The sequence below is a fragment of the Acidobacteriota bacterium genome, assembly GCA_016196035.1.
In the GTDB taxonomy this organism is placed as follows: Bacteria; Acidobacteriota; Blastocatellia; order RBC074; family RBC074; genus JACPYM01.
Genome location: JACPYM010000057.1, coordinates 57,672 through 115,342, shown reverse-complemented (window position 1 = coordinate 115,342; position 57,671 = coordinate 57,672). Strand labels below are relative to the sequence as shown.

The window sequence follows — 57,671 nt, the reverse complement described above, 5'->3', positions numbered from 1 at the left end:
CAGCCAACGACGAAAAAGCCCAATTGGTCAAAAGACGGAAAAATCTGGCGACGACAACCACCACTAAGCCGTTGATTTCACGCGCGCATTGCGCGGCGAACTGGTCAATAGAGGGATTCTGACCGGTTCACCTAACAACCCGTTCACCGGGCGTGGCCTGTGACGTTGGAAGTAACCACAACCGCCGTTGGCCACGCTCCGGTGCACGGGTTGTTCGGCAGGTCTTTGATAGGCGCTTACTGTCGCTGATGAAAGCCTTGCAGACTAATATACTGTAACCACCTCGTTTTCCCTTCTTTATCTTTCCAATTAACTGTTGTCAGCCTTGAAATTCTATGCGTCTCCTTGCCGTCTTCCTGCGTAACAATCTTGACAATAACGTGGCGTGCGGAAATCACCTCAATAAATCCCAGCCGCGCAAGTTCCTGTGGGGAAGCGTTCATGGTATAGGTCCAGACCTTCTCCTCGATTTTGCGTACACGGTAGGTTTGCCCCATGGATTCGATGAAATAGTCTCCCAGGCTTCCGTCTTTGTTCAGGAAATACCCTTCTGTTCCCTGAACTTTCATTGGCGGTACTTTGCCCCCTTCAAAAATCATCTCATCTGTGGTTGAAACATAGGCACGCTCTTCCTGCACCATCAGATTCTCAGCCTTGATCGTATCAGTCCAGGCCATCCGCCTGATCACCTGTCCACGTTCATCAACGCCATACATGGCCCATTCTCCCGTAAAAGTACCGGTTAGTACTGCCAACTCTTTAGACTTCAGTGTCGGAGTCTTCTGCGCGAAGGATTGCACGCCATACAACATGCAAAGTGCGCTGACGAGCAGGGGGAGAAGCGATAGGTTACTCTGCTTGAAATTTCTCAATGTAAGTCTCTCCTTTGTAGTTGGTAATCATGAATGTTCACCTCTTGAGTAATCAAAGTTTATGCCGAACGGCCACGATCACCGGGGACGGCCTGAGATGTTGGTGATTGTCGAAGCCCCCGTTGGCCGGCCTCCGGTGCATCGGGTGTTAGGCGCAGTTTCCGCCATAAGACATCTATGCTGATCGCCCAAACGACTTAGTTGCCAAGTTCGGGAGAGAGAAGCGCAAAGCCCTACTTTGTCGTCCTCGCGAGGCGAAAACCAATAACATTGCCACGGTTTTCGGGCCGGACGGCGTGGCGTGACGCTGATCGACAATACTGAGCCGGGGCACCCCAACTGCCACCACGTTGCATCTTGTAATAAATCGGCCCTGGCGGTCCCGACGGATCAGTCACTGGCCCCGTCGGATAGGCTGAATACCAGTCCATCCAATCTTGCACCCACTCCCACACATTCCCGTACATATCGTACAAGCCCCAGTCATTCGGTTTCTTCTGCCCGACGGGATGAGTCTTGCCGACTAGGGTTTCACCATACCAAGCGTACTCGCTGAGCCGAGTTTCATCATCACCGAAGCTGTACTTTCCTTTCGATCCGGCGCGTGCGGCATACTCCCATTCCGATTCCGTTGGCAGCCGATAGGTGTATCCATCATTCCGCTTATTCATTTTCTGAATAAACTGCTCCACATCCTCCCATGACACGTTCTCTACCGGCAAGTTCGCGCCTTTGAAATGGCTCGGATTGTTCCCCATCACTGCTTCCCACTGGGACTGTGTCACCTCATACTTCCCCAGCTCAAAGCTGCGGCTGATCCGTACTAGATGCACTGGGCTCTCATGCAACAGCTCATATAAAGCGGGAATTTGACCGTTTACATCCCTATTATCTGAACCCATCATGAACTCGCCCGCTGGAATCCGTACAAACTCGATTGTATCAGCAGCAGATTTTGGGTTTGGTGTAGGCGCAGGTGAAGGCTTTTGACTTCCCGGAATAATGTCTCTGCCGTCAGTCTGCCTCTTGACCATTGGCAACGCTATTACGCTAGCTAGTAAGGCCAACATCACTCCACAAACGGCATTTTTAACGTTCATTGATTGCATTATTATTTCACCATCCTTTCCGCTACACGAACATAGATGAGCTGCATGTCTTGATATATCACCTTCACGCGTAACTACTCGGCCTTTCGGTTCTATCGCGTTCCTCAGCGCCTAACATGTAATTAGGTTGCTACGCGAGGTTTCTGATAACACAAACTTGTTTGAGCTATCAGAAACAGTTTCTGGTACCAGAAACCAAGAAGCTGGCGTTATCAGAAACTTTTGTTTCCCGAACCTTGTGTGTCATTGAACCTTGATAGCAATGTTGTCGAATAAATTTGTGAACATGCGGACATCGCCTATTGGTCAGAATTACTCTATTGACCAGTAAAACCTTTTCCAGCGTGACCGGCAGTAAAGATTCTGGACTCCTATTGTGCTGTGACGATTACGAAATGCGCCCGTTGCTGCTGGGAAACCGAAGACTACGCCCTTGGCAAAGTACAATAGCGGGCGCGAGTGAACGCTAATCTTAATGCGAATAAGAATGCCAATGCCAATCAAACTACGTCAACTATACACAGTAAATTTCGCGGCTGATAAGGCCGTTTATGGCGTTGATGCCCTCACCACGGCTCTCTTCTTACGTCGTTTCTTAATCCTTGTCATTCGCTCCCACAAAGCAAACTCACATTAACCAAATCGTCCAAAAAACAGCGTGACTTTACCTGGGCCTGTGCAATTTAACAATGAATGCGCGGCAAAATCGGCGGAGCGAGCCAGTCTCTTTTTCAACTCACTCCGCCATCCCGTCTGCTTGGTTCGACGCCGGGTTATGAATTGGGCGTCGGTGGTTGTCGGGGAATGGGCGGTGTCGTGGCATGGTTCGTTCCCGAATTTATTGGCGAGCCTTTTACGCAATGGCTGCCAGGCCGTGTTTTTCGATCAGTGACAGTAACTTCAAGGAAGGGCCGGCGAGCTTCTTTTCGCCGCGCTCCCACTTGCTGACGTAATCCTTCGTCACGTTCAGATAGCGCGCAAAAACCGACTGGCTCACTTCTTCGCGTTCGCGCAACGCGCGGATTTGTTCGGCGGTGAACTCATGGATGGGTGTCAAGCAAGTATGGTCGAAACTCCGCATCGTCTGCTTATCTATGACGCCAGCATCGTACATGCCGACAGCCGTTTCATGGATCGCCGCGAAGGCCTCACTTTTGTATGTCTTAGCTTTCTTCATGGTAATTCACCTCCTGCCAGGTTCCGTTTTCAAGCAGTTTCAAAATCTGTTCGTCGTTCAAGGCGAATGTGATTTTCGCCTGTCTTTTGAACTCTTTTTCCTCGTCTTCGTCAATGTTCTCCCGCGCGCTTTTCGACCAGCCATAGACGAAAAAAGCCTTGTCTGCCTGGCGATAATAGATGATTGACCGATAGCCGCCGGATTTTCCCTGGTGGGGCCGGGCAATCCTCTGTTTGATGACACCGCCGCCATAGTCGGCGTCAATATTTCCTTGCTCGGCTTCTTTCACGACCTTGCGCAGTTTTGCATCGCTTATCCATTCATTGCGGGCAAATTTGGCAAACCATTTGGGTGATGGCTCAAAGAGGAGAGGTCTTGCCGCAGATGAACGCTGAAAACGCAGATCAAACCTGTTCGTCAATTGAATTAATCGGCGTTGGTCGGCGTTGATCTGCGGCTTGGCTCTCTCCCCATTGATCCACTACCACCATTTGTTCTTGAAGATTCGCATATTGGGTTGTCCAATCCGGCTTGCCCCACTTCTTAACTGTATAGCTCTTAGGGCTATGTTTTAAGCATCGCCCGATATTCACGCGGCAAAGCGTTTGTCAAAATAGCTCTGGTCGCTGAAGCCTGCCAGATTGGAAATCGCGGCGATGCTCAGGGTTGATCGCGCAACAACTATCGGGTTATGTGGCGAGCGGACTACGTCGCGGATGGCGAAATCCGCCCTTGCGTCTGGCTGGTTCGATGCCCGCTTATGAATTAGGCGTCGGTGGTTTGTGGGGATCGTCCGGCGGCGGCTCTGGCGTGTTGTTGCGGGTGCGATAGGCGACATGGCTGGCGCGCGTCCAATTCGCCAGCATGGCCGGGTCGCCGTTGAACTTGTTGCGGATGACGACGTCCAGTTGGCGGACGGCTTGCAGGCCACGGGCGACGGTTTCATCCATGGCGATTTTGGCCGGGACGTGCGCGCCGACGGCGCTGGCTTTTTCGGTCGAGACCTTTTCAAAATCGGCGATGAGTTGGGTGAGCCGCTCGATGAAATCCGCTGGCATTTCGTGTTTCAGGAAGGCGGCCTTGAGCGGCGCGGCGTCGGCGGCAAAGGCGCGCGCGGCGTTGAGCAGGGCCTGGTCGTTGGTGCCGCGCGGCAGCCGGAATTGGTTCTCCAAACCCGGCGTTTCAAAGGCCAGCACGCGTGCCGTGCGGTTGATCGCCAGAATCAGTTCGCGCAAATCCTCGCGGAGGGCCGCTTTGGTGGCGGTAATGCTTTGGGCTGCGCCTTTGCCGGAGGATTGACTGGTGCTGTGATTGTCCAATTCCGCGATGACTTGGGCGACGGTGGCAAGGAGTTCCTTGCCGAAGCTGCCCTCGGGGAAGGCGGTGGTTTGTGCAATGCCGAAATCGCGCGTGCGTTTCAACATCTCATAACGTTTGGTGGTAATGCTACCCATGTTATTGCTCCTTTGCTGAATATGGTTGATTGATGGGTGGCCGAAAACGAATCTCACAGGCGCAGGCAACGCGGCGGTTGAAGTCGGGACTGAGTTTGCGTCACTTACGCGCTGGATAAACTGCTGTCACAGAGAACTTGGGGCTTGTATGCTGATAACGGAGCGGATTTTACTCGACCGGTGGCAGAAAACAAGCGGATTTTTGCCGGTACGAAGCGTCTGGAGGAGAGTTGAAGGCGTGTTGCGCACGGTATGGAACATCTTGAACCGTGCGCGCCGCAGCCAATACACGGTACGGAGCGAGCTGAGCGAGAGATGGACTGGCCTGGACATTATGGGGAGCGACTTAAACAGTGTTCAATGCCGCTTGTGCTTGGTCTGGGGTCATCTGAATGCTGCGCATAACGATCTGATCGCTTGCAAAACAAAGAAAGTTCAGCACGAAGCAACGAAGGGGGCAAAATACTGCCCGCCGTAAATTCGTTAAGAGTTCATTGCTACCTCTGCGCCGCGTGAGCGGCGGCTGACTTTAGCCCGGCGTTTTCAACGCCGGGAAGGATAGCGATAGTTTCCGCGTCGCGTCAGCGACGCTTGAATTCAGGCGTCGCTGACGCGACGCGGAAATCTCAACGGCGTTCTCCGTGGGTTGCGCCCACGGCTAAAGTCAGCCGCCGCTGACGCGGCGAAAATGTGGCGGACAACCCGCAAAGGATTTATGGCGAACAACACTTTTATGGCGAACAAAACATATAAGTAAGGAAGCCAAAAAGCGTGATCCTTGCTGTCTTCTCCTTCCTGCTCCGCGCTTCGTGCGCTTCGTTGCTTCGGTGGTTTCATTTTCTGGCGGCTTATGAACTAGGAAGATTGGCTTGCTGGGCTGTGATGAAATTGATTCAGCGGAGCGGGGAATAAAGACGCTGGCGCGGATGATTTACGGCGTGTGAGTCGCGGGTGAAAGCACAAACGATGCATAGACGAGCGCGGTGTCGCAGCCGCGCTCTTTTACTAAGAGGAGAAGGAATTCGCATGTTGAAAAGCAATGATTGGTTAAAACGCTTCGCTTTGGCAGTGGCCGCGTTTGCGGTATTGCCGCTGGGCATTGGGCTAGCGGTCGTTGACCCGGTCAACAAGAACGTTTTTGGCACCGCGCTGAAAGGCTACGACACGGTGGCGTATTTCAAAGAAGGCCGTGCGGTCAAAGGTAAAGACGAGTTTCGCCACGATTGGATGGGGGCTAAATGGTATTTCGCCGACACCGCCAATCGCGACGAATTCGTCAAGAACCCGGAGCAGTACGCTCCACAATATGGCGGGTATTGCGCCTGGGCGGTCGGCCACGGCTATACGGCAAACATTGATCCTGAAGCCTGGAAGATCGTGGCAGGGAAGCTCTATCTCAACTATGACAAAAATGTGCAGAAGATGTGGGAGCAAGACATTCCAGGTTGGATTGAAAAGGCCAATGGTAATTGGCCAAAGCTCAAAAAATAATCCAACGAGGCATTTCGACTGATTGGCCGAGGGGCAAGGTTGTGTTTGTTATTCGTAGCCTTGCCACGCCGGCTTGTTGCGTTTGCAACGTCAACTTACAGCGCGAGTGCATACGAAAAAATGGATGAAAATCCATCTGACTGAATGAATGATGAAGCGGAGAGTCGCGCGGAAGCCAGAAATCCCCTTTGAAATCATTGTGTGCCATAACAATTTTGTCGCGGCATTGAAATTGCCATTATCAAATCGCTCTTCATCAATTTCAAAACAAGCTTTACAGATAATCTGACCCTTTTCATATACTACGTTTTCATCCCAGCAAAGCCCTTGGTGCGGTGGGTATCCTTGCGATACCCACCGCGTTTTTTTTTAGGCCCCGATGGATTGAAAGCAGGGTTAGATGCCTCGTCTTGTAACCGCCCGCTTAGAATTGCTGCCATTTGCTCCATCCAAGTTAGCTTATTTGCATGCCTTGTGGATCGCAGTGACAGAGGCAAACGAATTGGCAACGCGCTATTATGTCATTACACGCGAGGCCTATTTATCGAAGCAATCGATACAGAGCGAGTGCAAGTGGCCGCCGCGCTTGAATCAATCAAGAGAAATTGCTTAAAACCCTTGATTTTCTTAGCTGAAATTCATTGCGCCTCTTGACAGGTTCTTGATGCGTCAGTAGTATGCCGCCCGTTCGACCGCCGCGCCGTGTCAGGCGCAACTCAAACGAAAATCAGATGCTTTACCGTTAAAGCTGTAATGAAGAGCGTAGAAGTAGTGCGTTTTGTGGTTATTTATCCTGGTGTCAATTGAAGGCCGTGCTGGAAGCTGAAGCTTAACTCTTCAGCTTCGAGCACGGCTTTTGTCTTCGCCCACCGGAGCGTGAACAGGAGTCGTTTGCCCCCGCGTACTACAGGCGTCAACTTCACCAGCGGCTAGCTAAGCAGCTACGGCAGTAAAGCGAGAGCACTGAGCAAGCGGGATGTTAGTAACTTGACGGGCTGTGCGTAGCTCGTTCCATCGCAACCAGGAGGTAATTACTCACCATGGCAGAAAAGAAACAAGGCAAAGTTAAATGGTTCAATAACGCCAAAGGCTACGGTTTTATCGAACCACCCGATGACGGCGGCGGCGACGTTTTCGTCCACTATTCGGCAATTGATATGGACGGCTTCAAAACGCTCGACGAGGGTACCGTGGTCGAGTACGAACTTGTCAATGGTCCCAAAGGTAAACAAGCGGAACGGGTGATGAGAGTGCAGTAACTTCTGCTAGGTGATTTGTGATGCGCCAATGCCTTGCTCGTGCTCACCGCGAGCAAGGCATTCTTGTTTTTGGCGCTTGTGTAGAAAGAAATTATGGAGTTTGACAAGCTCAAGAAAGCTTCAATAAACTGCCTGCGCTTTGAATAAACGGACTGATTTTACTCATCAAAAAGGTTTCTGAATGCTCAAGTTGCATAACACACTGACCGGGCAAGTCGAAGAATTTCAGCCACTCACGCCACCCACGGCGCGCATGTATGTGTGCGGGCCGACAGTGCACGATTATGCGCACATCGGTAACTTTCGCACGTTCCTCTTCGCTGACCTATTGCGGCGGTATTTGAAATACAAAGGCTTCGCCGTGCAACACGTCATGAACATCACCGATGTGGATGACAAGATTATCAAAAAGGCCATCGAGAAAAAGCAGTCGCTGCGCGAATACACTGACGATTACACGGCGCGCTTCTTTGAAGATTTCGACGCTTTGGGAGCTGAACGTCCTGAAGAAATTTTGCGTGCTACCGATCACATTCCGGAAATGATAGACATCATCCAACGCCTGGCTGCCAATGGGCACACCTACGATTCCGACGGCTCGACGTATTTCCGCATCAATACCTTTCCCGGTTATGGCAAGCTTTCCAAGATGAATTTCGAGGGCAACCTGACCGGCGCCAGCGAGCGGGTTGATGCTGATGAATACGAAGCGAAAGAGAACGCGCGGGATTTTGTGCTCTGGAAAGCCGCCAAAGAAGGCGAGCCATTTTGGGAAACAGCCCTGGGCAAAGGCCGTCCGGGCTGGCACATCGAATGTTCGGCGATGTCCATGAAAGCGCTGGGCGAGACCTTTGACATTCACGCGGGTGGCATTGATTTGGTGTTTCCGCATCACGAAAACGAGATTGCGCAATCCGAAGGCGCGACGGGCAAGCCTTTCGTGCGGTATTGGGTGCATTCAGAGTTCCTGTTGGCCGAAGGCGAAAAGATGTCGAAGTCGAAAGGGAACTACTACACCGTGCGCGATCTGATCAAACAGGGCTTTACGCCGCGCGCGATTCGGTATTTGCTGTTGACGGCGCAACATCAAAAGCAATTCAATTTTACGCTGGAAGGATTGCGCGGCGCTGAAAGCACGATTGAGCGGCTGCATGATTTCAAACGACGGCTGACCGAAGCGAAGTCGGAGTTGGGCGCAACTGCTGCGCTAGCAGCTTTGGTCGAACGCACGCAACGGCGCTTTGAAGCTGCGCTGGATGATGATTTGAATGTGCCGGAAGCGTTGGCCGCGCTGCATGACTTCGTGCGCGAAACCAATACGGCGCTGGCGCAAGGCAGTGTCAAGGCGAGCGATCAAGCGGCTTTATTGGCCTTGGTTGAGCGTCTCGACTCCGTCCTCAATATCTTTGGCGAAGTGAAACACGAGCTGCTTGATTCCGAGATTCAGGCGTTGATTGACGAGCGGCAGGCGGCGCGCAAGAGCAAGAATTTCGCGCGCGCCGATGAGCTTCGGAATCAATTGACCGAGTTAGGCATCCTTCTGGAAGATACGAAAGACGGGTTGCGTTGGCGGCGCAAGTGATCGTTGGCATAAGACGACCTATGGCTGTGAAGAAATGAAAAGTCAGGTTGGTTACAGGTACGCACAACATCCCGTGGTGCGGGCAGAAATTGTCAGACACGCCAAAGAATGAAGTTGACTAACTATCTTTCCAAACACGTTCCCCTCCTCTCCCGTAAAAATCTCTTCGCGGACTAACACCGATCTGCTCGCCACCGGCATCCCATCTTCGGAATTGGATCAGATTTACAGGTCAGCGGCTCTACACGAGCTGTTGGCCCATTTGCCGTAGGAGGTATCAATCATGCTCGCAACCAAACTCGAACTCGAAAGCGCAAAATTGCCTGTCATTCAAACGCCGCTGCCTGGCCCCCTCGCCCGACAGGTTGTCGCATACGACAATCAATTTATCTCGCCGTCCTATACGCGCCCATACCCGCTCGTCATCAAACGCGGCAAGGGCGCAATGATCGAAGATGTGGACGGCAATCTCTTCCTGGATTTCAACGCCGGGGTCGCCGTCTGTTCGACCGGCCATTCGCATCCGCATGTCGTAGAGGCGATCAAAAAACAGGTGGATGACTTCCTGCACATCTGCACGGCGGATTATTACTTTCCGAGCCTGCCGAAGCTGGCCGAAAAGTTAAGCAACGCCGCGCCTGGCCCACAGCCCAAGCGCGTCCATTTTGGCAACTCCGGTGCTGAGGCTGTCGAAGGCGCGGTGAAGCTGGCGATGTACACGACGCGCCGCCAGAAATTCATCGGTTTCTTCGGCGCTTTTCACGGGCGCACAATGGGTGCGCTCTCGCTCACGGCCAGCAAATCCCGCCAACGCGCGGGGTTTGGCCCGCAGGCGCTGGATGTGACGCATATCCCGTATGCGAATTGTTATCGTTGTCCCTACAACCTGACCCAGCAAACCTGCGGCGCGCTGGAATCCAAAGGGCCGCATTGCGCCCGCGTTATTGAAGACGTGCTCTTCAAAACGACGGTGCCTGCCGAGGAATGCGCGGCGATTGTGCTGGAACCGATTCAAGGTGAGGGCGGATATGTGGTGCCGCCAGCGTCTTTCCTGCAAACGCTGCGTGAAATCGCCGACCGCCACGACATCTTGGTGATCGCGGATGAAGTGCAATCCGGCTTCGGGCGCACGGGCAAAATGTATGCGTCTGAGCATTTTGATTTCGTGCCTGACATTCTGACTTCGGCCAAGGGCATCGCTTCGGGCTTACCGCTCAGCGCCACGATTGCGCGCGCCGATCTGATGCAATGGGCACCGGGCGCGCATGCCTCGACGTTCGGCGGTAATCCGGTGGCGATTGCGGCTTCGCTGGCGACGTTGGAATTGCTGGAAGATGGCTTGATCGAAAACGCCGCCCGGCAAGGCGCGTATTTGCTCGAAGGCTTGCAAGCATTGATGGACAAACACGCGATCATCGGCGACGTGCGTGGTAAAGGGTTGATGATCGGCATCGAACTGGTCAAAGACCGCGTGACCAAAGAACCGCACGTCGAAGCATTGCACCAAGTCGAGTTGGAATGTTTCCAACGCGGGTTGATTACCTTGGGTTGCGGGCAAAGCACCATTCGTCTGTCACCGCCGCTGGTGATTGATCAGGATCAATGCGACTTTGCGATTAAGACAATTGATGAAGCGTTGGCCAAGGTCACGTCCGCCTAGATCGGTTTGCAATTGCGTTTACGGGAGCGCGCGTTGTGCCGGGACGGTACCGCGCACGTGAGCAAGCGGCGCGTCAAGCTTACGCCGTTGGCTGAGCCGCCCAGGCTCCGCTTGCTGACGCGCGCGGTACCGTCCCACCGAGGTGAAAACAGATCTAATTTCAATGCAGCGCGAAAAAGAAATGCCGCCACAGGCTTGAGCTTGTGGCGGCATTTCTGCTCACGCGTGTTTGATGATTGACCTCTCAATCAGTTCATTGCGCGCCAGCGGCTTGCGGCGCACCTTTGCCAACCAGGTTTGAATACAGCAGCCATTTCCCATCCACCAGCCCGGCAATCAGGACGTAAGAGCGGACTTCATTGCCGACGCGAAACCGATAGCGCCGCAAAATCTTGTCGGGCGGAATGCGGGGCAGTTCAATCACGTGGTTGGGACGGCTGTCATATATGGCATGCGCCAGCGCCGCCAATTCGCCGTCCCCGGCCAGGCCGGAAACAGCTTTGGGGATCAGACTGTTGATGGTGGTATTTTGTTGGGCGGCGGTCACGGCCTGTTTATCCAGAATCGCTTTCTTCTCCGCCAATTCCTGACTGACTTTTTTGAGGTCGGATTCAGCTTTGGTCGCGCGCGTTTCGGCGGCTTCGACTTTGCCGTCGGCGGTGCTGTATTGCTGATACATCCAGCCCAGCAGCAACAAAGAGAGCGCAAACGCGCCCGAAACAACCATCAAAGCCCACCGCAATAAAGCGCGCTTTTCGGCCTCGATTTGCATCGTTTGCCGACGCACCATGTCATATTCTTGCTGGCTGTACATCATAGGTTCTTGAGTTCGTCTCCCCCGATTGACTGGTTCATGTTTAGGTGTATGGTTAATAAACGCGCGTCATTCTAGCCTGTGACGTGGCGGCTGGCGAGTGCAAATCGCGGTTTGAAACGATCAAGCGTGTTCGTTTTCTGTTAAAACTTGAAACGGCCAGCGCTGGACGTGGCGCGACCAGAGCAGAAAACAAACGACTCCCGCGAGCAACGCTAGAAAGCTGAACTTGATGATTTGCGCGTCCGAAGTCGAAAAAATAAACAGCCAGCCCAGCAGCGCGACCAGATTGGGCAAGGGATAGAGCCAAAGTTTGTAAGGGCGCGGGAGCGTCGGCGCTTGCCGGCGCAAGAGGATGACGGCGCACAGTTGCCCGACAAATTGCACCAGGATGCGCATTGCAATCAGCGCATCAATCACCACGCCCAGCGCAAAGAAGCTGAAGAGAATCGCCAGCACTCCAATGACCAAGAGGGAGATGTGGGGGAAGTTATGCTTGGGATGCAGACGGCTGAAGACCTTGAAAAAATAGCCATCGCGCGCTGCCGCAAAGGGAATGCGCGAATAGCCGAGCAGCAAGGCGAAGCAGGAACCAAACGCCGTCCAGAGAATCATCAGCGTCAGTGCCACGGCTATCTTGCTGCCGTAAATCTTTTCCATCATCGCCGAGACGATGAATTGCGCGATGGGCTTTTGCTCGGCGGGCACGAACTCACGCCACGACACGACGCCGATGATCGAAAAGTTGATCGCGATGTAAATCAGCGCCACGGCGATCACGCTGATGATGATCGAGCGCGGGATCGTCCGGCCCGGCTCCTTGACCTCTTCGCCGATGTAGCAGATGTCGTAATAGCCCAGATAGTCATAGACACCGATGCGCGAAGCCGCGCCCAGGCCAAACAGGAAGCCGGTCGAGAATTTGAACGCATCCGGTGGAAAGTCGAAGGCGAGTTTCGGATCGAAATGCAGCACGCCGGTCAGAATCACGATGCCGGTGGTGAGTAAAGTGCCGATCCACAAACTGACGGTGATTTTGCCGATGTGGGTGATCTGGCGATAGAGCAGCGCGATGTTGAGCGCGCCGATGACGACGACGACAAGTTGCAGCGGGACTCTGGGCCAGATGTAGCCGAGGTATTGCGCGAAGCCGATGTATCCGGAAGCGATCTCCATCGGCCCGCTGATAATGAACTGCCAGATGAACAGAAACGCCATTAGCCGCCCGAAGCGTTCGCGCCCGAAACCTTCGCGCAAGTAAACATAACTGCCGCCCGACCCCGGCATCATGGCGCCCAACTCGCTCCAAATCATGCCATCGGGGATGACGATCACCAGCGCGATCAGCCAGCCCAGCAATGCCTGCGGCCCGCCCAGTGCCGTCATCAAAAGCGGGATGGTCAGGAAAGGGCCGATGCCGATCATGTTCGACATATTCAAAGCCGTGGCTTGCAAGGTGCCGAACGAACGGATCAGGTGTGGCGCGGCGGATTGCGGTTGCTGATTCATCGTGCGCGTTACTCAAAGAGGTTTAGGAAGTCGTTCAGGATGCGGCCCGTGATACCCCAAATCGGGCCGCGTGAAGAAGGATAAGCCGGCCAGGCACGCTCAACTCCATCCACCGTCCAGGTGTGGCGGCTGGACATCCCTTCCTGTTTGAGTTGCGGCAGTGAAATCCAGAAGGCGTCCGCGACTTCGGCGCTGAATTGTAGCTTGAAGGCGGCGGGCGCAAGGGCGACAAACGGCGTGATTTCAAGCTGCGGCAGGCGTGGATTTTTCGGTGATAGCTTGGGCAGGCGGCCCAGAAACTGACCGCCAGCGTGCAGGTTCAAGCCAATCTCTTCGAGCGTTTCGCGCGCCGCCGTGGCCAGCAAATCTTCGTCAATATCGTCGGCGCGCCCGCCCGGCAACGCCAGATGACCCGACCACGGATCGTGCGGATGCTCGGCGCGTTTGATAATCAGGGCCTGTGCTTCGGACTGTTCGGCGCGCAGGATGAGCGTGACGGCGGCTTGGGCAATGCGTGCGGGTTCAATTGGCAAATGTTCCAGGCGCAACAACCGGGCCTGCAAACCTTGCCACGGAGCGGCCAGGTTGTCCGCTGCGAAATCCTTCATGGTGTTCTCTTGGTTTTAGACAGGTCTGCGAAAGCAGGCGCAGCATACCGGGCGCTGCCATAGATTTCAAGATAATGATTTTCCCCACGAAGCCACACGAAGAATCCACGAAGAAAGAAATACAAAGCAATCCTGCTTCGTGTTTTCTTCGTGTAGCTTCGTGGGAGAATTTCTTTTTCTTGAAAGCTATAGCGAAGTCTAGCAGGTCTTGAAAAGGGCGGATTGTCTGTGCGGTTGGATTGCCGCAGGTTAGGCGTAGGGTGGGCGAATGACGAAGTTGTGCGGCTTGGTCATCCGCCTTCCCAGATGCTAGGGCGTAATTGTGACAGGCTGGCCGGGAGCTAAATTACCCGGCGCAAGCACCACGGTGGCATTGGCCTTTAGACCTTCGATGATTTCGACCCAGTCATTATCGCGGCGGCCTACGACGACGTTGATTTCAACGGCCTTGCCATCCTTGATCGTATACACTTTTTGAATCCCGGCAAATGTCACGACGGCGGCGGGCGGCACCGTGACGACCTGGTTGCTGGAGGAAGTTTGGATAATGGCTTTGGCAAAAGAGCCGGGGCGCAATTTGCCGCGCTGATTTTCAACTTCGGCTTCAATGATGAGGGTGCGGCTTTGTTCCTGAATGGCCGGACTGATGCGGGCGATGCGGCCACTGGCCACGTCTGATTCGCCTTCCACTGTGACACGCACCGGTTGTCCGGCCCGAATGCCTTGGGCATCGCGTTCGGGCACTTCAATCCGCAGCCGCAACGGATGCAGCCGCACTACTGTGACGACAGAGGCGCCAGCCCCCAGATACTCGCCCATGTTCGCTTTGCGCTCGCGGATCGAGCCATCAAAAGGGGCGTATAGCGTCGTTTCGGCCAGTTGCTGGCGGGCCGATTGTAATTCGGCGCGGCGCTGCAAGAGGACGGCTTGGCGATTGCGCACTTCTTCGATGGCGTCCTGGTAACGGCTGTCGGCGACTTTATAACCGGACTCCACTCGATCTAATTCGGCACGCGGTTGAACACCCTCTTTGACCAGTTGGCTGGTGCGGTCCAGGTTACTTTTGGCTTCTTCCAGCAGCGCGCGGGTTTGGCGCACGAGCGCTGTGTTTTCGATATTGATTTCGTCCTTGTCGCCGTCGGGCGGCAGCCCCAGCCGCACGCGCGCCTGTTGCAAGGCCGCTTGGGCCTGATTGACGCGCGATTGAAAGTCTTGCGTTTCAAGCTGCGCGATAATTTGACCTTTCCGGACGGGCGTGCCAAGGTCAACGCGCAACTTGTCCAAGCGGCCCGCCACCTTAAAACTAATGGTTGCCTGTTCATCCGCCGCTAATGCGCCAGGCGCTTCGACGGTGCGATTGATGGAACGTTCGCTGGCTTGGGCTACCTTGACTGCTTTGGGTGGCTGTTTGGAGGTTTCGCCTTTGCCTGCGCCTCCGCCTGCACCACCCCCCGCACCACCCTTTGAAGCGGCAGCTTGCGGTTCGTTTTTATTGCAGCCGGAAAAGAAGAGTGCGGTGAGTAGTAAAAAAGTTGTCGCCGAAAGATAGAGTTTTACCTGATGCATGGATCTGAATTTAATTGCTTGGTTTCGTAACGGGTTGAGCAGGTTCAACGTTTCATGACGCAGCCACGGCGGGTGCCGTTACCAGAAATTCACTGCCGGGCAAGCGACATCATCACATTCAAAAAGCAGAAGGTCAAAATGAAGAACAAACTATTACTTGGCTTGGGCAGCCTCGCCCTCATCGCCGGTTGTCTGCGAATCATTAATTCAACCGCTGCCGCGCGTACCGCCGCCCCCTTTCACACCGCCGAACTGATCTTTCCGCTGGAACACTGGCACAACCACGCCTCAAGTATCATCGAATGCTCGAACGGCGATTTGTTGGTGTGCTGGTTTCACGGTTCGGGCGAGCGCACGGCCGATGATGTGATCGTCGAAGGTGCGCGGTTACGCAAAGGCGCCCGGCAATGGTCGCCGCGCTTCACGCTAGCCGATACGCCTGGTTATCCCGATACGAACTGCACGATGTTCATAGACCCGCGCGGGCGCTTGTGGCTGCTGTGGCCAACGATCCTGGCCAATCAGTGGGAATCGGCCTTGATGAAATACAAGATCGCCTCGCGCTATTCAGCCGACGGCCCGCCGCAGTGGGATTGGCAAGAGGTCTTACACGTCACACCCGGCCCCGAGTTTGAAGCAACCGTCAACCGTGTGTTGGCTGAGTGGGAAAAACAGCAACCAATCTCCCCTGAGGCACCGCGCGAAACGTTGCAGGCGTATATGGCGCGGATTCGCAAACTGGCCTCTGACAAACTCTCCAGGCGTTTGGGCTGGATGACGCGCGCCCATCCGTTTGTGTTGACGCTGCCCACAGGCAAACAGCGGCTGATCGTGCCACTTTACAGCGATGGCTTTTCGTTTTCACTGATGGCCATTAGCGATGATTGGGGGCAAACCTGGCATACCAGTACGCCGTTGATCGGCGGCGGCAACATTCAGCCCAGCATCGTGCGCAAACAGGATGGCTCACTTTACACGTTGATGCGGGACAACGGCCCCGCGCCAAAGCGGCTGCAACAGAGCACCTCGCGGGATCACGGTGAAACCTGGAGTCCGGTCACTGACAGCGAACTGCCGAATCCCGGTTCGGGCGCAGAGGTGATTGGTTTGCGCAATGGCCATTGGGCGCTGATTTATAACGACACCGAACGCGAACGAAACAGCTTAACGGTCGCCCTTTCGGATGATGAAGGCAAGACTTGGAAATGGAAGCGGCAACTTGAATATGACCCGCCTGGGCCGGAAGCCGGACGGTTTCACTACCCTTCGATCATTCAGGCGCGTGACAGTTCATTGCACGCCAGTTACAGCTACCACCTCAATCGCAAGGAAGTCGAGTTGGATGCGGAAGAGAAGCAGCGCCGCAAAGCGATCAAGCACGCGCATTTTAACGAGGAGTGGGTAATGTCGAAGTGAGGCTGAACTGTGTTGTAGGCGCACCGCACCAGGGCTGAGTAGGTTATTTATAGGCAAAGCAAGAAGGCGGAGCTTTTGACTCCGCCTTCTTGCTTTGCCTGTTGTTCGCGGTGCTTCAATACAAGTTGAAGGTGAATTCCAGATTGCCGCGCACGCTGACCGCCTGGCCGTTCTTGGTGGCGGGTTGGAAGCGAATCTTTTGTGCCGCCTCAATCGCCTTTTCCGTCAAGCCATCGGGCAGGCCGCGGATCGTGCGGATATTGGTGATGCGGCCATCCGCCGTGAAGATGACGCTCAGCACCACCGTTCCCTGAACTTTGTTCTGCCGCGCCTCTTCGGTGTATTTGGCTTTCTCGCGGGAAAGGATGGTCGGACGTCCGACGCCGTTCTTGCCCATCTCTTCGATGCCGCGCCCGCCGCCAATATCCATGTCGCCGCCGCCGGTGTTACCGCCACGGCCCGCGCCCAGACCGCCACCCTGGCCTCTGCCCACGCCTGTGCCATCACTGCTACCGATGCCACCGCCTTTGCCAGGGCCGCTTGAGGGCGGTGCGGGCACGCCCAGCGGATCGCCAATCGGGCCTTTCATAGTCGGCATGGACTTCGGATCGCCATAAATTGTCGAAGCCACAACCAGCGAAGGATTCTTGATCTTCGGCGGTTCGGGGTTCGGCAAAATGATTTGCGGCGTCAAGGCCATCAGCGGTGGGCGGCCTTTGCTGGGCGGCGTGGGTTGTTCGCGTCCGCCGCCGCCACCGCCGGCGGATTTCTTCGGAATCGGTTTGCTACCGAGGGCCTTATCCGCCGATTTCGGCTTGTTCGTGTCCTTCGGCATCGCTGTGAGTTCGGCCAGCATTTCCAACGGCTCATCCCTCTTCGCTTCGACGGCTTCGATCTTTTTGACGCCCAGCAAAAACAGGATGGCGGGAATAAGGAAGAAGATGAATGAATAGGTGATCACGGCGCCAGCCATGCCATTTAACAACCAACGCTGGCGCTGCTTGCTCGTGCCTTCGCCTTTGATCGTGGCGACGACAAAGGTCTTGGGATCGCGCTTGAAATCAGTCGCGGCGGTATTCAACTCGCGACCGATACGCGACACCAGGGTTTCGTCTTTGAGCAGGAACTTGAAATCGCCCGTGTCGCCCGCTTTGCCGCCACCTTTCGCAAAACTATCCGAAATGTTTTGAATAGCCGCGCTGAGCCGTTGAATCAGACTGCCTGGTTCAGGCATCGAAAAGCTCAGCCCCGCATTTGTGCCAAAAGCTGTACCGGCGACAATTCCCGCGCTAGCTGCTGCCGAGCCAATTTTCGCCTGATTCCCATTCGCCGGCGCTTGGTTGGTGGGCGCGGCGGCACGCTGACTTTGGTTAAGCCCGCTGGCCGGCGGCTGACTGATTGGCGCATTCAGGGGCGTCGTCGGTGCGGCAACCGAGCGCTGCCGCGCAACGGTCGTCTCAGCGCGCGGCGTAGACAGCGGAGTGGTGAACGGCGCCGTAGGCGGTACAGACTCCGTTACTGCTGTTCTAGCTGTTTCACTCACCGGTTGACGGCTTACCTGCGGGGCTTCACTTGTGGCTCGCGCGGGGGCTTCCATCTGGGGAGGTGTTTGTGCAATTGGTTTGGTGCGCCGCAGATATTCTTCGGCAGTCACCAGTACATCAGTATCATTGGGGCAATATTGAAAACCGTTTGGATATTGTTGTTGGCAAGTCGGACAAATTTTCATTTCTACCTCACCTCTCGTGCGCGAATCTTAAGCTCCAAAATCAGCAAAAGCAAGACAACCGCTTGTGTGACCACAGGTTGAACGCCATATCAGATTGATCTTGCACCGGTTTTGCGCCGGAGTTGCTCCGCGTTGGATACGCACCTACAATGCCACTGCAAACGGCGCGTTCGATGTCTGTATATTTCCTTCGGATGCAAGGTTCACCAGCAGCCTCGCATTATATCGGTCTCAGTTAGTGAAAAATACGAGAGGCGGTTCTATGAAGCAGGCAAATTTTGCGTTTCTGTTGGCTCTGTCGTCAGTATTGCTGGGTTCAGCCCTTGCCCAACCACAAAGCCCCGGCGCGGCCCCCAAAACAAAACCGCCCGGCGCCTCCAAACCTGTTGCTGCGCCAGCCAAGCCGCAGCCCAAAGAAAATGCTGCCAAAGAGCCTGAACCGGAGTTAACCCCGCAACAGCAGCGCGTACTTTCCCTGGTGCGTGAAGCGGCGCAGGAAGCAGGCGCGCTGGCGGATAAGCGCAGCGCCGCAACCATCCAAGCCAGAGCGGCTGACTTACTCTGGCCGCAGGATCAACCAACCGCCAAGGAACTGTTTGCCAAAGCCTTCGACACCGGGTTGAACTACTATCGCGACACAAACGACGACAATCGGCGGAAAATCATAGAGGGCGCCTATCTCAATCGGACAGATGTCTTGCTGGACGTGATTCGCCTCGTCAACAAACGCGATAAAGAATTGGGGCGCAGTTACACCGAAAAATATATCGAGGAAAAGAAACGGCTACGCGAAACGCAGCCTGATCAAACGTCCGACCAGGATTTGAATCGGTTACTGGGGGACAACCAAGCCGCTGCCACGGGATTATGGCGTGTCGCGGATTCATTGCTCGAAGCTGAAACCGCACTCTCGGTGGAAATTGCCACACGTGCCCTGGCGTTGGCGATTACTCAAAATGCCGCGATGTATTTCCCACGGCTGGCGGCGCGCGACCGCAAGCTGGCTGATCAACTTTACCTCAAGGCCTTAAATCGCCTGCGTGCCGATCCGGCTCCATTACCGAGTCAATTGTTGATGTTAACCGCCTATCCTTTTGGCACGGGGATGGTGCGGATTGCGGATGGACAAACCAGCTATGGGTATGGCTTTGGCGCGGCGAAAAACTTTGCGGTTGACCCGTTGGTTGTACGGCAACTGCTGAGTGCAGCCTACGCGATTTTGTCGCGGGTGGCTGAGCCTGCGACGTTGCAATTGCCCGATAGCGCCGGGCGCTACAACGCGGCGTTCTATGCGGCCAAGTTGTTAGAGCCGAAGGTCGCAGAGTTTCAGCCAGCCTTGTTGGAGGAATGGCGGGCGCTGAGCTTGCGGCTAACCACGGCCACCACCGAAAAGACGCGCCAGAGTTTGGAAACGAATGCCCAACGTGATGCCACGCCAAGTGAGAAACGCCCGCCCAGCGATCCGCAAGCCGAAATCAAAAACAACCTGGAACGTGCGGAACAGGCGACGGACATTAACAAACGCGACAACTATTATGCGCAGGCCGCCTTGGCGGCGAGCCAAGCCGGGGAAGCAGAACGCGCGTTGGAGATTGCTGGCAAGACGGTTGATTTGACCTTGCGCCGGGATTTGAAATCGTGGATTAGCCAGCGGGCCGCCGAGCGCGCCCAGACCGAAAAGCGCTGGGACGATGCCCGTCGCTATGCTTTGGATGTCGAGGCCCCTGATGCGCGTGCTTATTTGCTCTTCCAACTTGCCACGGTCTTGCGCAAGGAAGGCGATACGGCGCGCGCTGGCAGCCTGCTTGAAGAGGCATACCGTCAGGCTGACGCCGCTGCCAATTCACCGGACAAAGTCAAAGCTCTGCTCGGCATCGCCAACGCCTATATCCTGACTGATTTTGTGCGTGGCTACGAAGTGGCTGACGCGGCTGTCAAAACGGCCAATCAATTGCCGCGCGATCAGTCCGGCTTAGACCCTGACGACAACCAACTGGTCACAAAATTGAAGATCGGTGGCGGTTCGATGGTGAATACAAATAGTGTTGAGGGCTTTGACTTGGGTCGCACGGTCGCCAATCTCGCCAGGCACGACTTTGAACGGGCGTTGTCTTTGTTGCGGGCCGTTGATGATTTGGCTCTGCGTTACACCGCCACCGTCACTGTCGCTGAATCGCTGCTGTAGCCAGTGACGAGGTGAAAGCCGGCTTTCACTTCGCTGTACGAAAAAGCCGCGTAGCGGGACGGTACCGCGCGCGTCAGCAAGCGATGCCTCAAGTCAGACGCACTGGCTCAACTACGGAGGCTCCGCTTGCTGACGCGCGCGGTACCGTCCCAGTGCTCCTTTCACCTCACCCACACAGGCAACGATCTATTGTTTCTTGTACTGTTCCAGCTTGCGGTACAGCGTCTTGCGGCCAATTTTGAGCAGCCGCGCGGCTTTGGCTTTGTCGTTGTTGGTAAACAGCAGCGCCTGATTGATGACCAGCCGTTCAATCTCTTCCATCGTAATCGGCAGCGAGATTTCCAGCCGCGTGCTCTGCTCGGGCACGCTGTTGGGGCGCATGGCTTCGGGCAAATCGTGTTCGGTGATTTGCCGTCCGGCGGCGACGATGACTGCCCGTTCGACGCAATTTTCCAACTCGCGCACATTGCCCGGCCAGGCATAATGCTTCAGCAAGCGCAACGCCCGGTCTGAAATGCCCGCCACGCGCTTGCCGCTCTTTTGCTGGTAACGCTCGATAAAGTAGGCGATCAGTTGTTCGATGTCCTCGGCGCGTTCGCGCAGCGGCGGCAACGTAATCGGATAGACGTTCAGCCGATAAAACAAATCGCGCCGGAAGCGGCCCTCTTCGATCTCTTTTTCCAGGTCTTTGTTGGTGGCGGTAATCACGCGCACATCGGTTTTGATGACTTCGTTGCCGCCGACGCGGGTGAATTCGCCGTCCTGCAACACGCGCAATAAGCTGACCTGCGCGGGCAAACTCATTTCGCCAATTTCATCCAGAAAGAGCGTGCCGCCGTTGGCTTCCTCAAAGCGCCCGATGCGTCGTGAGCGCGCGTCGGTAAACGCCCCGCGCTCGTGTCCGAAGAGTTCGGTTTCAAGCAAGGTCGAAGGAATCGCACCGCAATTGATTTTGATGAACGGACGCGCCGCGCGCCGCGAATTGAACTGCACCAGGCTGGCGATGAGTTCTTTGCCGGTGCCCGATTCGCCCTGTATCAGCACGGTCGTATTGCTGTCGGCGACCGACAAGGCCATGCCGATGGCGTGGCGAATCTTGGCCGAAGCGCCGATGATGCGTTCGCCCGCGCGCTGATCGTTGAGTTCACGTTTGAGGCGGATGACTTCGGCGGCGAGGCGGTCTTTTTCGAGTGCAATCGCCAGTTGACTGGAAATGCCGTTGAGCAATTGCACATCGTAATCGTTGAACTGCGCGGCTTCGTGAAACCAGACCAGTGCGATAATGCCCAGCACCTTTTCCTTGTTCGCCAGCGGCGCGATCAACGCCGATTTGCCGCGAATGACATTGGCGAACAGATAGCGCGCCAGCGGTGTTTGGCGCGCATCGGCCAGCGGCAAGGTTTGCCCCTGTTCAACCAGGGCGTTGATGGCGGGATGATCGGGCAAGCGCAAGGTGCGCGCTTCGCGAAAGCGGGCTTCGACGTTTTTGCGCAGGTCGAAACCACGCCGCGCCCGCAATTCGTCAAAGTGCAAATGCTCGCCCTGATTGTCGAGAATGGCGATGCAGCCGTAATCGGCCTTGAGTTGCACCAGCGCACGGTCAATCACGAAGTCGGTGATTTCGTTGAAATCCGTCCGCGTGTTGATCTCGTTCGAAACTTCCAACAGCGCCTTGGTGATCTCGACTTCCTTTTCCTTCTCGTTGTAAAGCCGCGTGTATTGCAGCCCGATGCTGACCTGGCTGGCGAGCCATTCGACCAGCTTGATCTCGGTTTGGCTCCACTGATGCGGCTGATGGCAATACTGCAAACCGATGATGCCGAGCAATTCGTCGCCCAGCACGAAAGGCGCAATCAAGGCCGAGCGCGTGCCGATCAACTGGCAGGTGGTTTTGACCCAGAGCGGAATGTTCGCCGAGCGTATGTCGTCAATCGAATAGTGCCGCGCATTCGGCAGATGTTTCTGAATGGTTTCGAGCGGGATCAACGCGGCGGGAATGTTCAGGCCCAGCCCTGGCGTCAGGCTTTCGTCGCCTAAAAATTCGTGGCTGACGCGGAACCCGCCCGCTGGCGAAGGCGTGATGACATTGCAACGGTCAACCGCCATGCGCTGACCTAATTCGGTCACGGCGGCTTGCAGGAACTTATCAATATCAAGGACGCTGCTGGGCACACTGCCCGGCACAACGCTGACATCCGGGCGCAGCGCGTCGGAGTTGAGGCGGTTGAGGATGGCCTCGCGCGCCTCGTACATCTCGATCAGTTTGGATTGGGAGCCGTTCTCAAGTTGCATCTTGATTAAACCGAAATGGCCTAAACCGAAATCGAAGTGACAGCGCCGTAATCGTGGGACAGCACCGTGCGATGCGTTTGCTGTTGTTCGTGCAAGCCGAGCACTTCATTCCAATTGCGTTTAACCGGCAGCACCAATTCCGCCGCCAGTTCCTGGACGGTCATTCCATCCAAAAACTTTTGGTCATGTTCGCGGTAACAATGTGGCGGCAGCATCAGAAAGTCGCCGCGAAAGTCAGCCCGCGCCGTCAGGTAATCAATGCCTGACAATAACCCCGCGACCGTCACGCCTTCGCCAAAGAATACACTCTTGACCGGCGCGACGTGCAAGCGCGTACCGAAGCGCGCATTCATCTCGGCGACCGCTTCTTTCAGCATCGGATAAAAGATCAATCCTGTCGCCAATGTGCCGTAAATCTTTTTGGCCTGCGCGGCGGTGAACTGCCCCGCCGTGCGCAACCTGTCGAGTTGTTTCAGGCGTTTGGCGTGCGCGTCGAAAAACTGGCGCACCATGCCGACGCCGTCTTCGATCTGCGGATACTCGTCGTCTTCGGCAGCCGCGCCGCGCACGATGCGATAGTGCGCTTTGGGCGGAATCTTTTTGCCCGCGCGAATATAAAACTCATCGCCCAGAAACGCGAAGACGGTGCCGAGCTTTTTCTTTAATTCACTTTGAAGCGGTGCAACCAACTCGATGATTTCAGCGCAAAAATCATCGGTCACGGGCGTCAGCCGGTCGCGGTATTTATGTTTGTCGGTGATGCCCAGCGGCACGATGGCCGTCGAAACGACGCCCGGATTCAGTTCCGCCAAATCGCGAACCGTCTTGACCAGATGCTGGCCGTCGTTGAGGCCGGGGCAGAGCACGACTTGCGCGTGAATCTCGATGCCGTGTTCGATGAATTGTTTGAGTTGGCCGATGATGTCCACGCGCTTTTCATTGCCGAGCAGGTACGCACGCAAATCGGGATCGGTCGCGTGCACAGAAACGTATTGCGGCGACAAGCGCTGTTCGATGACGCGCTGAAATTCGCTCTTGGTCAGTGTCGAAAGCGTCGAATAGTTGCCGTACATGAACGAAAAGCGAATGTCTTCGTCGCGCACCCAGAGCGAAGCGCGCGAGCCTTCAGGGTTTTGCTGAATGAAGCAGAAGACGCAATCGTTGCCACACTGGCGCGGCATCATCGGCTCGAACTCGATGCCCCAGGCTTCGCTCTCTTCTTTTTCGATCTCGAACTCGACCTCTTCACCATCGGGTTTGACGATGGTGAGCGCCAGGTCTTCTTCGCCCGCGGTCAGAAACTTGAAATCGAGCGCATCGCGCACGCGCTGGCCGTTGACCGTCCAGACGCGGTCACCGCTGGCGAGTTCGAGTTCGGCGGCGAGGGAGTCAGGTTCGATGCCGATGATTTTGATGCCTTTTGCCATTAGTCCATCCTGTCTTGCCAATAACCCGGCTCACGGTGCAAATGCATCACGGCAACGACATAAATCTTTTGTTTTACAAGTTGGTAAATCACGCCATAAGGAAAGCGGGAGGTGCGGCAGCGCCTCGTATTCGTTGATAGTTGAGGCCAAGCGAGCGGGAACGTATCAATGCGCGCAAGAGCTTCGTCAATTGCCGCGATAAAGTCATCACCCAGCCCAGGCGCACAGTTGTCATAATATTCGACGGCTTCGGCAAATTCCCGCTTAGCGTCAGGGTGAAATTCGATGGTCAGGACTGTTCGTGGCGCGTTCTTAGTTCACGAAAAACGGTGTCAGCCGGAATGGTCCTTACTTGATTCGTGATGATTTCTTGCACACGCTTTTCGGCTTCCGCAGCCCAGAGTTCATCTATCGAATGTTGATTCGGCGCATCGAGACTTTCGAGCAAATGATTTGCCAGCATCGCGCGCGCACCGGGCGGCAAAGTCAACGCCGCGCCGATAATTTCTTCGTAAGTTGTCGTCATCACTTCTTCCTCTAACAAGCTCAATAATGAGCCAAGCGATTCGACTCAAGGCCAGTTACCATACATGCCGTGGCAAACAACTCGTCGCAACCACCTCCGATTTTCTTTCGAGTGATTGAAGGAAATTGCGTTACTTACAATAATTCGTCCACCGCAACATACGCCAAATTTTGTGACTCCGCCACCGCCTGATAGGTGATGTGTCCCGCGTAAGTGTTCACGCCCGCCTTCAAATGTTTGTCCGCTGCAATCGCATCTTTGAAGCCTTTGTTCGCCAGCTTCAACGCAAACGGCAGTGTCGCATTGGTCAACGCAAACGTCGAAGTGCGCGGCACCGCGCCCGGCATGTTCGCCACGCAATAGTGCAGCACGTCGTCCACGTAATAGGTCGGATTGCTGTGGGTGGTCGGATGCGTCGTCTCGATGCATCCGCCTTGGTCAACAGCTACGTCAACAATCACCGCGCCTTTGTGCATGGTCGAAAGCATAAAACGTTTGACCAGGTGCGGAGCGGATGCGCCAGGAATCAAGACCGCGCCAACGACCAGGTCGGCGTGGGCGATGGCTTCCTGCACGTTGTAATCGTTCGACATCAGCGTCTTAATTTTTGCGCCGAAGATGTCGTCCAGATAGCGCAGCCGTTCCAGATTGCGATCCAGCACCGTCACGTTCGCGCCCAAACCGACCGCCATCTTGATCGAATTGATGCCGACCACGCCGCCGCCGATGATGACCGTTTTGGCGGGCAACACGCCGGGTACGCCTCCCATCAGCACGCCGCGTCCGCCTTCGGGCTTTTGCAGATAGTGTGCGCCAACTTGCACGGCCATGCGGCCCGCGACTTCGGACATGGGCGTGAGCAGCGGCAAATGGCCTTCGTTGTTGGTGACGGTTTCGTAAGCCACACCCGTGACTTTGCGTTCGATCATCACCTGCGTCAATTCCGGTTCGGGCGCGAGGTGCAGGTAGGTGAAGAGGATTTGATTCTCGCGCATGCGGTGGTATTCGGGGCCGACGGGTTCTTTGACCTTAACGACCATATCGGCGCGTTCCCAGACTTCTTCGGCGGAAGCGACGATCTGGCCGTTCGCGCCGGTGTATTCCTCATTGCTAATGCCGCTGCCTTCGCCTGCGTTGTTTTCGACCAGCACCGTGTGCCCGGCATCGCTCAGGGTTTTGACGCCGGCGGGGGTCAGGCCGACGCGGGATTCGTTGTCTTTGATCTCTTTTGGTAGTCCGATAATCATTGCTTACTCCTCCTGATTGCTCATTGCTTGGCTTAATTGATGGAAAAGCCCACGCCTGGCGCGGGCAAATGAGTTTGCTCAACGTTTGTAATACTCGCTGCAATAGGTTTGCAGCGTCGCCAGCAAGCCTTTGCAATCGGATGTGCTCAAGGCTTGCATTTCAGGACGCGCGCAACGTTCCAGCGTCCAGCGCGTCCCGCGAATGATCTCGCCCGGCATCGGGACGTCCGCGCAAAACTGCGGCGGGTTGGCGGCGGCGGCCAGACAGGCCAGCAGGAACGAATTGTTTTGCAGCATGCCTTTATAGTCCTGCACCTGTTTTTGCCGCCGCAATGCCGTCTCCCAGCAACCCTGATCGTCCGTTTGTTTGCCGTAAGCCAAACCTTGCGCCTGGCTTTGCTTCAGGCCAGCGCGGTTTTGCGTGAGCCAGTACCAGTAACCACCGACAACCATTGTCACGAAAAGCAGGGCAAGGGCGACAATTGCGCTAGCAACCTTGGCTTTGTTCGTCATGACTTGCCTGCTTGTAATTCATCACGAATCATTTGCACCCATTTGAAGTGCGGCATCGTGCTGCTGACAGCGAGCCATTCAGCCAACTGCTCGGCGGTTACCAGCGGAAACCACCGGCTGGCAGAGGATTCAGCATAGCTTTCTCCGTGAAGCTGATAAATTTTGATGGCGCCGTTTTCATAGCGCCAAACTTCAGGCACACCTGCGGCAGCAAAGAGCGGCAGACGATTTAGCGAAGAACTCGTGATGTCAATTTCCAGCAGTAAATCCGACGGCGGATCGGTTTCCAAACTGATTTCTTTCTGGCCCCGCATCTGGTCAACAGAGGTGAGATAGAAACACGCATCCGGCTGGAAACCTTTCTCCAAATCAGCGCGATCAAAGGTCGTAGAACCCGCCGGCATAAAATCCAGTTCCGCCATCTCCGCCAGCAATTCAAAGAGTCTTGCCAGGTAAAAATTCAACTGTTCGTGTTCGCGCCCAACGGCCATGATTTGCAATACCCCCTCGCTGAAAGTGAATCGTGTGCCGCGCTGTTCGCCACGTTCCGCATCAAGTTGCTTATAAGTAGCCCAACTTACGCCGGGCACATAAACGACCTGATCGCCGGGCGGCTGAATGATTTTGGGTTGCGTTGCCGTACTGACTGCTGCCATCACGTCCCTCCTTTACTGACCGACTTTGAATTCGTCTATCTGCGCCTTTTGCAGCTTACCGCTGTAATCCACGTAGATGGATTTCCATTCCGAGAAAATATCCAGTGACGAAATCATCGCGCCTTCGCGGTGGCCGTTGCCGGTGCCTTTGGTGCCGCCGAAAGGCAGGTGCACCTCAGCCCCGATGGTCGAAGCGTTGACGTAAAAGATGCCTGTGTTCATCTGCTCCATCGCCTTGAACGCGCGATTCACATCCTGCGTGTAGATCGAAGCCGACAGCCCATACTTCACGCCGTTGCCGATCTCGATGGCTTCGTCGAGGCTGTTGCAAGGAATGATGCTCAGCACCGGGCCGAAGATTTCTTCTTGCGCGATGCGCATTTGCGGCGCGACATCGGTGAAAATCGTTGGCTCGATAAAATAGCCGTGCCGGTATTCGCCTTTGTCCAAGCGGTTGCCGCCCAGATGCAAGGTCGCGCCGTCTTCGGTTTGGCCGATGCTGATGTAAGTGAGAATCTTGTCTACGGCGGCCTGATTGATGACCGGCCCCATCTCGACTTTGCCGTTCAGGCCGTTGCCGATGCGCAGCGCCTTGGCGCGCTCGGTCAGCTTCTCAACGAATTTCTTGTAAACCTTTTTGTGCGCGACGATGCGCGAGGCCGCTGTGCAACGCTGTCCCGACGTGCCGAACGCGCCCCAGACCGCGCCCTCGGCGGCCAAGTCCAGATCGGCATCTTCCAGCACCATAATCACGTTTTTGCCGCCCATTTCGAGCGAGCAAATCTTATCGTTTTGGGCGGCTTTAGTCGCGACTGTGCGCCCGGTGGTAGTCGAACCTGTGAATGAAACTAGCCTTACACCCGAATGTTCAGTCAGTGCGGCACCAGCGGATGTACCCGCACCCGCGACGATATTGACGACGCCGGCGGGCAGGCCTGCCTCTTCCAGCGCTTTGACCAGGTTGTAAGTTGAAAGCGGCGTGTCTTCGGCAGGCTTGATGACCAGCGTGTTGCCGCAAATCAGCGCGGGCATCATCTTCCACGAAGGGATCGCCATCGGAAAATTCCAGGGCGTAATCAAGCCGCACACACCGATTGGTTGGCGCACGCACATTGCCAGCTTGTCGGGCAATTCCGAAGGCGTGGTGTAACCGTGCAGGCGGCGGCCTTCGCCAGCAGTGTAAAAAGTCATGTCAATCGCTTCCTGCACATCACCGCACGTCTCTTTAAGCACCTTGCCCATCTCGCGGGTCATGTCGTTGGCGAACGACTCTTTGTAATCAAGCAAAATCTGGCCGAGCTTGTAGAGAATCTCAGCGCGTTTCGGCGCGGGCGTCGCCTTCCATTTCGGATAGGCAGCGCTGGCGGCTTGCACTGCCGTGTCCACATCCTCAGCGTTGGAAGCAGGGAAGACCCCGACGACTTCGCGCGTGTCGGCGGGGTTGCGATTCTCATGGTATGCGCCGCTCTTGGGTTTGACGAAGCGGCCTGCGATGTAATTGCCGTAAGTGGTTGGTGCGTTACTGCGCTTTGCTTTTGGTGTTGCCATAATGAAATCGAATTATTGTTTGCCTGAACGGGCAAGCTGAATCATCTGCATCGTATCCAAGCGTTGCGCTTTGACCGCCGCCGGTTTATGGCAGAGCGTGCACGCGACCCGTTCATCGCGCCATTTGCCGGGATGCTTATGCTGGATCTCCAGCGCGCCCAGCTTTTCCGCCGTGTGGCAGCTCAGGCATTCCGTGCGCGTTTTGGCTGCCAGATGCACTGGATTCGCAGGCAGCGCTTTGATCTTGGTTTTGGTGGAAAGGTAATAGAGCAGGCCGATGACGGCGAGCACGACGATGAGAAAGAGTAGGTCACGCTTGAGCTTCATAGCAGTATTCAGTTCGCAAAATCACCACAAAATCATTGATGTTTGAAGATGAGTCTTGTAGGAAGGCAATGTAGCAGACGGCTTCAGGCAGTGTCCAGTTAGGCCCTCGCCAGGGTTTGGCTGCTTGGTAAGATCAAACGGCGCAAAGACAAGGCAACGTACAGTTCAGCTTGTTGGCAGAGAAAGGAGAATGGGAAGAAGCCCAACGCGCTTGGCTTCCTCCCTTCCAGGCATTATCTGGTCTTGCCCATCGCTTTGCGGATTAGCGGTGAAATTGCCAGCAAGATAACCGCCGCAATGATCGGTGCGGCGGCCAGCTTACTAAACAGGCCGACTAAAGCTTCTTGTGAGTTGGTCTGAAAAAAGCCTGCCGCTTTGCCCGCTGCAAAATTGCCGAACGAAATCGAGAGGAACCAAATGCCCATCATCAACCCGGTCAGCCGTTGTGGCGCGAGTTTGGTCGTCGTGCTCAGGCCGACCGGGTACAAACAAATCTCGCCGATGGTCTGCAGCACATACACGCCGACCAGCCACCACGGCCCGACTTTAGTGCCACCACCGGTGAAGAGCGAAGCCGTCGCCAGCACCGCTGCGCCCAAGCCGACAAACAGCAATCCGAACGAAAATTTGACCGGGCTGGACGGCTGGCTTTCGCCCAACTTCAACCACAGCTTGGCGAAGAGTGGCGCGAGCAGCACGACCGAAATCGCCGGCACTGCTTGATACCAGCCCGCCGGGAATTCGCGCCCAAAGGCGAAACGATTGGTGAAGTCGCGGGCGAACAGGTTGAAGCTTGATCCCGCCTGCTCGTAACAAGCCCAAAAAATGATCGAAAAGAAAAAGAGTACGACGATAACCGCCACAGGCTTCTTCTCTTCGGGCCGCAGGAAGGCCAAAAACATCCAGCCGAAAAACAGCAGCAGCGCACACAGCATGATCCACATCTGGTTTTCGACAATGACGGCGGGGCCGAAGAACAGCACCCCTACGGCCCCGCTGATGGCCGCCATGAACAAGACGCCTTGCAGAAACCTGCTGCGCCTCTGCGTCGCCGATTGCACGGGCGGATTGCCTGAATGCGACAGGCGGTCACGGCCCGCGACATATTGCACCAGCCCCAGCGTCATGCCGATCCCCGCCGCCGCAAAGCCCAAATGCCAATTGATTTTTTCGCCCAGATAGCTGCATACGATCGGTGCCGTGAAGGCACCGATGTTGATGCCGACGTAAAAGATCGAAAAGCCCGCGTCGCGCCGTTGGTCTTCGGGGCTGTACAAGTCGCCGACCAGCGCGCTGACGTTGGGTTTGAGCAAGCCCGTGCCTAACACGATCAAGACCAGACCCATAAAAAAGGTAAAGGTGCTCGGCACGGCCATCGAGAAATGGCCGAGCGCAATGATGACGCCGCCAAAGAAAACGGCCTGCCGTGTGCCCAGCACGTTGTCCGCGAACCAGCCGCCCGGAATGGACATCAGGTAAACCGAGCCGGTGTAGGCCCCATAAATCGCGGCGGCCTTTTTCGTATCAAACCCCAATCCGCCGCTCGCCACCGCTGTCGTCATATACAGAATTAGCAATGCACGCATGCCGTAATAGCTGAAGCGCTCCCACATCTCAGTGAAAAAGAGCGTCGTCAACCCACGCGGATGGCCGCCGATGCCTGCTGTGTCTTGTATAGGAGCCGCCCCGGCGACAACTGCGCCTGCGGACGTCTCGGAAATTGCGCTCATCAGATGTCCCGCCTTTGTTGTTGGAATGTTGGAACTGGAATTTGCGCGTCAGCCTAGCACAACGACTCCATCCTCAAAAGGTTTGATGGAGCTTGGCCGTGTTCAACGTTGCTGTTTGGCTTGGCTCCGGCTTTCTGCATTTGGCTCTTTCCCGCCTGCGCGGTTGCGGTTAGACTACGCGCACTATGGATGAACGCGATTTCTACACCGAAAAATCTGAACTCAAAACCGCCAACTACAACTGCCCGAAATGCCGCCAGCGTTACGACTTTCAGGTGCGCTGGTTGCGGCGCACCAAGAAGCGCGACTTGCCGCGCGGCGCGAATGAATTCGACCGCGCCAAATTCGCCAAGTCGCGCGATTACATGGTGCGCGTGGACGACATGCTCTTCTGCCCGAATCCGAGCTGCCGTGCCAAGTTCGAGATTCCGAACATGCAGACCGTCGTCTTTATAGACTGAAGGGCGCTGACCGAGGTGCGGTACCGGGAGCAGTAGCGACCGGGTTGACTATCGCATCTGTCCGTCAACGGCAACATTACCCCGTCGCTACCGCTCCCGGTACCGTACCGAACCATCGCTATGTCTGCTCCCATCACCCGCGTTGAAATCGTTCAAAATACGCTCACCCAATACCTCGCTTCGGCCCGCCCAGCTTCAGTTCAACGAACTGCTTCTGATTTGCTGAGCGACAACGGCACGCTCACCGTTCAGCAAGCCCTGGAAATCTTTGAGGATCAAGTCACCAGCCGTTTGCTGGATGTGGCCGCGCGCGAACTCAAGCGGCGCAACGAAGGCTTCTATACGATCTCCAGCGCTGGGCACGAGAACAACGCCGTCGTCGGCGCGTTGTTGCGCTTGGATGATCCATGCTTGCTCCACTATCGCTCCGGCGGGTTGATGATGGCGCGTTCGCGGAAAGCACCGGACGTAGATGCCATTTACGACACGTTGCTGTCCTTCGCCGCTTCCAAAGAAGACCCGATTGCGCAGGGGCGGCATAAGGTTTGGGGCAGCCGTCCGCTCTGGGTGATGCCGCAAACCAGCACCATCGCCTCGCATTTGCCGCGCGCTGCGGGGTTGGCCTTTGCCTTGCGGCAGGCGCGGCGCTTGGGCAAGAGCCAGGACTTGAGCGATGACTCGATTGTGTGCTGTTCGTTTGGCGACGCTTCGGCCAATCACGCGACGGCGCTGACCGGGATCAATGCGGCGCGCTACACCGTGCGGCGCGGCGGGCAGGCGCCGATTCTGTTTTTGTGCGAAGACAATGGCATCGGCATCTCGGTCGAAACGCCGCGCAACTGGATTCACGATTCGTTCAGCGGGCAGCCGCACTTGCAATACTTTGAGGCGCAGGGCGCGTTGGATGAGATTTATGCGGTTGCAGCAAAAGCCATCAATACCTGTCGCGCGACGCGCACACCGGTCTTTTTGCATCTGCACGTGACGCGGTTGTGGGGCCACGCGGGCACGGATGTCGAAACGACCTATCGCACACAGGCTGAGATTGCTGCCGCCGAAGCGCAAGACCCGCTGCTCGTCAACGCGCGCCTGTTGATCGAAAACGGCGCAGCCCAGCCGGAAACCTTGCGCGGCATGTTCAGCCGCGTGCAGGCGCGCATTGACGAGGCGCTGGAACGCGCGATTCGCCGCCCCAAGCTGACCAGCGTGGCCGAGATCATCGAACCGCTCGCGCCCTACGCCGAAGAGGCGATTCGCTTGGAAGCCGAACCGCAAGCCGCCTCAGATGCGCGCTTGAAACTGTTTGACAACGTCTTGCCCGAACAGGCGACCGCGCCGACCAAACGCACGCTGGCCGCGCACATCAACTCCGCCCTGGCTGATGAAATGCTGCGCCTGCCCGAAATCATCGCCTTTGGCGAAGACGTGGGCAAAAAAGGCGGCGTCTATTACGTCACCCAGAGTTTGCAGAAAAAGTTCGGCGTTGCGCGCGTGTTCGATACCTTGCTCGATGAATCTACGATCTTGGGTCTGGCCCAAGGCGCGGCGATGCTTGGCTTGCTGCCGATTCCGGAGATTCAATATCTGGCTTATCTGCACAACGCGCTCGATCAGATTCGCGGCGAAGCCTGTTCGCTGTCGTTTTTCTCTGCCGGGCAATTCACCAACCCGATGGTTGTGCGCATCGCGGGGCTGGCGTATCAGAAAGGCTTCGGCGGCCATTTCCACAATGACAATTCGATTGGCGCGCTGCGCGATATTCCTGGGTTGATGTTGGCTGTACCGGCGCGTGGCGATGATGCCGCGCGCATGTTGCGCGGAGCCATTGCGGCGGCGCGCGCTTGTGGCCGGGTGGTGTGCTTTCTCGAACCCATCGCGCTGTATCACGAAAAGGATTTGTATGCCGATGGCGATGGCCTATGGCTGAGCGATTACCCCGAACCGGGCGCAATGCTATTGCCGGGCGAGGTCGGCGTTTATCCTCAAGACAATTGGGCAGAAGCCCGCGATGTCTTGCTTGTCAGCTATGCCAATGGCTTGCGCTTGTCATTGCGGGCGGCGCGTGTGTTGAAAGAACAGCACGGCATCAACGCCCGTGTGCTGGATGTGCGCTGGCTCAATCCGCTGCCGTTCGCCGCCATTCAACAGCACGCTGCCGAATGCGGGCGTGTGGTCGTCGCCGATGAATGCCGCGCAACGGGTGGCGGGATTGCCGATGCCGTGATCGCCGCGTTGGCTGAAGGTGGCTTCACCGGAGCAATGCGTTCGGTGCGCGCCGTTGATTCCTATGTGCCCTTGGCGGCGGCCGCCCATCTGGTTTTGATTTCCGAGACGCAAATTGTCGCGGCTGTCGTGGCCGCTTGTTCATGACCTGTTGCGCTGTGAGTACTACTGGGGAAACGTGTGAATTGAAAGAAGAGAACCATGCCAGAAACTGCACCAGAAACTCTGCCTGAAACTGTGACTGAAACTCCGCTGATTCGTAAATACGGTGATCGCTATTTACTCGAAGGCCCGAAATCGCGTTCTTCGGAACTCTGGATGATATTGCGCATCTTGAGCGAATTCATTCGTGGGTTTCGCGTGCTGCATTTCGTCGGCCCCTGTGTCACGGTTTTCGGTTCGGCGCGCTTCAAAGAAGAGCACCGTTACTATCAATTGGCGCGCGCGGTCGGTGGCGCGCTGGTGCAGCAAGGCTTCACCGTGATGACGGGCGGCGGGCCGGGGGTGATGGAAGCGGCCAACCGGGGCGCGAAAGAAGCCGATGGTACCTCAATCGGTTGCAACATCATCTTGCCGTTTGAACAACAGCCCAACCCGTACCTGGATCAGATGCTGGAGTTTCGCTATTTTTTCGTGCGCAAGTTGATGCTCGTTAAATACTCTTACGCCTTTGTCGTACTACCCGGCGGTGTCGGCACGATGGACGAGTTGTTTGAGGCGCTGACATTGATCCAGACCAAAAAGATTCGTGATTTCCCGGTCGTGCTGATGGGCAAAGATTACTACGCCCCGATGCTCGAATTTATGGCCAGGATGCTGGCCGAAAAAACGATCAGCCCGCCGGACCTGAATCTGTTTCTGGTCACCGATTCGATTGACGAAGCGATGGCCCACATCGAAAAACACGCCGTCGAAAAGTTTGGCCTGCTGCGCCGCAAAGCGCCCTCCGCTTCGCCGTTGTTGGGCGAACGTGCGACGGGCAAGCTCAAATTGCCGCAGGCCAGTTAGGTGTACAGTCGGCTGCCAGCCGGCTGCTGAATTGGCCGAGCTTTTTTCTGACGGCCACTATGTATGATTGGCAAACCGCAACCGGCTGGCAGTCGGTTGCACCTTTGAGGATGATTGGTTATGGAATCCCAAGCTGCCCAAGTCGAAACACAAACTGACAAATTTATGAAAGCGCCGGAAACCCGGCTGAACATCCCGCAACCGCCCAGCTTCGCCAATACCGAAGAGGCGCGTTTGTATTGCAAGCAACGGCTGGCCGCCGCCTTTCGTCTCTTCTCCAAATTCGGCTTTGACGAAGGCGTCGCCGGGCACATCACCGCCCGCGACCCTGAACGTAAAGATCATTTCTGGGTCAATCCCTTTGGCGTAGATTTCAGCCAAATTCGTGTTTCAGACTTGGTCCTCGTTAATCACAAAGGCGAAGTCGTCGAAGGCGGCTATCCGGTCAACGCCGCCGCGTTCGCCATTCATTCGCAAGTGCACGCCGCGCGTCCCGATGTCGCCGCTGCCGCCCACGCGCATTCGATGTATGGCAAAGCCTGGTCGGCACTGGGCCGTCACCTCGACCCGCTGACGCAGGACGCCTGCGCCTTTTACGAAGACCACGGCATCTTCAACGATTACACGGGTGTCGTGCTTGATCTCGAAGAAGGGCAGCGCATCGGCCAGGCGCTCGGCGATCACAAAGCCGTCATCCTGCGCAATCACGGCCTGCTGACGGTCGGCCAATCCGTAGACGAAGCCGCCTGGTGGTTCATCACGATGGAGCGCAGTTGCCAGGCGCAACTATTGGCCCAAGCCGCTGGCGAGCCAATCCTGATTGAGCACGAACAGGCCAAGAAGACGCATGGTCAGGTTGGGAGCCAATTGGCGGGCTGGTTCCAGTTTCAGCCGTTGTATGGGCGGATTGTGCGTGAGCAGCCGGATTTGTTGGACTAACGCCGGTCATCAACATAGTTCGGCGTGAAACACTTAAGGAGAGGAAGCGATGCCAAATTATCCATCCGCAAATCCGGCCCAGTTCATACAAGGTGCGCCGGTGCTGCACGTTCCTGACGTTGAGGCGGCGGCAAAGTACTACAGAGATGTCTTGGGGTTCATTTCGGATTTCGGAAACCAAGACTACGCGATCGTATGGCGGGACAACTCCGCAATTCATTTTGTTAAGAGCAATGGGAGTCCAAGTGGCGTGCACTTGTTTCAGTGGGTTCGCGACGTTGACGCCTGTCATAGGGAAGTTCGAGAACGAGGCGCAGAGATCACCACAGAACCCGGAGACAGGCCTTATGGTGTCCGTGATTTCAGCATTCGCGACCCGAACGGCATTTCTATTATCTTCGGCCAAGACATCGAAGCCTAACAAACGCATGCAACGGAGCGCGCAAGATAACTTGGCCGTTGAACCTGAGATTCGGTGCGCGCCCGCTGATGCGCGGCGTTAGACAGGCAGTTGAATATGAATATCGAACGACGCGAATTTATTGCAATCACTGGGGCTGCGGCGTTGGCTGCAATGAACCCCAGCGATGCTTTGTCGAAAGGGACACAACCGATGTATGGCTTGATCGGAAAAATGACGGCGGTGGCGGGGAAGCGCGAGGCCCTCATCGCCATCTTGCTCGAAGGTGTGGCGGGTATGCCCGGCTGTCTTAGCTACATCGTCGCCAAAGACCCGGCGGATGCCAACGCGCTTTGGATTACGGAAGTTTGGGACAGCGAGCAAAGCCATAAAGCTTCGCTGTCGCTGCCCTCGGTGAAGGAAGCCATTCAGAAAGGGAGACCGCTGATCGCGGGCTTTAGCGATAGCACGGTAACGGAACCTATCGGCGGTCACGGGCTGGCTGCCGCCAAATCGAAATAAGCCTCCGCAAACGGCGCCTTACCTTTTGTTATTCGCCAATTCGTGGGTCGTATGTTCGGTGATGGTCTGTGCGAAAGCTTCAGCGGACGCCGGGTTCAAATCGCGCGGGGTAATTTCCGGCAATTGCTCGGCAGCCTTTTGCGCCAAGCGGTCGGTCGTGTGGTCCGTGATGGTTTGTGGTGGCAGCGTCAAATACCTGCCGTTGAACATCAGCCCCAAGCCCAAAAAGAACGTGGTTACGCCCAGTGCCGCTACCACAAATAACCCGTGATCAATGCTCAACGCCACCACTGAAAACGCCAGCGCAGCGCCCAACCCGATGGCGGCAGTCAACAGCCCGGCGCGCATGCGGCGCAACCGTTTCTCTTCCGGCGATTCGAGAAACTTTTCAATTTCAGGCAAGACATCTTCAGCAACCACACTGAGTTCATCCGCCGAATCAACGGCGCGGATGCGATCCGCCAGCGCGCGCCCGATTTCCTGACGTGCCGAAACCGCCGAAGCTGTGATGGCATCAGGCTTTTCCAGGACGGTGCGCACCGTCCGCAAATCCGTACCGCAGGCGCGGCAAAATTGGCCGCGCTGCCGTTCTTCCGCTCCACAACTAGGACAAAACATGCTTGAACCTCGTCTGAATGATGTTGATGATCTTGCTGTGCGACCAGACTACGCCAACGCCGAATCCAGGGTTCTGCTGATGTTTGATTACGGCAGCACAGGCGGCGCGTAAGAAGAGCGCCGGACGGCCAGCGCCAACATCACCAGCAGCGGCAAGACCAGAAAACAATCCACCATGGCCAGTCTCAAATCGCCAATCCAAACGGTCATAAAGAGATTGAACCCCAAGACGCCGAAATAAAGGCCGACGGCACCCAGCGCTTTGAACGGATACGCGCGCACGCCTTCCCAGCCCCAGTGCGCCAGCAGCGTTCGTTCCAGCCAGCCATACAGGTGCAGGATCGCCGCGCAAAGCAGAAACCAGCCCGCGAAATTGGCGAGCGTGATGCCGAAATAGATGCCGCCGTCAGGGTAGTAGTAAAGCTTGCCCAGAAACCATTTCTCGCCCTGAATGGTCAGCGGGTCAATCACGATGTCGAGATAGGTCATCAGGAACGCCGCCAATAAGGTCACGGGCCAGCCGTGACGGATTGCGTCCCGGTTGACAATCTGTACATTGCGGCGGCTGATCGGCAATTCCCCCAGCAGCAAAATCGCGACTTCCCAACTGAGGTACGAGAGAAAGGAGAACGAGAGCGAATCCATGAAGGGCACACCCGCAACCCACAATTCGCGGTCAGCCGTCGTGTTGATGTATTTGTAAATGCCGAAGGGGATGCCGATGTCGGCGACAGCGGAACTCCACTCGCTCAGCCACGCCAGCAAATAGGCGAGCACGGTGTAAACGGCGGTACGCTTCCAGCCCATGTGCGTGATGGCGATGGCGAGATAAAAGGCGAGGAAGACAAAGACGTAGGGGCGCAGGGCGATGGTCGAGAGCAGAAGCCAGAGCGTGTGCAGCATTGCGGCTAACCCAGAATGTCGTCAGCTTTCAGCTCAAGCTGTGGCAAGCTTGTTGAGATGATTGCTTGTCCGCGTTGCACAATGTGAACTTCCTGATAGATGCCATTGTGTGGCTTGGAATGCACTTCAATCCGATCTTTGGTCAAGTCCACCAGCCACACTTCAGCAACGCCGGCAAGGGCATAGGCGGGCAGTTTGACCTCGCGATCAACCATGACTGAGCTATCGGCAACTTCGATCAAAAACAAAACGTCGGCAGGCAGCGGATGATGGCTTTCATAAAAATCATCCTGTGGCTTAAGTACCGAAATGTCAGGCTGTGGTTCGGAATAATCGTCTAACTGAATCGGATCTTGGATGCCAATCAGCAGCGACGGATCGAGTTTTCGACCAAGTAGTTTATTCAGTCTTTTTACCTTGGCTGTATGGCGTTTGCCGATTGGTGACATTTCGATGATCCTCCCATTCAGTAACTCAACCCGGCTGTCTTCGTTGAGCACACCTGTTTCAAGCATGCGGTGATAATCCGCTACCGTGAAGTGATAGTAAGCGGGTTGAACTGATGTGGACATAAGCTGAACTGAAGTTGACATAATTCCTCCGCGTAAATCCCGCTTCACTTTACCACCGGCAACTTGAGGTGCGAAGCCAGCGCCTTCGACCGGTAAATCCGCTGCGTGGCCGCGATGTAATCGGCATCGGTCGCCTTGAAGATATTCTCGACGTACTTTTGCGGATTGCGATCAATCACGGGGAACCAGGTGCTTTGTACCTGCACCATGATCTTGTGGCCCTTTTTGAAACTGTGATCTTTGTGGATCAGATAGACGTTGAACTCTGCCGGCTTATTCGGCACCAGCGGCTGCGGTTTGTCGAAGCCTTTGTAATAGCGCCCGCGCATGACCTCGCCCGCCAGCATGAATTGATAGCCGCCCATTTTGAAATTGTCGGCGAGGTCTTCGGGATAGACATCAATCAGCTTGACGATCCAATCGCTGTCGGTGCCAGAGGTCGCGGCGAAAAGTTGCGCGGTGATTTCGCCGCTGACGGTGACATCCTGTTGCAATGTGTCCGTCTCCCACGTCAGCACATCGGGACGGCCATCGGCGAACCGTTGGTCTTCTGTTAGCCAAACCGACCAGCCAGAGCCTTTGCGGAAATAAGTCGGTTCAATCGGACGTTTGCGATAGGGCACGGGATGTTTCGGGTCGCTGATGTAACTGTCGAACGCCTTGTCGCCTGTAGCTTTATCCATCTCTGGGGGCGCGTCGAAAGACAGCTTGCCATTGGCGTGAAAGTACAGATTGCGCGTCGTCGTCAGGTTCGCGGGCGGCCATTGATCGTAACTCTTCCACTCGTTGCTGCCGGTTTGGAAAGTCTGCGCTTCGGGGAATTGGCCCGTGCCTTTGCCGTGCAGGTGGTAGGCGAAAAACGGCGCTTCGATCTTTTCGCGGAAGTATTGCCCGGTGGCTTGTTTGTTGAATTCGATGTTGCCGAGCTTATCGCCCGCACCGCCGCGCCAGCCGCCGTGATTCCAGGGGCCGGCGACGAGGTAGTTCATGTGTTGTTTGTCGTTCTGTTCAAGTTTGCTGTACGCCTTCATCGGCCCATAAAAATCTTCCTGATCGAACCAGCCCGCGACATGCAGCGTCGGCACGGTCACGTCTTTCAAATACAACACCGCCGAACGCGCCTGCCAGTAGGCGTCATAACTCGGATGTTCGATAAAGGCTTTCCATGTGGGCAGCCGCGTCGAGAAGAAATTTGAGAGCGCGCCCTGCTTCAAATACCACTCGTACATGTCGTAGGTATTGAAGGTCGGATCGTCGCCGCCTTTAGTATTCTCGACGCCGTAAACGTATTCATAGCCATACGCCAGCCGAAAACCGCCTTGATGAAAGAAGTCGTCGCCCATCCAGGTGTCGTTCATTGCGGCCTGTGGCGACAGCGCTTTGAGCGCGGGATGTGGTTCGAGCAGCGGCACGACCGAGAGCCAGCCGGGATAGGAAACGCCGAAGATGCCGACGCGCCCGTTGTTGTTCGGAATGTTTTTGACCAGCCAATCAATCGCGTCGTAAGTATCGCTGCTTTCGTCCACGGCCTTGGTGTCGTTCTTGTCACGTGTGGTCAAGGCGGGGCGATTCATCATGAAATCGCCTTCGGATTTGTATTTCCCGCGAATGTCCTGGTTGACGAAGATGTAACCGTCGGCGACCAACTCTTTATTGGCGAAGGGAAGATTGCGACACCGCCCCGGGTTGGAACCATACGGCGTGCGCGTCATCAGAATAGGCAGCGGCTGCGTCTGGTTTTTCGGCGCGCAGATGACGGTGTAAAGCTTGACGCCATCGCGCACGGGCACCATTTGTTCGCTGGCGGCGAATTCGACTGGCGCTGGTTGTTGCGCTAACACAGGTGTAAAACAAACAATGGAGAGAATGATGGTAAGCAGATTTATAAATGAATGATTCATGGTTCCTCACGCAGAATAAGGTGCTGTTCTCTCAAAGCTGGGAAAACCAGTTTGCTAGGTCTTGCGCACTGTGACGCACACGCCAGATTTCTATCATCTTGTCAGAGGGTTGATAGAAAATCAGATAGTTGTCCATGACCAAACAGCGAATCCCAATCGCGATGTCATTGCGTTCACGGCCCAACTGCGGAAAGTTGGTCAGCATATTGAATTTCTTGCGAAACTTTTTCATCAGTTGCAGGGCGGCAGCCGGACTATGTTGTGCAACATAGTCCGCAATTTGGTAGAGGTCTTCTTTAGCGGGTTCAGAAATAACGACTTTGCTCATGTAGCCGCTCCGCAATTACTGCTTGGCGAGTCGAACTTGAATGGTGGCTTCGATTTCATCCATCATTTCGTCAACCGTGTCATAGGGTGAGCAATGGCCCTGGCGGATTTGCTCACCCCCAAACAGAACCTCCTGCCGTAGCGTTTCAAACTGCTCCGGCGTGAAGTCGAACTGGGCGGAATCCTGTTCGATCAATGTTCGTACATAAGCCTCTGCTGTTGTGCCAAATGCTTTTGCCCGCTGGTCGAGCGCCTGCAAGATTTTTGGATTCAGCCCCGTGATTTCAAGCGTACCACTTTGAGAATTCATATTTGCCCCCGGACGAAAAATGCGGCGAACTCGCTTACCGCATCTTTCGTGTGATTATTTTACTCGCCTCAACTTAATCACGCGCCCTGCCAGCATCCACTCTTCGACATACAAGTTGCCCTTATTGTCCCAGGTCACCCCGTGCGGCGAGGCGAATTTGCCTTCCATCCACTGTTCCGGTTTGAGCGTGTTTTTCTGGCGCAAATTGGTGTCCATCTGATCGCCCAGATGGGTGACGAGTTTGTTCTCTTTGTCCAGGATCGTCACGCGGCCAGCCAGGTCGCCGATCACCAAATCATTGCCCCGGATGTGCAGCGTCGCCGGGAAGCGCAGAAAATCGTTTTCCGAACCGTCCAGCGTTTTGACGTGTTTGCCCTCCAGCGTGAACCATTGCAGGCGATGCATGGCGCGATCCGTGACCAGGATCGTGGCCGGGCTGGTACGCGAGTCCACGATGATGGCGTGCGGCGTGTTGAACTTGCCGTTTTCTTTCGGGTTTTCCTTCGTGACCTTGCCGCCCCAGGTGTTGAGGTATTCGCCCTTCGCGTTGTAACGATGGATGTAATTCAGGCCGTAGCCATCCGTGACATAAAAATCACCGTTGGGCGCGACGGCGATGCCGGTCGGTTTGAACTGATCTTTGCTTTGATACACGCCGGATTTTTCCGGCCAGCCCAAGGTCCGAACGGCTTCGCCCGCCAGCGTCAGCTTGGCGAATTCGTGGCGGTAGAGGTTGGTCAGATAGATGAATTCCTGGCCGCCCTCTTTGCGCAACAGCATGCCGTGCGTGCCGTTGCCGTCCTTGTCCGCTTTCCATTCCTTGCCGAAGGAGCGGAGGAACTTGCCGTTCTCGTCAAAGACGATGATGGCGTTTTCGGTGTCGGTGTTGACGTAGACGTTGTTCTTGGCGTCTACCTGCACGGCGCCGTGCGTGCTGCCATAGTTCATGCCGGCGGGCAGCTTGCCCCAACCGCGCACCCATTCGTATTTGTGATTACCCGCGCCCATCAGGATAGGTTGTGCACCTGCTTGGCGCGAGCGGGCAAAGAAGGTCTGCGAGGTCAGGGTTGTCAGTGCCGCGCTCGCGCCCATCCCGAAGAGGAAGCGGCGGCGCGCCAGGTTTGCAAAGTTGCTGTTTCGCATCGAAATGTCTCCAAAAAGTTATTTGAAAATCAGGGTTAGGCCTCTAACGGCTGCCGCGAGGCGCGTAACAGCAGGAAGCAAAGCCCGGCAAAGAAAAGAATGCCGATCAAATCGGCGGCGGTGCCAAAACGTTCCCAGCCGTGAATGCCGACGGTGTCTAGCAGATATTGAATCACCGAAACCGATTTGGGCTGCCCATTCACCACCACCGTTTTTTCTACGCCGTTGAGCAAGGCGATTAGCACGCCGGTCAATGAGCCACCCGCCACCAGGCCCGTGCTGTAAAGCATCCCGGACGTGACTTCAGATTCGCCGTGCGCATCAGCTTGAACACCGCTCATCCGATCCGCCCAAGCACGCATCAACCCGCCCACGAAAATCGGCGCAGTGGTCGAGATCGGCAAATAGGCGCCGACGGCGAATGACAGCGAACGCACGCCGCATAATTCAACGACAACCGAAATGCACATGCCGACGAAAACCAAGCCCCACGGCAGATCGCGCGCCAGCAGGCCTTTGATGATGGTCGCCATCAATGTGGCTTGGGGCGCGGGCAGCCGTTCTGAACCGATGGCGTGCGCGATGCCTTGGAACTGCATGGAATGGTCGAGCGCCTGCAAGGTCAGGCCAATGACAAAGGTCGAGACCACAACGCCGATAATCAACCCGAGTTGTTGATAGAGCGGCGTCGCGCCCACGATGTAGCCCGTCTTCAAATCCTGGCTGGTCGCGCCCGCCACGGCGGCGGCAATGCACACGAGGCTGCCGACGGCCAGCGCCAGCGATTGATAGGCCACGCCATTCCAACCCAGGCTGACAAAAATCAAACAGGTCGCCATCAAGGTGGCGATGGTCATGCCTGAGATGGGGTTGGAGGAATTGCCGATCAGCCCCGTGATGCGCGAACTGACCGTTACGAAAAAGAAGCCGAAGACGACTACCATCAACCCCATCAGCAATTTTCCGGCGATGGTGTTGCCCGGCAATTGCGGCAACAGCGCCACGATGAAAACCAGCGCCAGCGAACCGAGGATGACGTAAGTGATCGGCACTTCGCGTTCGGTGCGCGACACTTCCACGCCGGATTTCACATCGCGCAGGCTCTTAAAACTTTCGCGGAAGGCCGCCACAATCGTGGGCAGCGTGCGCAACAGCGTAATCAACCCCGCCGCTGCCACCGCGCCCGCGCCGATATAGCGCACGTAACCCAGACGGATTTGCGAGGGCGACATATCGCGGATCAAGGTGTCGCCGACGCCCGGTTTCAACACCGCTGGTAAGGCGTCGCCGATGAATGTGATCAGCGGAATTAGCACGAGGTACGAAAGGACGCCGCCCGCCACCAATACACCGGCAATGCGCGGGCCGATGATGTAACCGACACCCAGATATTCTGGCGTGATTTCGGCGCTCACACTGGCGTTCGGAAAGCTGGAAGTATGTGATGCGCGCGCTGTCGGCGTCTCTTTCCAGAAGCCGAAAATGCTCATCGCCACTTTGTAAACGACCGCAATGCCGAGTCCGGCGAAAACCTTGCCCGCAAACGAACCGCCTTTTTCACCGGCCACCAACACGTCAGCGCAGGCCGTGCCTTCAGGGTAGGGCAGGGTGCCGTGCTCTTTGACAATGAGCGAGCGGCGCAGCGGCACCATCATCAGCACGCCCAGGATGCCGCCGACAATCGCCAGCGAAAAGATGTTGAAGTAGTTGAAGAAGCTTTCGCCATTCGTCAGAAAGATCAGCGCCGGAATCGTGAAAGCGACTGCCGAAGCAACTGATTCGCCCGCTGAGCCAATGGTCTGCACGATATTGTTTTCGAGGATGGTGGATTTGCCGATGCGTTTGAAGACGGCAATCGCCAGCACCGCAATCGGAATCGAGGCCGAAACCGTCAACCCGGCCTTGAGCGCCAGATAGACCGTGGATGCCCCGAAAATGATGCCGAAGATTGCGCCCAGCACAACAGTGCGCAGCGTGAATTCGGCAATGACCGTGGATGCGGGAATATAAGGCTTGAACGTCGCGGCGCCGGTACTGCTGGGCGAAGTCTCATTGCTTTCAACAGCCATGAAGGCCTCCTTGGGGTGATGGGTTGTATCGGAAAGGGGTGGAGAGTAACCGGCGCGCGTGGGCGCAGACGCAAAAGTCTGCCCTACGTTTGTTGTGCCGTTTCGATTGCTTCAAGCAACTGCAACAACTGTGTCTCGGGTTCCGCCGGCAAGACCAACTCTGGATAATCGCGCACGCAAATCAAACAACCGGTGTTGCAACATTGCGCGCGTTCATGCACCGGAAACGGCGCGGCGGGCGCGGCGTATTCAACATTATCCAGCACGCAGACAGCACAACCGGTCCCACAACAAGCGGGCGACTCAACGGGTGAAACGGGTGGGAAGTGCGCTTGTTCGTGCTCGTGCATAACTGCCAATGTTACTGATGATATTGCCTGGAAATCCGGGCGCACTATAAGTAAGAGCGCGCAGCACTGTCAATTGCGCTGTTGCGGCACTTTGGGCTATGCTGCCGCCGCTTTCGCGCTTACCCCCTTGCGCATCGTCATCAACAATCAACTTGGCATAAGGCCGGAGAAGAAGGTATGCGCTACTGCCCCAGTTGCCATCGCTGTTTTCAGGATGGCGTCGAGTTTTGCCTCTTCGATCAAGCCCCGACCCGTGAAGGCGCGGGACTCCCGCTCATCATTGACGGCAAATATCAGCTTGAATCCCTGATCGCCCACGGCGGCATGGGTTCGGTCTATCGCGCCTTGCATCTGCAATTGGAGCGTCCCGTCGCCGTCAAGATTTTGCGCGCCGAATTCCTGACCGACGCCACGGTCCGCGAACGCTTTCACCGCGAAGCCCTGGCCGCCGCGCGCTTGAAACATCCGAACATCATTCAGGTTTACGATTTCGGCTCGCTGGCGAATGGCAGCGCCTACATCGTGATGGAATTGGTCGAAGGCCGCAGTTTGCGCGAAGAGTTGCGCCTGCTTTCCGCGCGCAGCTTTCAAATGCGGCCCGAACGCGTGGCGGCGGTCATGCGCCAGGTTTGCGCGGGCGTCGAAGCCGCGCACCGCAGCGGCATCATTCACCGCGATCTCAAACCCGACAACATCATGATCGAAACCGACCCCGACGGCACTGAGCGCGTCTTGGTGCTCGATTTTGGCATCGCCAAACTCAAACAGCCGCAGGGCACGGTGCAATGCCTAACCGATGAAGAGACGATCATCGGCACGCCGAATTACATCTCGCCCGAACAATGCACGGGGCTGCCGGTTGATGCGCGTTCGGATGTGTATGCGTTGGGGGTGATCCTGTATGAAATGCTGACCGGGCAAGTGCCGTTTAGCAACACCAGCACCTCCGCCGTCTTGCTGAGTCATTTGCAGGAAGCGCCGCCACCGCCGACGCGGTTTTGCACCGGCTTGCATCCGGCCATTGAACGCGTCGTCTTGCGCGCGCTCGCCAAGAGTCCGCAACATAGATTCGGCTCGGCGGCCTTGCTGGCGGACAGCTTGCAACGCGCGGTCGCCTTGCCCGAAACCGCAGCGGTTGAAATGCCGAGCGAAGAGGGATTGGTCGAACCGGCGACACGCCCGCGCCAAGCGCGTGTAGCCATGCCGCCGCCTGTGGTAGCGACGCCAGTGGCTGCGCCTGCGGCTGCGGTCGCGTGGTTGGCCGATGAGACCGTACCCGATTTTGAAGCCCCAGTGGCTGAGCCATTCAAATTGCCAACGCCTGCGGCTATCCCCAGACCGCTGGAACGCGAGCCGACGTTGCTGCTTGAACGGCGACCCCGGCGCGGGCTGTATGTGGTAGTGGTGGCGCTGTCTCTGTTGGCCATCGGTGTGCTGGCGGATTTTAATTCCGGCCAACGACGCTGGCTGCAAGGCGGGTTAAGCGGCCTCGTTCAATCGGCGTCCCCAACTCCGGCGACGCCCGGCCAGTCAGACGAATTGGCGGCGGATGCGCTGGCCGCCGCGCCGAGTGTTACACCGACTAATTTGCTCGCAGCGAAATCGCCAGAACCTTCGGCGCCAGCGGCGACGGTCGAAGCTACCGCCACGGTTGCCAGCCCAACACCGGTGGCCTTGGTCAAGACTTCCACGGCCAGCGCGGCTGTTTCGCGCGAACAACTCAAAGCGTTTTATCGGCGCTGGGCCGAAACCGCGATGAATACCGAATGGGCAGAGCACGCCAAGTTTTATGCTACGCAAGTCGCCTATTACAACGAAGGCGCGATGGCGCGCACTCAGGTCGTGGCGCGCAAGCGGCGTGTCTTTGGCGGGCTGAACAAATACTATTTGCGCTTTGCCGGTGAGCCTGAAATCGCGCTCAAACCCGGCAGCGACCCGCCCGCCGCGGAACTGACCTTTGATAAGCAGTGGGATTTGCAACGCGGCGCACAGCGCACGGCGGGCAAGGCGCTGACGCAAATCGGGCTGCGCTTTGAAAACGGGCAATGGCAAATCGTGAGCGAGAAACAACTCAAGCTTTATCACCAAAGCGCGAGTGTGAACCGGCCCGCACCGCCGCAGGCTGTGAAAGCGCATGCCGCGCGAGCATCCGCCGCGCAATCCCGCGCCCTAAAACAGCGCGCCGCCAAAAGCCTGTGGTGGCAGCGCGCCGTCAACTTGCCTCCAAGCCGGTTGCCAACAGCAGGCCGCGCACGGTGACCGCGCGGAAAAAGTAGTGGCCGTAAAAACGGTGTGGTAGAGTGCCGTTCGACCCAAGACCAACGAAAGCAGTAAGCGTTATGAAGCGTGGCATTTTCTTCGCTTTTCTTTGTGCAGCTTCAGTGGGCGCGGTGGCGCTCACCTTGGTCACAGTTTCGTTTTTATGGCCGCGCCAGGCGCAGCGCTGGCTCTTTGCGCCCGCCGGGAAAAGCTGGTTTGCCCGCGCGCGCAGCAATGCCGAAATTGTGGCGCAGGCCAATCAGGCGGTGGTCACCGTCATTGCGACGCGCACGGTGCGGCCCCAACCTGACAACCAATCCGAAGCCCTGAATCCACAACAAAATCTTGCCCCGCCCACCGCTGATTCAAATGTGCAGCGCGGTACCGGCACCGGATTTTTGATTGATGATGCCGGCTACATCGTGACCAACGATCATGTGATTCGCGGCGCCGACCGCATTCGCGTGCGCTTGGCGGACGGGCGCGAGCGGCGCGCGCTGGTGCAAGGCGCTGACGCCGTCACCGATATTGCCTTGCTCAAAATCGAGGCCGGGCCGCTGCCCTTGTTGCAGCTTGGTGATTCCGACGAATTGCGCGTCGGCGATGCCGTCATCGCGATCGGGAATCCGCTTGATTATGAACATTCCGTGACGGCGGGCATCATCAGCGCCAAAGGGCGCAAGGTTTATAACAACGAACCTTTTGAGGATTTCATTCAGACCGACGCCGCCATCAATCGCGGCAATTCCGGCGGGCCACTGCTCAACCAGCAAGGCGAAGTCATCGGCGTCAATACGGTCATTCGCGTAGACGGCAGCGGCATCAGCTTCGCGGTGCCCAGCAACGTGGTCAGACGTGTGATCGCGCAATTGCGTTTGAATGGGACGGTCAAACGCGGCTATTTGGGTTTGACGCCGGCAACGTTGACCGCCGAATTCCGCGATGGCCTGGGCTTGGGCGAATTGCAGGGCGTGTTGGTCGCCGATGTCACGCCGGACAAACCCGCCGCCAAAGCAGGCGTTGAGGCTTACGATGTGCTTACGCATTTTGACGGGCGCGCACTCGCCAGTACGGATGATTTCTTTAGCCAATTATCAAATGTGTTGCCGCATCAGACAGTGGCGCTGACGGTGTTGCGTGGCGGCAAGACGCTCAAGCTGGCGGCCACGCTGGAAGAACGCAGTAAAAGCGAAAATGAAAGTCCGGCAGAAAACCCGGCCAAAGTGAGCAACGCCGAACCCGCGCTGGGCTTTTCAGTGCGGGAGAACGCGCTGGAAATTTCGCCTACTTCATTAACCGCTGCGCCAGCGCCAGATGCACCGAGGACAGACCAAGCGAAGACAGACCAGGCAAATCATGTACTGGTCGCCGTGATTGATCCGCTGGGCCCCGCCGCTGATAGCGGGTTGACCGCCGGGCAGATCATTCTCGAAGCCAACCGCCAACCCATTCATAAACTCGATGATTTCAACCGCGTCAGCGCTGGGTTGCAGCGCGGCAATGTTTTAATCCTGCGGATCAGTGCGCCGCAACAGCGCGTAATTCGCCTGGTTGCCATTCGGGTGGGTGGTGAGTGAGCCTGCCTCATAACTTTGACAGGCTGCGTGCTATACTGCCCGTCGTCACGGAGCAGATCGGATGAGCGCCGGGCGCAAACGTCAAATCCCGAATTTCAAATTTGAGATTCTTTCAGCGCGCCTGGAGGAAAGTCCGAACACCAGAGGACAGCAGGCTGGCTAACGGCCAGGCGGGGTGACCCGACGGAATAGTGCAACAGAGAATAGACAGCCCTAAGCACGACGCGGCTTCGGTCGCGCCGGGCCGGGCGCTGGTGAAACGGTGAGGTAAAAGCATCACCAGCGGCGGTGGCGACATCGCCGGCTAGGCAAACCCCCTGCGGTGCAAGACCAAATAGGGCAACGATCTGAGTTGGTCCGGCTCAGTCCGGCGCAAGCTGGCGCGTTGCCGGGTAGGTCGCACGAGCGCCACAGTAATGTGTCGCCCAGATGAATGCTCATCGCTTGCGTGCGTCGGCAACGACCGTGCGGGTACAAAATTCGGCTTATAGATCCGCTCCGTGATACTTATCAATTGCTCGTTTTCCTGTTTTCAAATCTATGCGTTCCTTTCTGGAGTTACTCAAAAAGAATGGCTCGATTCTGTTGATCGGTTTGCTGATCGGCTTAGTCTGCGGGTTCAAATTCGCCAACGCCAAACAGCGCAATGCGCAAAGCGCGGCGCTCAATGAACAAGCCGCCAAAGCGGCGGCCAATTTGGGCACTGCCCCCGCGAGCGCGCCTGACCAGGCGCAAATGCCCACACAAAATCAAGTCAACGCCGTCATCGAACGCGCGCACGCCAATCCGAATGATTACGAAGCGCAACTCGACGCCGCCGATCAGTATCTGCAAATCCGGCGTGCCGAGGGCGCCCAGCCGTTCTTGCAGCAGGCGCTCAAGCTCAAACCCGATGACCCGCGCGCGATGACGGCGTTCAGCACGTCCTATCTCTTCACGGGCAAATACACCGACGCCGCGTTATGGGCGCGCAAGGCAATGGCTAAAAATCCCGACGATCTGGGGACGAAGCTTCTGTTGGTGCTGTCCCTGATCGAAGCCCGGCAGAGTCTGGCTGAAGCAGATCAACTGCTGAGCCAAATCGAAAAAGCAAAGCCCGGTGACAAGATGCTGGCCGAGACCCGTGCCTCGCTCGACGCCGCGCGCGGTGGCAGCGGTAACGCCGCAGACCCAGCCAAAACCACGCTGGAGCACGGCCCCGCAGCAGAGCGGCCGCCGGGCACGAACCCGAAAGGCGGAGGCGCGCGTTGATCTTCCTGTTCAGACTGATCCTCTTCGCGTTGCTGTTCGCCTTCGTCGTTTATGTGTTGAAGATGATCGCCCGGCTCAGCCATCGCCTGCGCGCGACCGTCACGGATGTGAACAAATTGCGTGAATTGTTCGAGAGCCGCCCGCAAGCGAGTGCCGAGATGGTGCGTTGCCAAAATTGCGGCGCTTTTATCGCCGCCAAAGAGGCGATCACGGTTTCAGGGAAAAAAACAAAAGTAGTGTATTGCTCGCGCGAGTGTCTGAACGTTGCCGTAAAGACCGGTTAAACAAGTTGCCGGGCTAATCGCACAGGCCAATGGGCAGCCACCATTCTCAGTAGCTCCAAAATTGGGATAAGACCTGAATTGTAGGACGCAAACTGATTCCTGGCTCCCGGTTCCTGATTCCTGAGAGTTGAAAATCAACCATCATTTTCAACCTGTCAGCAATCAGGAATTAGGAACGGCGCGCTACCACTACTAGAGCGGTTTGCAATTGCGGTTACGAGAGTCAGTTGACGCTGGGGCAGTACCGCGCGCGTCAGCAAGCGGCGCGTCAAGCTGGCGCCATTGGCTAAACTGCCAAAGCACCGCTTGCTGACGCGCGCGGTACTCTGTCCCGCTGCGCGGTTTTCCCGTACATCGTAGTGAAAACCGATCTAAATCTGAAACGCTGTCATGAAACGAGACTGCAAACGATTCGCCTTGTTGCTGGTTGCCATCTGGCTGGCGACCACCGGCCTTCTGCCTGCTTCACACGCGCAAACCGAAACCCTGCCGCCCGGCCTTTACAAAGGCCGCCCCCTCACTGCCGAAGAGCGCAACTATTGGGCTTTTCGCACCCCAGTCAAATCCGCCGTGCCAGCCGTTAAAACAACAGCCCGGGTCAAGAATCCGATTGACGCATTTGTTTTGGCGAAGCTCGAAGCGCAGGGCTTGCAACCGTCGCCGCCTGCCGCTAAACGCGCGCTCTTGCGGCGCGTGACCTTTGACCTGACCGGCTTGCCGCCGACGCCGGAAGAGGTCAAAGCCTTTCTGACCGACGACGCACCGGAGGCCTATGAAAAGGTGGTGAAACGGTTGCTGGCTTCGCCGCGCTATGGCGAACGCTGGGCGCAGCATTGGCTGGATGTGGTGCGCTTCGGCGAGACGAATGGGTATGAGTTGGACGCCGAACGCGAACAGGCTTGGCGCTATCGCGATTACGTGGTCAACGCGCTGAATGCCGACAAGCCGTATGACCGCTTCTTGCTGGAACAAATCGCGGGCGACGAATTGGAGCCGAACAATTTTGAAATGCAAGTCGCGACGGGCTTCTTGCGCGCCGGGCCGCAACACGTCGTCGCGGGCAATCAGGACGAAGCGCTGAACCGGCAGGAGTGGTTGACCGAAGCGCTCTTCAGCGTCGGCAACACGGTGCTGGGGCTGACGGTGGGTTGCGCGCGTTGCCACGATCACAAATTCGATCCGATCCCTCAGGCCGATTATTACCGGCTGCAAGCTTTCCTGGCCGCGACCGACAATCAGGATTTCAAACAGAACTCTGAGGCTGAGCAGCAGCGCTATGACGAGGCCGCCAAGGCGCACAAAGCCAAACTCAAACCGCTGCAAGATCAGCTTAAAGAAATCGAAGCGCCTTACCTGCAAAAGCTGCAAGACGAGAAACGCGCCAAGCTGGAGCCGCAATACCGGGCGGCGCTCGACCTTCCCAAAGACCAACGCACGCCAGCGCAGCAAGTCCTCGCCAAAGAAGCCGCGCGCATGCTCGAAGTGAAATACGAAGAGTTGCTGACCGCGCTGCCCGCCGAAGTGCGTGCGCGGCGCGCCGCCTTGCGCAAGCAAATGCACACGCTCGAACTTTATGCGCCCGCGCCGTTGCCCAAAGCGTTGGCGGTGCGCGACAAACTGACGCCCGTGCCCGCCACGCATTTGTTGAAGGGCGGCGATCCGCAGCGTTTGGGGCCGGTCGTACAACCGCGTTTTCCCAGCGTGTTGCTGCCGCCGGATGCGCCTGCTGAACTTGCGATTGCGCCGGTTGCCAATTCGACGGGCAGGCGCTTGGCGTTGGCGCGCTGGTTGACGCAAAAAGATCACCCGCTGACGGCGCGCGTGCTGATGAACCGCTTGTGGCAGCATCATTTTGGACGCGGCATCGTGGCGACGCCGAATGATTTTGGCCGTAACGGACAACCGCCCACGCACCCCGAATTGCTGGACTGGCTGGCGGTCGAGTTTGTTGAGCGTGGTTGGAGCTTGAAGCAGATGCACGCGTTGCTGGTGCTCTCAAACACCTATCAACAGGCTTCTGTCATTGACTCAGCCAAACAAGCAAAAGACCCCGACAACAAATTGCTCTGGCGCATGAACCGGCAGCGCCTGGATGCCGAAGCCGTGCGCGATGCGGTGCTGGCGGTTGCGGGGACGCTGACAGAGGAATTGGCTGGCCCTTCGATTCGCGTGCCGCTGGAGCCGGAGGTTTACGACACTATCTTCACCGAATACGAGCCGGACAACCTCTGGCCCGTGCATCCGGACGCGCGGCAACACACACGGCGCAGCTTGTACCTGCTGCGCAAACGCAATGTCCGGCTGCCGCTGTTGGTGGCTTACGACACGCCGGATTTGATGAGTTCATGCGGCGCACGCAATGTGAGCGTGCATGCCTTGCAAGCCTTAACGTTGATGAACAGCGAATTTATGCTGCAACAGAGCAAGGCCCTGGCGGCGCGTGTCTTGCGCGCCGGGCAAACGGAGCCGCAACGAATCATGCGGCTGTTTGAGTTGGCGCTGGGGCGGCCACCGAGCGTGGTTGAGGCGCAAACGGCGCGGGCCTTTTTGCGTGAACAACGCGCGCTACTGGTAGGACGCCGGCAGCGGGGTGAAACGTTAGCGCAAGTGCAGGACGCGCCGCCAGGCGTTGTGCCAGTCGTGGCGGCGGCGTGGGTAGACTTGTGTCTGGCGACGCTGAACCTGAATGAGTTTGTTTATGTGAATTGAGGACGCTGTGTCTTGTGAGCGCGGTGCGCGCGCAGTAGCATGCTTGTGCTCAACGACAAATTCACAAGAGGAGGAACATACAAATGACCGCAACCGCAGAAACAGCCTTGCAACCCGTGATTGCGCCAGGGTCTTTCAAGCTGATTGACCCTGAGAAACAACTCGAATGGGTGAACGGACACGCGGAGGTAAAAGAAATGGCAGGCGCACGCCACGGTCGCATTGGATTGAAACTCGCGGCGAAAATATTGGATCACGTAGAAACGCAAAAGCTCGGCGCTGTTTATGGCCCGGATGTTAGCTTTACCATCGGCAAGCGCGAGCGCATTCCGGATGTGGCCTTCGTTGCCGCCGCGCACATCCCGCCGGAAGGTGACCCTGTGGGGATTTGGCCGATTGCGCCTGACCTCGCCGTCGAAATCATTTCGCCCAACGATTTGATAGAAGCTGTCGAAGCGAAAATCCGCGAATACTTTGCCGCTGGGGTGCAACAGGTCTGGCTGGTCTCGCCGCAGTTCGAAACAGTGACGATTTACGAGACGCCGGTGAAATCAACGACGCTGCAAGCTGGCGATGAACTGACCAGCCCAGCGTTGCTCCCCGGCTTTCGTTGCGCGGTGGCAGCGTTGTTTCAACCGGCAGCTCACGCGTGAGGACGTTTGCCAGATGAATTGAGAGGTGTTTGATGAAAACGCAGATGTTGATTGGATCTGTGATGCTGTTGTGGCTGAGCCTGACACTGCCGGTGCAAGCGCAATGGCAAAACGGCAACCTGACGGTGCGCACAAACGGCAACGTCTTTCAATCCGGTGACCAACTCAAAGTCGAAATTCTCGCGCTTGAGACCATTCAAGAGCAGTTCTACACCCAGGTGGCCTATCTGTTTGATGAGACTGTCGAAGAGAAAGACGACGACGGCAAGACCACGGAAAAGCTGGTCGAACGTGCGCGGAAGCGCCCGACCAGCCCGCTGCTGGATCGCATGGAAAAGTATCAGTCGCTGGTGCTGGACGACACCTTTCATTTTGGCGAGGTCAGCCCGACGGGGCGCTACACGGTGCAGGTTTCGATTTTCCAGGCGCATACCAAAAAGCTGCTGGCCTTGCTGCAAACCTGCGTCTTGCATCAGGATGAGGCATCCAAGCCGAGTCCATGCGAAACGCACTTGCGCAGCCTGAAACGCGCGAATACGGAACTCTTTCTCACCTTCGACGGGGCTTTTGCCAAAACCGATTACACCGTCCTGTTACTGCGCAACGGGCGCGTTGTCCGGCATCTGCTGAGCAGCACCTACACGGCTGGGCCGCGCGAACTAAACCTGTCTTCCGGCCAACTCGAAGGCACGGGCGGGTCAACCTATGACATTCTGATCCACGATGCGCGGCGCGGCATCTCTTCAACTTTGGCGCGCGTGACGCTGCCCACGTTCTGAGGCACCGAATGAAACCGAATACGACGCATTGGCCCACTGCAACCACACGGCGCGACTTTCTGGCGCACGCGGCGAATGGCTTCGGCTCTTTGGCTTTGGCTTCAATGTTGCAGTCCGAAACAATTGCAACAACCAATCCGCAATCGGTCAATCCGCAATCGGTCAATCCGCAATCGGTCAATCCGCTGGCACCCAAGCCACCGCACTTCGCCGCCAAAGCCAAAGCCGTCATTTTTCTGTTTATGGTCGGCGGCCCCAGTCACATGGAAACCTTCGATCCCAAACCGGTGCTGGACAACTTGCACGGCCAGCAGATGCCGCCTTCCTTTGGCGAAGTCAGAAGCCAGTTCGTCAAAGCGGGCACGCCGCTGCTAGGCAGCCATTGGAAGTTCCGCCAGCACGGCCAATCTGGCATCGAGGTCAGCGAACTCTTTCCGCACGTCGCCACGTGCATTGACGACATCGCGGTGCTGCGGTCGTGTTACACCGAAAGCTTTGTACATGCGCCCGCGATGTATCAGATGACGTCGGGCCGTGTGTTGCCCGCGCATCCTTCATTGGGCAGTTGGGTGACATACGGATTGGGCAGCGAGAGCGCCAACTTGCCCGCCTATTGCGTGCTGACGCAGCCGGAGGGCTTGCCCGAAGGTGGCGCGCCGATGTGGGGGGCGGGCTATTTGCCTTCGTTTTACCAGGGCACGCAACTGCGCAACGGCGCGACGCCCATCTTGCATTTGCAGCCTTCAGCAGAAATCGGCCAGACGCAGCAGGCCAACATGTTGAAATTCATGCGGCGGATGAATGAAGTAAATCTACGTGTGGATGATAGCGACTTGCAGGCGCGGATTGCTTCATACGAGCTGGCTTTTCGCATGCAACAGCACGCGCCCGAAGCCGTGGAGGTGAGCAAAGAGAGCGAGGCGACGAAACGGTTGTATGGTTTGGATGACGCGCAAACGCGCGAGTTTGGCACGCGCTGTTTGCTGGCGCGACGGTTGGTCGAACGTGGCGTGCGCTTTATCCTGCTCTTTTCGGGCGGCGGCCCAGTCAGCACACAATGGGATGCGCATGACGACATCAAAGGCAATCACGAAAAGATGTGCCGCTGGACGGACAAGCCGACAGCCGGTTTGTTGAAGGATTTGAAAAGCCGCAGCTTGCTGGATTCGACGCTGGTCATTTGGGGAACGGAGTTTGGCCGCACGCCTGTGTCAGAGAATGGCCGGGGCCGCGATCATAACCCGACAGCCTTCTCGATGTGGCTGGCGGGCGGTGGCGTCAAGGGCGGCCAAGTGATCGGACAGACGGATGAAATTGGTTTCAAAACGGTTGGCGCGCGCTTCCATCCCCGCGACATACACGCTACTATACTGCAACTGCTCGGGTTGGATCAGATGCGCTTGACCTACCTTCACAACGGACGGAATGAACGCCTCACAGATTTCGGTGGCACTGTGATCGAGCAGTTGTATTCGTGATGATTTACGGCGGCGCAATGCTGCCAACGTTTCCCCCAAACACTCAAACAACTTAAACAACAACAGAGAGATCATCTGAAAGGTGCCCAACGATGATTTGTCCGGAATGTTATGCCCACGCGCGGCGTGTGCGCGCTTATAGCATACGCACGCGCTTGCTCTCCCGCTTTTTGCCTTACGAACCCTTTCACTGCGAAGAATGCCGCTGGCGCGGTCTGCTCTCAATTTCCGGGCTGCGCGTGATCCCGTATTTCAACCAGACGATGGTAGGCTGGTTGATTGGGATCGTCATCGCGCTGACCATCGCCTGGCTCGTCACAGGCGATTTGGAAGCCAATACGTTCAAACCTACTGATGCCAATACCGAAATTAAATGGAGTTGGTAGCAGCGCAGTTTTCGCTGCCACCAACTCCGAATGAAGTATGCGAACTGCTCAGGTCAAATTCCTCAGTGCACGCTGGCGGGTAGCGTGGAGCCGCTCGTGTCAGCGGCGACTCCCCAGCCATCAATGACGTTGTTGATGAAGCCGTGGAATTGAATCTCCTCGCCCGCCAGCACCAGCAGCACATCGCCGGGCAATACCTGTGGATTGTCTACTTTGAAGCGCACGACGGTGGCATTGCCATTGGCTTGCTCGACCGTTTCGTAGCTGAGTTGTTCAAAGTCAATGACCAGGGTTTGGGAATTGACGGGTTGTGTACTATCAGGCATTCAGATTCCTTTCTTAAGACAGCCAAAAAAATAAAAGTGATTTGCCGGGCGCTGTTCAAGGTTGCGTGAGCAGCGCGAGCAATTGTTTGTGCGTGAGTTGATCGGTTTGTGCGCGAAAATCTTCGGCGCGCCCCAAGCGGCGGTAAACGTCGGCAAGCGCCGCCGCCTTGAACCTCTCACCGCTGTTATGAATGACGAGCGGCGCTAGTGGCGCCAACGTCACGGCGGTCACGAAATCCCCGGCACGACGTAAGCCAGGGATCGGCAGCCGCTGTAAGAAAGCTTCATCGCTGGCAGTGTCGAATTGTCCGGCATCCACAATCGTGCGCTCAATCCGTGGCGCTAATCCTCGCGCCAACAACGTCCATAACCCCGCCTCGCCTAGGCCAACCAGCGTCACGCGCGGCTGATTGGCCGTTGCGGCCAGCATAGTTTGCTGCACATACGCCAACGTGGTCAGCACGTCTTGGATGCGATTGGCCGCCGTCGTGCGGTTATAGGTGGTGAAAAATTTGATGCGCGCGAGCGTTTCTTTGTCCGTGAAATCAGCAAAGACTGCCACCGTGACAACCGTCTGTTTGGCGGCCCGCAAACCGTCAAGCAGTTCTTGTGGCGGCTGATTGTCAGGCGGCGTGACCAGAATGGTGACGGGCGCGACCGCCGAGGCCACCCGATAAATTTGCAGTTTCAGGCGATCATTGACGCCCTGGCGGGATAACTCAACCTCCTCTGCGCCATTCGGCCGGCTCTCTCGTCTGGCGACACTGATGTCATTCCCCTTTGGATATTCGGCCATCAGCGAATATTTCAAGGCCGTGCCCAGTTGTTCGCGGAACGCTGGCAAGGCGGCAGGCGTAGCCGGTTGCAAGGTGGCCAATTGCTGTTGCGCAGCCAGAATGCGCGCCTCAATCAACTGTTCTTCGGTCAGTTCATTGGCCGGGCGTGAGCGACCAAAGAAAACCAGCAATTCAGGCAAGGTCGCCACACTCACACCGCGCTCTTTGATGGGCGTGATTTCCGCCCGGCCTTTGAACCAGTGCGCAAACCAGCCGTAAACAGCTTCGCGGCTGTCCTGGTTGTAATTGTGCGGCGCGTTCATCTGCACTGCGTGCAATTTCTCTTCTGCGCCAAACAACCGATAAATGTTACGCACAGCCGGGTACTCGACAGTCAACGTATTTTTTGTCCAATCGCCGGTTGCCGAAACCATCAGCAGCGGGCGCGGCGCAAACAGCGCGGCCAGTTCGACGTTATTCGTGTCAATGCGCAGGTTGGGCGCATTTTCGCAAAGGCTGCCACCCTGCATTAGCGTCGAAACCATATTGACCGGCGCGGCAACCTTAATGCGCTCATCCACCGCCGCCAGCAAAAATGTTTGCGTCCCGCCGCCCGATTCGCCGGTGCAGCCAATTTTCTCCGCATCCACTTCGGGCAGCGTCAACAGAAAGTCCACGGCGCGCATGCTATTCCAAAGTTGCAGCCCCAACAGATTCACGCCCCAGAGCACTTCACGCGCTGTGCCCTCG

General features: G+C 56.6%; 52 protein-coding genes and 1 other RNA gene (1 of these 53 only partly in view). 22 read left to right on the top strand and 31 right to left on the bottom strand.

Annotation, left to right across the window (positions count from 1 at the left end; genetic code table 11):
• Positions 1-236: 236 nt before the first annotated feature.
• The 5 genes from HY011_17275 to HY011_17255 all read right to left on the bottom strand — a co-directional run bounded on the left by HY011_17275 (position 237) and on the right by HY011_17255 (position 4,612).
• Entirely contained in the window at positions 237-872 is a 636-nt protein-coding gene (locus HY011_17275; GenBank protein MBI3424688.1) for a hypothetical protein, read from the bottom strand.
• Positions 873-1,105: 233 nt separating this feature from the next.
• A complete protein-coding gene (locus HY011_17270) occupies positions 1,106-1,981 on the bottom strand; it encodes a formylglycine-generating enzyme family protein (GenBank protein ID MBI3424687.1) in 876 nt (291 codons plus the stop codon).
• 853 nt (positions 1,982-2,834) lie between these two features.
• On the bottom strand, positions 2,835-3,158 hold the full coding sequence (locus HY011_17265; GenBank protein ID MBI3424686.1) for a DNA-binding transcriptional regulator: 324 nt from the start codon (positions 3,156-3,158) through the stop codon (positions 2,835-2,837).
• Entirely contained in the window at positions 3,145-3,561 is a 417-nt protein-coding gene (locus HY011_17260) for a type II toxin-antitoxin system RelE/ParE family toxin (protein ID MBI3424685.1), read from the bottom strand. Before HY011_17260 ends, HY011_17265 begins: the two co-directional genes overlap by 14 nt.
• Before the next feature lie 355 nt (positions 3,562-3,916).
• The gene (locus HY011_17255) at positions 3,917-4,612 is read right to left on the bottom strand and encodes a hypothetical protein (protein MBI3424684.1); all 696 of its coding nucleotides are present in this window, start codon (positions 4,610-4,612) and stop codon (positions 3,917-3,919) included.
• A 1,026-nt stretch (positions 4,613-5,638) separates the two neighbouring features.
• Here HY011_17255 and HY011_17250 point away from each other — a divergent pair.
• The 4 genes from HY011_17250 (at position 5,639) to HY011_17235 (ending at position 10,604) form a co-directional block, all read left to right on the top strand.
• On the top strand, positions 5,639-6,103 hold the full coding sequence (locus HY011_17250) for a YHS domain protein (protein MBI3424683.1): 465 nt from the start codon (positions 5,639-5,641) through the stop codon (positions 6,101-6,103).
• 1,040 nt (positions 6,104-7,143) lie between these two features.
• A complete protein-coding gene (locus tag HY011_17245; GenBank protein MBI3424682.1) occupies positions 7,144-7,362 on the top strand; it encodes a cold shock domain-containing protein in 219 nt (72 codons plus the stop codon).
• A gap of 181 nt (positions 7,363-7,543) precedes the next feature.
• Entirely contained in the window at positions 7,544-8,944 is a 1,401-nt protein-coding gene (locus tag HY011_17240) for a cysteine--tRNA ligase (GenBank protein MBI3424681.1), read from the top strand.
• A 283-nt stretch (positions 8,945-9,227) separates the two neighbouring features.
• Entirely contained in the window at positions 9,228-10,604 is a 1,377-nt protein-coding gene (locus HY011_17235) for an acetyl ornithine aminotransferase family protein (protein MBI3424680.1), read from the top strand.
• A 253-nt stretch (positions 10,605-10,857) separates the two neighbouring features.
• On the opposite strand, the gene HY011_17230 is transcribed toward HY011_17235, so the two are convergent.
• From HY011_17230 to HY011_17215, 4 genes are all read right to left on the bottom strand, one after another.
• Positions 10,858-11,394, bottom strand: a complete 537-nt coding sequence (locus HY011_17230) for a hypothetical protein (protein ID MBI3424679.1) — start codon at positions 11,392-11,394, stop codon at positions 10,858-10,860.
• A gap of 147 nt (positions 11,395-11,541) precedes the next feature.
• On the bottom strand, positions 11,542-12,927 hold the full coding sequence (locus HY011_17225) for an amino acid permease (GenBank protein ID MBI3424678.1): 1,386 nt from the start codon (positions 12,925-12,927) through the stop codon (positions 11,542-11,544).
• An 8-nt stretch (positions 12,928-12,935) separates the two neighbouring features.
• On the bottom strand, positions 12,936-13,535 hold the full coding sequence (locus HY011_17220) for a CoA pyrophosphatase (GenBank protein MBI3424677.1): 600 nt from the start codon (positions 13,533-13,535) through the stop codon (positions 12,936-12,938).
• Between the two features lie 309 nt (positions 13,536-13,844).
• Positions 13,845-15,101 carry an efflux RND transporter periplasmic adaptor subunit gene (locus HY011_17215; protein MBI3424676.1) on the bottom strand — a complete coding sequence of 419 codons (1,257 nt, stop codon included), beginning with the start codon at positions 15,099-15,101 and terminating at the stop codon, positions 13,845-13,847.
• A 138-nt stretch (positions 15,102-15,239) separates the two neighbouring features.
• Between HY011_17215 and HY011_17210 the strand changes: the two genes are divergently transcribed.
• The gene (locus tag HY011_17210) at positions 15,240-16,517 is read left to right on the top strand and encodes an exo-alpha-sialidase (GenBank protein ID MBI3424675.1); all 1,278 of its coding nucleotides are present in this window, start codon (positions 15,240-15,242) and stop codon (positions 16,515-16,517) included.
• 115 nt (positions 16,518-16,632) lie between these two features.
• Here the strand turns inward: HY011_17210 and HY011_17205 are convergent, their stop codons facing one another.
• Positions 16,633-17,751, bottom strand: a complete 1,119-nt coding sequence (locus tag HY011_17205; protein MBI3424674.1) for an energy transducer TonB — start codon at positions 17,749-17,751, stop codon at positions 16,633-16,635.
• Between the two features lie 757 nt (positions 17,752-18,508).
• Here HY011_17205 and HY011_17200 point away from each other — a divergent pair.
• Positions 18,509-20,431, top strand: a complete 1,923-nt coding sequence (locus HY011_17200) for a hypothetical protein (GenBank protein ID MBI3424673.1) — start codon at positions 18,509-18,511, stop codon at positions 20,429-20,431.
• Between the two features lie 186 nt (positions 20,432-20,617).
• On the opposite strand, the gene HY011_17195 is transcribed toward HY011_17200, so the two are convergent.
• The 10 genes from HY011_17195 to HY011_17150 form a co-directional block, all read right to left on the bottom strand.
• Positions 20,618-22,723, bottom strand: a complete 2,106-nt coding sequence (locus HY011_17195) for a sigma 54-interacting transcriptional regulator (protein ID MBI3424672.1) — start codon at positions 22,721-22,723, stop codon at positions 20,618-20,620.
• 20 nt (positions 22,724-22,743) lie between these two features.
• A complete protein-coding gene (locus HY011_17190) occupies positions 22,744-24,150 on the bottom strand; it encodes a DUF512 domain-containing protein (protein ID MBI3424671.1) in 1,407 nt (468 codons plus the stop codon).
• Positions 24,150-24,443 carry a type II toxin-antitoxin system RelE/ParE family toxin gene (locus tag HY011_17185; protein MBI3424670.1) on the bottom strand — a complete coding sequence of 98 codons (294 nt, stop codon included), beginning with the start codon at positions 24,441-24,443 and terminating at the stop codon, positions 24,150-24,152. The genes HY011_17190 and HY011_17185 overlap by 1 nt, the downstream gene beginning before the upstream one ends.
• Positions 24,440-24,679, bottom strand: coding sequence for an addiction module protein (locus HY011_17180; GenBank protein MBI3424669.1), 240 nt, complete (start codon positions 24,677-24,679; stop codon positions 24,440-24,442). The genes HY011_17185 and HY011_17180 overlap by 4 nt, the downstream gene beginning before the upstream one ends.
• 131 nt (positions 24,680-24,810) lie before the next feature.
• Positions 24,811-25,923 (bottom strand): alanine dehydrogenase, encoded by a 1,113-nt coding sequence (gene ald, locus HY011_17175; GenBank protein ID MBI3424668.1) that lies wholly within the window; start codon positions 25,921-25,923, stop codon positions 24,811-24,813.
• A 78-nt stretch (positions 25,924-26,001) separates the two neighbouring features.
• The gene (locus HY011_17170) at positions 26,002-26,436 is read right to left on the bottom strand and encodes a hypothetical protein (GenBank protein ID MBI3424667.1); all 435 of its coding nucleotides are present in this window, start codon (positions 26,434-26,436) and stop codon (positions 26,002-26,004) included.
• Complete coding sequence (locus HY011_17165) at positions 26,433-27,092, bottom strand: Uma2 family endonuclease (GenBank protein ID MBI3424666.1); 660 nt, start codon at positions 27,090-27,092, stop codon at positions 26,433-26,435. Before HY011_17165 ends, HY011_17170 begins: the two co-directional genes overlap by 4 nt.
• 12 nt (positions 27,093-27,104) lie before the next feature.
• Positions 27,105-28,640 (bottom strand): aldehyde dehydrogenase family protein, encoded by a 1,536-nt coding sequence (locus HY011_17160; GenBank protein ID MBI3424665.1) that lies wholly within the window; start codon positions 28,638-28,640, stop codon positions 27,105-27,107.
• Positions 28,641-28,652: 12 nt separating this feature from the next.
• Complete coding sequence (locus HY011_17155; GenBank protein ID MBI3424664.1) at positions 28,653-28,967, bottom strand: hypothetical protein; 315 nt, start codon at positions 28,965-28,967, stop codon at positions 28,653-28,655.
• Between the two features lie 233 nt (positions 28,968-29,200).
• Positions 29,201-30,697, bottom strand: a complete 1,497-nt coding sequence (locus HY011_17150; GenBank protein ID MBI3424663.1) for an MFS transporter — start codon at positions 30,695-30,697, stop codon at positions 29,201-29,203.
• 185 nt (positions 30,698-30,882) lie between these two features.
• Here HY011_17150 and HY011_17145 point away from each other — a divergent pair, with 185 nt between their 5' ends.
• The 6 genes from HY011_17145 to HY011_17120 all read left to right on the top strand — a co-directional run bounded on the left by HY011_17145 (position 30,883) and on the right by HY011_17120 (position 36,250).
• Positions 30,883-31,158 carry a hypothetical protein gene (locus HY011_17145; GenBank protein ID MBI3424662.1) on the top strand — a complete coding sequence of 92 codons (276 nt, stop codon included), beginning with the start codon at positions 30,883-30,885 and terminating at the stop codon, positions 31,156-31,158.
• Positions 31,159-31,278: 120 nt separating this feature from the next.
• Positions 31,279-33,528, top strand: coding sequence for an MFS transporter (locus HY011_17140; protein MBI3424661.1), 2,250 nt, complete (start codon positions 31,279-31,281; stop codon positions 33,526-33,528).
• A 54-nt stretch (positions 33,529-33,582) separates the two neighbouring features.
• On the top strand, positions 33,583-34,389 hold the full coding sequence (locus HY011_17135; GenBank protein ID MBI3424660.1) for a TIGR00730 family Rossman fold protein: 807 nt from the start codon (positions 33,583-33,585) through the stop codon (positions 34,387-34,389).
• A 120-nt stretch (positions 34,390-34,509) separates the two neighbouring features.
• Positions 34,510-35,328, top strand: coding sequence for a class II aldolase/adducin family protein (locus HY011_17130; GenBank protein MBI3424659.1), 819 nt, complete (start codon positions 34,510-34,512; stop codon positions 35,326-35,328).
• A gap of 49 nt (positions 35,329-35,377) precedes the next feature.
• Positions 35,378-35,749 (top strand): VOC family protein, encoded by a 372-nt coding sequence (locus HY011_17125; protein MBI3424658.1) that lies wholly within the window; start codon positions 35,378-35,380, stop codon positions 35,747-35,749.
• Between the two features lie 192 nt (positions 35,750-35,941).
• A complete protein-coding gene (locus HY011_17120; GenBank protein ID MBI3424657.1) occupies positions 35,942-36,250 on the top strand; it encodes an antibiotic biosynthesis monooxygenase in 309 nt (102 codons plus the stop codon).
• A gap of 18 nt (positions 36,251-36,268) precedes the next feature.
• Here HY011_17120 and HY011_17115 read toward each other — a convergent pair whose 3' ends face one another.
• The 9 genes from HY011_17115 to HY011_17075 form a co-directional block, all read right to left on the bottom strand.
• The gene (locus HY011_17115) at positions 36,269-36,868 is read right to left on the bottom strand and encodes a zinc ribbon domain-containing protein (GenBank protein ID MBI3424656.1); all 600 of its coding nucleotides are present in this window, start codon (positions 36,866-36,868) and stop codon (positions 36,269-36,271) included.
• An 87-nt stretch (positions 36,869-36,955) separates the two neighbouring features.
• Complete coding sequence (locus HY011_17110; GenBank protein MBI3424655.1) at positions 36,956-37,771, bottom strand: carotenoid biosynthesis protein; 816 nt, start codon at positions 37,769-37,771, stop codon at positions 36,956-36,958.
• 5 nt (positions 37,772-37,776) lie between these two features.
• Positions 37,777-38,343 carry a Uma2 family endonuclease gene (locus HY011_17105; GenBank protein ID MBI3424654.1) on the bottom strand — a complete coding sequence of 189 codons (567 nt, stop codon included), beginning with the start codon at positions 38,341-38,343 and terminating at the stop codon, positions 37,777-37,779.
• 44 nt (positions 38,344-38,387) lie between these two features.
• Positions 38,388-40,244: a CocE/NonD family hydrolase gene (locus tag HY011_17100; protein MBI3424653.1), complete on the bottom strand. Its 1,857-nt coding sequence runs from the start codon at positions 40,242-40,244 to the stop codon at positions 38,388-38,390.
• A 31-nt stretch (positions 40,245-40,275) separates the two neighbouring features.
• Entirely contained in the window at positions 40,276-40,572 is a 297-nt protein-coding gene (locus HY011_17095) for a type II toxin-antitoxin system RelE/ParE family toxin (GenBank protein ID MBI3424652.1), read from the bottom strand.
• A gap of 15 nt (positions 40,573-40,587) precedes the next feature.
• Positions 40,588-40,881 carry a hypothetical protein gene (locus HY011_17090; protein ID MBI3424651.1) on the bottom strand — a complete coding sequence of 98 codons (294 nt, stop codon included), beginning with the start codon at positions 40,879-40,881 and terminating at the stop codon, positions 40,588-40,590.
• A gap of 54 nt (positions 40,882-40,935) precedes the next feature.
• Positions 40,936-42,024, bottom strand: a complete 1,089-nt coding sequence (locus tag HY011_17085; GenBank protein MBI3424650.1) for a hypothetical protein — start codon at positions 42,022-42,024, stop codon at positions 40,936-40,938.
• A gap of 35 nt (positions 42,025-42,059) precedes the next feature.
• Positions 42,060-44,093 carry an oligopeptide transporter, OPT family gene (locus tag HY011_17080; protein MBI3424649.1) on the bottom strand — a complete coding sequence of 678 codons (2,034 nt, stop codon included), beginning with the start codon at positions 44,091-44,093 and terminating at the stop codon, positions 42,060-42,062.
• Positions 44,094-44,176: 83 nt separating this feature from the next.
• Positions 44,177-44,359, bottom strand: a complete 183-nt coding sequence (locus tag HY011_17075) for a hypothetical protein (protein MBI3424648.1) — start codon at positions 44,357-44,359, stop codon at positions 44,177-44,179.
• Between the two features lie 261 nt (positions 44,360-44,620).
• On the opposite strand from HY011_17075, the gene HY011_17070 reads away from it, so the two are divergent.
• The 10 genes from HY011_17070 to HY011_17025 all read left to right on the top strand — a co-directional run bounded on the left by HY011_17070 (position 44,621) and on the right by HY011_17025 (position 55,819).
• Positions 44,621-46,702 (top strand): protein kinase, encoded by a 2,082-nt coding sequence (locus HY011_17070; protein ID MBI3424647.1) that lies wholly within the window; start codon positions 44,621-44,623, stop codon positions 46,700-46,702.
• A gap of 80 nt (positions 46,703-46,782) precedes the next feature.
• The gene (locus HY011_17065) at positions 46,783-48,279 is read left to right on the top strand and encodes a trypsin-like peptidase domain-containing protein (protein ID MBI3424646.1); all 1,497 of its coding nucleotides are present in this window, start codon (positions 46,783-46,785) and stop codon (positions 48,277-48,279) included.
• 49 nt (positions 48,280-48,328) lie between these two features.
• An RNA gene (rnpB, locus tag HY011_17060) (RNase P RNA component class A) lies at positions 48,329-48,783 on the top strand.
• A 36-nt stretch (positions 48,784-48,819) separates the two neighbouring features.
• Positions 48,820-49,530, top strand: a complete 711-nt coding sequence (locus tag HY011_17055; GenBank protein ID MBI3424645.1) for a hypothetical protein — start codon at positions 48,820-48,822, stop codon at positions 49,528-49,530.
• Positions 49,527-49,814, top strand: a complete 288-nt coding sequence (locus tag HY011_17050) for a hypothetical protein (protein ID MBI3424644.1) — start codon at positions 49,527-49,529, stop codon at positions 49,812-49,814. The genes HY011_17055 and HY011_17050 overlap by 4 nt, the downstream gene beginning before the upstream one ends.
• A 390-nt stretch (positions 49,815-50,204) precedes the next feature.
• Complete coding sequence (locus HY011_17045; GenBank protein ID MBI3424643.1) at positions 50,205-52,523, top strand: DUF1553 domain-containing protein; 2,319 nt, start codon at positions 50,205-50,207, stop codon at positions 52,521-52,523.
• 83 nt (positions 52,524-52,606) lie between these two features.
• Positions 52,607-53,176, top strand: a complete 570-nt coding sequence (locus HY011_17040; protein MBI3424642.1) for a Uma2 family endonuclease — start codon at positions 52,607-52,609, stop codon at positions 53,174-53,176.
• 44 nt (positions 53,177-53,220) lie between these two features.
• On the top strand, positions 53,221-53,955 hold the full coding sequence (locus HY011_17035) for a hypothetical protein (protein MBI3424641.1): 735 nt from the start codon (positions 53,221-53,223) through the stop codon (positions 53,953-53,955).
• An 8-nt stretch (positions 53,956-53,963) separates the two neighbouring features.
• Complete coding sequence (locus tag HY011_17030) at positions 53,964-55,433, top strand: DUF1501 domain-containing protein (protein ID MBI3424640.1); 1,470 nt, start codon at positions 53,964-53,966, stop codon at positions 55,431-55,433.
• A 92-nt stretch (positions 55,434-55,525) separates the two neighbouring features.
• Positions 55,526-55,819, top strand: coding sequence for a hypothetical protein (locus HY011_17025; GenBank protein MBI3424639.1), 294 nt, complete (start codon positions 55,526-55,528; stop codon positions 55,817-55,819).
• 62 nt (positions 55,820-55,881) lie between these two features.
• Here HY011_17025 and HY011_17020 read toward each other — a convergent pair whose 3' ends face one another.
• On the bottom strand, positions 55,882-56,145 hold the full coding sequence (locus HY011_17020) for a hypothetical protein (protein ID MBI3424638.1): 264 nt from the start codon (positions 56,143-56,145) through the stop codon (positions 55,882-55,884).
• Positions 56,146-56,200: 55 nt separating this feature from the next.
• Positions 56,201-57,671: the 3' portion of an acetylxylan esterase gene (locus HY011_17015; GenBank protein ID MBI3424637.1), read on the bottom strand. The gene runs 503 nt beyond the window's last position; the window shows 1,471 of its 1,974 coding nt (coding positions 504-1,974); the start codon falls outside the window, past its right edge — the gene reads right to left on this strand; its stop codon occupies positions 56,201-56,203.

What these genes read in the sequence shown, in the direction of transcription:
- HY011_17110 (MBI3424655.1), bottom strand. Translation starts at nt 37,771, where the DNA reads ATGCTGCACACGCTCTGGCTTCTGCTCTCGACCATCGCCCTGCGCCCC.
- HY011_17045 (MBI3424643.1), top strand. Translation starts at nt 50,205, where the DNA reads ATGAAACGAGACTGCAAACGATTCGCCTTGTTGCTGGTTGCCATCTGG.
- HY011_17090 (MBI3424651.1), bottom strand. Translation starts at nt 40,881, where the DNA reads ATGAATTCTCAAAGTGGTACGCTTGAAATCACGGGGCTGAATCCAAAA.
- HY011_17105 (MBI3424654.1), bottom strand. Translation starts at nt 38,343, where the DNA reads ATGTCCACATCAGTTCAACCCGCTTACTATCACTTCACGGTAGCGGAT.
- HY011_17095 (MBI3424652.1), bottom strand. Translation starts at nt 40,572, where the DNA reads ATGAGCAAAGTCGTTATTTCTGAACCCGCTAAAGAAGACCTCTACCAA.
- HY011_17125 (MBI3424658.1), top strand. Translation starts at nt 35,378, where the DNA reads ATGCCAAATTATCCATCCGCAAATCCGGCCCAGTTCATACAAGGTGCG.
- HY011_17220 (MBI3424677.1), bottom strand. Translation starts at nt 13,535, where the DNA reads ATGAAGGATTTCGCAGCGGACAACCTGGCCGCTCCGTGGCAAGGTTTG.
- HY011_17230 (MBI3424679.1), bottom strand. Translation starts at nt 11,394, where the DNA reads ATGGTGCGTCGGCAAACGATGCAAATCGAGGCCGAAAAGCGCGCTTTA.
- HY011_17070 (MBI3424647.1), top strand. Translation starts at nt 44,621, where the DNA reads ATGCGCTACTGCCCCAGTTGCCATCGCTGTTTTCAGGATGGCGTCGAG.
- HY011_17225 (MBI3424678.1), bottom strand. Translation starts at nt 12,927, where the DNA reads ATGAATCAGCAACCGCAATCCGCCGCGCCACACCTGATCCGTTCGTTC.
- HY011_17165 (MBI3424666.1), bottom strand. Translation starts at nt 27,092, where the DNA reads ATGGCAGCAGTCAGTACGGCAACGCAACCCAAAATCATTCAGCCGCCC.
- HY011_17210 (MBI3424675.1), top strand. Translation starts at nt 15,240, where the DNA reads ATGAAGAACAAACTATTACTTGGCTTGGGCAGCCTCGCCCTCATCGCC.
- HY011_17140 (MBI3424661.1), top strand. Translation starts at nt 31,279, where the DNA reads ATGTCTGCTCCCATCACCCGCGTTGAAATCGTTCAAAATACGCTCACC.
- HY011_17150 (MBI3424663.1), bottom strand. Translation starts at nt 30,697, where the DNA reads ATGAGCGCAATTTCCGAGACGTCCGCAGGCGCAGTTGTCGCCGGGGCG.
- HY011_17235 (MBI3424680.1), top strand. Translation starts at nt 9,228, where the DNA reads ATGCTCGCAACCAAACTCGAACTCGAAAGCGCAAAATTGCCTGTCATT.
- HY011_17020 (MBI3424638.1), bottom strand. Translation starts at nt 56,145, where the DNA reads ATGCCTGATAGTACACAACCCGTCAATTCCCAAACCCTGGTCATTGAC.
- HY011_17255 (MBI3424684.1), bottom strand. Translation starts at nt 4,612, where the DNA reads ATGGGTAGCATTACCACCAAACGTTATGAGATGTTGAAACGCACGCGC.
- HY011_17250 (MBI3424683.1), top strand. Translation starts at nt 5,639, where the DNA reads ATGTTGAAAAGCAATGATTGGTTAAAACGCTTCGCTTTGGCAGTGGCC.
- HY011_17170 (MBI3424667.1), bottom strand. Translation starts at nt 26,436, where the DNA reads ATGACGAACAAAGCCAAGGTTGCTAGCGCAATTGTCGCCCTTGCCCTG.
- HY011_17065 (MBI3424646.1), top strand. Translation starts at nt 46,783, where the DNA reads ATGAAGCGTGGCATTTTCTTCGCTTTTCTTTGTGCAGCTTCAGTGGGC.
- HY011_17155 (MBI3424664.1), bottom strand. Translation starts at nt 28,967, where the DNA reads ATGAAGCTCAAGCGTGACCTACTCTTTCTCATCGTCGTGCTCGCCGTC.
- HY011_17240 (MBI3424681.1), top strand. Translation starts at nt 7,544, where the DNA reads ATGCTCAAGTTGCATAACACACTGACCGGGCAAGTCGAAGAATTTCAG.
- HY011_17145 (MBI3424662.1), top strand. Translation starts at nt 30,883, where the DNA reads ATGGATGAACGCGATTTCTACACCGAAAAATCTGAACTCAAAACCGCC.
- HY011_17100 (MBI3424653.1), bottom strand. Translation starts at nt 40,244, where the DNA reads ATGAATCATTCATTTATAAATCTGCTTACCATCATTCTCTCCATTGTT.
- HY011_17115 (MBI3424656.1), bottom strand. Translation starts at nt 36,868, where the DNA reads ATGTTTTGTCCTAGTTGTGGAGCGGAAGAACGGCAGCGCGGCCAATTT.
- HY011_17205 (MBI3424674.1), bottom strand. Translation starts at nt 17,751, where the DNA reads ATGCCTGAACCAGGCAGTCTGATTCAACGGCTCAGCGCGGCTATTCAA.
- HY011_17120 (MBI3424657.1), top strand. Translation starts at nt 35,942, where the DNA reads ATGTATGGCTTGATCGGAAAAATGACGGCGGTGGCGGGGAAGCGCGAG.
- HY011_17085 (MBI3424650.1), bottom strand. Translation starts at nt 42,024, where the DNA reads ATGCGAAACAGCAACTTTGCAAACCTGGCGCGCCGCCGCTTCCTCTTC.
- ald (MBI3424668.1), bottom strand. Translation starts at nt 25,923, where the DNA reads ATGATTATCGGACTACCAAAAGAGATCAAAGACAACGAATCCCGCGTC.
- HY011_17190 (MBI3424671.1), bottom strand. Translation starts at nt 24,150, where the DNA reads ATGGCAAAAGGCATCAAAATCATCGGCATCGAACCTGACTCCCTCGCC.
- HY011_17265 (MBI3424686.1), bottom strand. Translation starts at nt 3,158, where the DNA reads ATGAAGAAAGCTAAGACATACAAAAGTGAGGCCTTCGCGGCGATCCAT.
- HY011_17035 (MBI3424641.1), top strand. Translation starts at nt 53,221, where the DNA reads ATGTTGATTGGATCTGTGATGCTGTTGTGGCTGAGCCTGACACTGCCG.
- HY011_17040 (MBI3424642.1), top strand. Translation starts at nt 52,607, where the DNA reads ATGACCGCAACCGCAGAAACAGCCTTGCAACCCGTGATTGCGCCAGGG.
- HY011_17195 (MBI3424672.1), bottom strand. Translation starts at nt 22,723, where the DNA reads ATGCAACTTGAGAACGGCTCCCAATCCAAACTGATCGAGATGTACGAG.
- HY011_17215 (MBI3424676.1), bottom strand. Translation starts at nt 15,101, where the DNA reads ATGCATCAGGTAAAACTCTATCTTTCGGCGACAACTTTTTTACTACTC.
- HY011_17030 (MBI3424640.1), top strand. Translation starts at nt 53,964, where the DNA reads ATGAAACCGAATACGACGCATTGGCCCACTGCAACCACACGGCGCGAC.
- HY011_17200 (MBI3424673.1), top strand. Translation starts at nt 18,509, where the DNA reads ATGAAGCAGGCAAATTTTGCGTTTCTGTTGGCTCTGTCGTCAGTATTG.
- HY011_17135 (MBI3424660.1), top strand. Translation starts at nt 33,583, where the DNA reads ATGCCAGAAACTGCACCAGAAACTCTGCCTGAAACTGTGACTGAAACT.
- HY011_17025 (MBI3424639.1), top strand. Translation starts at nt 55,526, where the DNA reads ATGATTTGTCCGGAATGTTATGCCCACGCGCGGCGTGTGCGCGCTTAT.
- HY011_17055 (MBI3424645.1), top strand. Translation starts at nt 48,820, where the DNA reads ATGCGTTCCTTTCTGGAGTTACTCAAAAAGAATGGCTCGATTCTGTTG.
- HY011_17080 (MBI3424649.1), bottom strand. Translation starts at nt 44,093, where the DNA reads ATGGCTGTTGAAAGCAATGAGACTTCGCCCAGCAGTACCGGCGCCGCG.
- HY011_17270 (MBI3424687.1), bottom strand. Translation starts at nt 1,981, where the DNA reads ATGCAATCAATGAACGTTAAAAATGCCGTTTGTGGAGTGATGTTGGCC.
- HY011_17130 (MBI3424659.1), top strand. Translation starts at nt 34,510, where the DNA reads ATGGAATCCCAAGCTGCCCAAGTCGAAACACAAACTGACAAATTTATG.
- HY011_17245 (MBI3424682.1), top strand. Translation starts at nt 7,144, where the DNA reads ATGGCAGAAAAGAAACAAGGCAAAGTTAAATGGTTCAATAACGCCAAA.
- HY011_17160 (MBI3424665.1), bottom strand. Translation starts at nt 28,640, where the DNA reads ATGGCAACACCAAAAGCAAAGCGCAGTAACGCACCAACCACTTACGGC.